This window comes from Moraxella sp. CTOTU49803, from assembly GCF_032097965.1.
GTDB lineage: Bacteria > Pseudomonadota > Gammaproteobacteria > Pseudomonadales > Moraxellaceae > Faucicola > Faucicola tetraodonis.
In genome coordinates this window covers 230,107-287,777 of sequence record NZ_DAMCJP010000002.1, presented here as the reverse complement: position 1 = coordinate 287,777, position 57,671 = coordinate 230,107, and the positions used below count along the sequence as shown (strand labels likewise).

Annotated in this window: 49 protein-coding genes and 6 tRNA genes (2 of these 55 only partly in view); 20 read left to right on the top strand and 35 right to left on the bottom strand. The window is 44.6% G+C overall.

Annotated features, from left to right (window positions below; all coding sequences use genetic code 11):
• The 4 genes from RT422_RS05440 to RT422_RS05425 form a co-directional block, all read right to left on the bottom strand.
• Positions 1 to 156 carry the beginning of a BCCT family transporter gene (locus RT422_RS05440; RefSeq protein ID WP_313421583.1) on the bottom strand. It extends 1,473 nt beyond the left edge of the window, so the window shows 156 of its 1,629 coding nt (coding positions 1-156); it begins with the start codon at positions 154 to 156; the stop codon falls past the left edge of the window.
• Between the two features lie 797 nt (positions 157 to 953).
• Positions 954 to 1,030: transfer RNA gene (locus RT422_RS05435), tRNA-Asp, on the bottom strand.
• A 36-nt stretch (positions 1,031 to 1,066) separates the two neighbouring features.
• Positions 1,067 to 1,142: transfer RNA gene (locus RT422_RS05430), tRNA-Val, on the bottom strand.
• 264 nt (positions 1,143 to 1,406) lie between these two features.
• Positions 1,407 to 1,898: a glutathione peroxidase gene (locus RT422_RS05425; protein WP_284035217.1), complete on the bottom strand. Its 492-nt coding sequence runs from the start codon at positions 1,896 to 1,898 to the stop codon at positions 1,407 to 1,409.
• Positions 1,899 to 2,086: 188 nt separating this feature from the next.
• Between RT422_RS05425 and RT422_RS05420 the strand changes: the two genes are divergently transcribed.
• The gene (locus RT422_RS05420; protein ID WP_313421581.1) at positions 2,087 to 3,760 is read left to right on the top strand and encodes an aminotransferase class I/II-fold pyridoxal phosphate-dependent enzyme; all 1,674 of its coding nucleotides are present in this window, start codon (positions 2,087 to 2,089) and stop codon (positions 3,758 to 3,760) included.
• A 90-nt stretch (positions 3,761 to 3,850) separates the two neighbouring features.
• Here the strand turns inward: RT422_RS05420 and RT422_RS05415 are convergent, their stop codons facing one another.
• Positions 3,851 to 5,245 (bottom strand): sodium-dependent transporter, encoded by a 1,395-nt coding sequence (locus RT422_RS05415; protein WP_219299659.1) that lies wholly within the window; start codon positions 5,243 to 5,245, stop codon positions 3,851 to 3,853.
• A 436-nt stretch (positions 5,246 to 5,681) separates the two neighbouring features.
• Here RT422_RS05415 and RT422_RS05410 point away from each other — a divergent pair, with 436 nt between their 5' ends.
• On the top strand, positions 5,682 to 6,155 hold the full coding sequence (locus RT422_RS05410) for an arsenate reductase ArsC (RefSeq protein ID WP_313421580.1): 474 nt from the start codon (positions 5,682 to 5,684) through the stop codon (positions 6,153 to 6,155).
• Between the two features lie 115 nt (positions 6,156 to 6,270).
• Here the strand turns inward: RT422_RS05410 and RT422_RS05405 are convergent, their stop codons facing one another.
• From RT422_RS05405 to RT422_RS05395, 3 genes are all read right to left on the bottom strand, one after another.
• Positions 6,271 to 7,620 carry an aminopeptidase P N-terminal domain-containing protein gene (locus tag RT422_RS05405; protein ID WP_313421579.1) on the bottom strand — a complete coding sequence of 450 codons (1,350 nt, stop codon included), beginning with the start codon at positions 7,618 to 7,620 and terminating at the stop codon, positions 6,271 to 6,273.
• 16 nt (positions 7,621 to 7,636) lie between these two features.
• Entirely contained in the window at positions 7,637 to 8,830 is a 1,194-nt protein-coding gene (gene argE / locus RT422_RS05400; RefSeq protein ID WP_313421578.1) for an acetylornithine deacetylase, read from the bottom strand.
• Positions 8,831 to 8,908: 78 nt separating this feature from the next.
• On the bottom strand, positions 8,909 to 9,649 hold the full coding sequence (locus RT422_RS05395; protein WP_313421577.1) for a UPF0149 family protein: 741 nt from the start codon (positions 9,647 to 9,649) through the stop codon (positions 8,909 to 8,911).
• Between the two features lie 236 nt (positions 9,650 to 9,885).
• On the opposite strand from RT422_RS05395, the gene RT422_RS05390 reads away from it, so the two are divergent.
• Positions 9,886 to 10,290 (top strand): hypothetical protein, encoded by a 405-nt coding sequence (locus RT422_RS05390; protein WP_313421576.1) that lies wholly within the window; start codon positions 9,886 to 9,888, stop codon positions 10,288 to 10,290.
• Between the two features lie 63 nt (positions 10,291 to 10,353).
• Positions 10,354 to 10,647, top strand: a complete 294-nt coding sequence (locus RT422_RS05385; RefSeq protein ID WP_007115956.1) for a cell division protein ZapA — start codon at positions 10,354 to 10,356, stop codon at positions 10,645 to 10,647.
• A 26-nt stretch (positions 10,648 to 10,673) separates the two neighbouring features.
• Here the strand turns inward: RT422_RS05385 and RT422_RS05380 are convergent, their stop codons facing one another.
• The gene (locus tag RT422_RS05380; RefSeq protein ID WP_060996062.1) at positions 10,674 to 10,928 is read right to left on the bottom strand and encodes a hypothetical protein; all 255 of its coding nucleotides are present in this window, start codon (positions 10,926 to 10,928) and stop codon (positions 10,674 to 10,676) included.
• Between the two features lie 583 nt (positions 10,929 to 11,511).
• Here RT422_RS05380 and RT422_RS05375 point away from each other — a divergent pair.
• Positions 11,512 to 13,158: an NAD+ synthase gene (locus RT422_RS05375; protein WP_175405743.1), complete on the top strand. Its 1,647-nt coding sequence runs from the start codon at positions 11,512 to 11,514 to the stop codon at positions 13,156 to 13,158.
• Positions 13,159 to 13,271: 113 nt separating this feature from the next.
• Here RT422_RS05375 and RT422_RS05370 read toward each other — a convergent pair whose 3' ends face one another.
• Positions 13,272 to 13,742: a winged helix-turn-helix transcriptional regulator gene (locus RT422_RS05370; RefSeq protein WP_060996073.1), complete on the bottom strand. Its 471-nt coding sequence runs from the start codon at positions 13,740 to 13,742 to the stop codon at positions 13,272 to 13,274.
• A 150-nt stretch (positions 13,743 to 13,892) separates the two neighbouring features.
• Between RT422_RS05370 and RT422_RS05365 the strand changes: the two genes are divergently transcribed.
• Both RT422_RS05365 and RT422_RS05360 read left to right on the top strand, forming a co-directional pair.
• On the top strand, positions 13,893 to 15,146 hold the full coding sequence (locus tag RT422_RS05365) for a D-amino acid dehydrogenase (protein WP_313421575.1): 1,254 nt from the start codon (positions 13,893 to 13,895) through the stop codon (positions 15,144 to 15,146).
• Positions 15,147 to 15,238: 92 nt separating this feature from the next.
• Positions 15,239 to 15,604: a RidA family protein gene (locus tag RT422_RS05360; RefSeq protein ID WP_313421574.1), complete on the top strand. Its 366-nt coding sequence runs from the start codon at positions 15,239 to 15,241 to the stop codon at positions 15,602 to 15,604.
• A gap of 74 nt (positions 15,605 to 15,678) precedes the next feature.
• Here the strand turns inward: RT422_RS05360 and RT422_RS05355 are convergent, their stop codons facing one another.
• The gene (locus RT422_RS05355; RefSeq protein ID WP_313421573.1) at positions 15,679 to 18,753 is read right to left on the bottom strand and encodes a DNA translocase FtsK 4TM domain-containing protein; all 3,075 of its coding nucleotides are present in this window, start codon (positions 18,751 to 18,753) and stop codon (positions 15,679 to 15,681) included.
• Between the two features lie 452 nt (positions 18,754 to 19,205).
• Here RT422_RS05355 and trxB point away from each other — a divergent pair, with 452 nt between their 5' ends.
• From trxB to RT422_RS05340, 3 genes are read left to right on the top strand one after another with little or no spacing between them, the layout of a single operon-like run.
• Positions 19,206 to 20,204 (top strand): thioredoxin-disulfide reductase, encoded by a 999-nt coding sequence (trxB, locus tag RT422_RS05350; protein WP_313421572.1) that lies wholly within the window; start codon positions 19,206 to 19,208, stop codon positions 20,202 to 20,204.
• Between the two features lie 15 nt (positions 20,205 to 20,219).
• Entirely contained in the window at positions 20,220 to 21,011 is a 792-nt protein-coding gene (gene aat, locus RT422_RS05345; RefSeq protein WP_313421571.1) for a leucyl/phenylalanyl-tRNA--protein transferase, read from the top strand.
• Positions 21,012 to 21,038: 27 nt separating this feature from the next.
• Positions 21,039 to 21,857, top strand: a complete 819-nt coding sequence (locus tag RT422_RS05340; protein WP_312383946.1) for an arginyltransferase — start codon at positions 21,039 to 21,041, stop codon at positions 21,855 to 21,857.
• On the opposite strand, the gene rimI is transcribed toward RT422_RS05340, so the two are convergent.
• The 10 genes from rimI to gspN form a co-directional block, all read right to left on the bottom strand.
• Entirely contained in the window at positions 21,850 to 22,359 is a 510-nt protein-coding gene (gene rimI / locus RT422_RS05335; protein WP_313421570.1) for a ribosomal protein S18-alanine N-acetyltransferase, read from the bottom strand. The genes RT422_RS05340 and rimI overlap by 8 nt on opposite strands.
• Before the next feature lie 58 nt (positions 22,360 to 22,417).
• Positions 22,418 to 23,608 (bottom strand): elongation factor Tu, encoded by a 1,191-nt coding sequence (gene tuf, locus RT422_RS05330; protein WP_007117403.1) that lies wholly within the window; start codon positions 23,606 to 23,608, stop codon positions 22,418 to 22,420.
• A gap of 267 nt (positions 23,609 to 23,875) precedes the next feature.
• Positions 23,876 to 23,950: transfer RNA gene (locus tag RT422_RS05325), tRNA-Thr, on the bottom strand.
• A 20-nt stretch (positions 23,951 to 23,970) separates the two neighbouring features.
• Positions 23,971 to 24,044 (bottom strand) — tRNA-Gly (locus tag RT422_RS05320).
• Positions 24,045 to 24,119: 75 nt separating this feature from the next.
• Positions 24,120 to 24,203 (bottom strand) — tRNA-Tyr (locus RT422_RS05315).
• Between the two features lie 43 nt (positions 24,204 to 24,246).
• Positions 24,247 to 24,322: transfer RNA gene (locus RT422_RS05310), tRNA-Thr, on the bottom strand.
• A 151-nt stretch (positions 24,323 to 24,473) separates the two neighbouring features.
• Complete coding sequence (locus RT422_RS05305) at positions 24,474 to 25,364, bottom strand: FHA domain-containing protein (RefSeq protein WP_313421569.1); 891 nt, start codon at positions 25,362 to 25,364, stop codon at positions 24,474 to 24,476.
• A 63-nt stretch (positions 25,365 to 25,427) separates the two neighbouring features.
• Positions 25,428 to 27,869 (bottom strand): type II secretion system secretin GspD, encoded by a 2,442-nt coding sequence (gene gspD / locus RT422_RS05300; protein ID WP_313421568.1) that lies wholly within the window; start codon positions 27,867 to 27,869, stop codon positions 25,428 to 25,430.
• Positions 27,870 to 27,952: 83 nt separating this feature from the next.
• On the bottom strand, positions 27,953 to 28,966 hold the full coding sequence (locus tag RT422_RS05295; protein ID WP_282850301.1) for a type II secretion system protein N: 1,014 nt from the start codon (positions 28,964 to 28,966) through the stop codon (positions 27,953 to 27,955).
• A gap of 22 nt (positions 28,967 to 28,988) precedes the next feature.
• Positions 28,989 to 29,813: a type II secretion system protein N gene (gene gspN / locus RT422_RS05290; RefSeq protein WP_313421567.1), complete on the bottom strand. Its 825-nt coding sequence runs from the start codon at positions 29,811 to 29,813 to the stop codon at positions 28,989 to 28,991.
• Positions 29,814 to 30,183: 370 nt separating this feature from the next.
• Between gspN and RT422_RS05285 the strand changes: the two genes are divergently transcribed.
• Positions 30,184 to 31,224 carry an NADP(H)-dependent aldo-keto reductase gene (locus RT422_RS05285; protein WP_313421566.1) on the top strand — a complete coding sequence of 347 codons (1,041 nt, stop codon included), beginning with the start codon at positions 30,184 to 30,186 and terminating at the stop codon, positions 31,222 to 31,224.
• A gap of 136 nt (positions 31,225 to 31,360) precedes the next feature.
• Here the strand turns inward: RT422_RS05285 and ssb are convergent, their stop codons facing one another.
• From ssb to RT422_RS05270, 3 genes are all read right to left on the bottom strand, one after another.
• Positions 31,361 to 32,032 carry a single-stranded DNA-binding protein gene (ssb, locus tag RT422_RS05280; protein ID WP_313421565.1) on the bottom strand — a complete coding sequence of 224 codons (672 nt, stop codon included), beginning with the start codon at positions 32,030 to 32,032 and terminating at the stop codon, positions 31,361 to 31,363.
• A gap of 125 nt (positions 32,033 to 32,157) precedes the next feature.
• Positions 32,158 to 33,522, bottom strand: a complete 1,365-nt coding sequence (locus tag RT422_RS05275; protein ID WP_313421591.1) for an MFS transporter — start codon at positions 33,520 to 33,522, stop codon at positions 32,158 to 32,160.
• A 180-nt stretch (positions 33,523 to 33,702) separates the two neighbouring features.
• The gene (locus RT422_RS05270; protein ID WP_312114812.1) at positions 33,703 to 34,692 is read right to left on the bottom strand and encodes a hypothetical protein; all 990 of its coding nucleotides are present in this window, start codon (positions 34,690 to 34,692) and stop codon (positions 33,703 to 33,705) included.
• A gap of 435 nt (positions 34,693 to 35,127) precedes the next feature.
• Here RT422_RS05270 and uvrA point away from each other — a divergent pair, with 435 nt between their 5' ends.
• The 3 genes from uvrA (at position 35,128) to RT422_RS05255 (ending at position 40,314) form a co-directional block, all read left to right on the top strand.
• Positions 35,128 to 38,082 (top strand): excinuclease ABC subunit UvrA, encoded by a 2,955-nt coding sequence (gene uvrA / locus RT422_RS05265; protein ID WP_309596638.1) that lies wholly within the window; start codon positions 35,128 to 35,130, stop codon positions 38,080 to 38,082.
• 218 nt (positions 38,083 to 38,300) lie between these two features.
• A complete protein-coding gene (locus tag RT422_RS05260; protein ID WP_065253244.1) occupies positions 38,301 to 38,834 on the top strand; it encodes a chalcone isomerase family protein in 534 nt (177 codons plus the stop codon).
• A gap of 379 nt (positions 38,835 to 39,213) precedes the next feature.
• Positions 39,214 to 40,314, top strand: a complete 1,101-nt coding sequence (locus RT422_RS05255) for a potassium channel family protein (protein ID WP_313421564.1) — start codon at positions 39,214 to 39,216, stop codon at positions 40,312 to 40,314.
• Positions 40,315 to 40,397: 83 nt separating this feature from the next.
• Here RT422_RS05255 and RT422_RS05250 read toward each other — a convergent pair whose 3' ends face one another.
• Positions 40,398 to 41,987, bottom strand: a complete 1,590-nt coding sequence (locus RT422_RS05250) for an isocitrate lyase (protein ID WP_313421563.1) — start codon at positions 41,985 to 41,987, stop codon at positions 40,398 to 40,400.
• A 452-nt stretch (positions 41,988 to 42,439) separates the two neighbouring features.
• Between RT422_RS05250 and RT422_RS05245 the strand changes: the two genes are divergently transcribed.
• A complete protein-coding gene (locus RT422_RS05245) occupies positions 42,440 to 43,477 on the top strand; it encodes a LysR family transcriptional regulator (protein WP_062333830.1) in 1,038 nt (345 codons plus the stop codon).
• Between the two features lie 35 nt (positions 43,478 to 43,512).
• On the opposite strand, the gene RT422_RS05240 is transcribed toward RT422_RS05245, so the two are convergent.
• Together RT422_RS05240 and nhaA are read right to left on the bottom strand one after the other, a co-directional pair.
• A complete protein-coding gene (locus tag RT422_RS05240) occupies positions 43,513 to 43,917 on the bottom strand; it encodes a hypothetical protein (protein ID WP_313421562.1) in 405 nt (134 codons plus the stop codon).
• 98 nt (positions 43,918 to 44,015) lie between these two features.
• Positions 44,016 to 45,233: a Na+/H+ antiporter NhaA gene (gene nhaA / locus RT422_RS05235; protein ID WP_409520113.1), complete on the bottom strand. Its 1,218-nt coding sequence runs from the start codon at positions 45,231 to 45,233 to the stop codon at positions 44,016 to 44,018.
• A 346-nt stretch (positions 45,234 to 45,579) separates the two neighbouring features.
• Here nhaA and RT422_RS05230 point away from each other — a divergent pair, with 346 nt between their 5' ends.
• Positions 45,580 to 47,037, top strand: a complete 1,458-nt coding sequence (locus RT422_RS05230; RefSeq protein WP_313421560.1) for a C13 family peptidase — start codon at positions 45,580 to 45,582, stop codon at positions 47,035 to 47,037.
• Between the two features lie 168 nt (positions 47,038 to 47,205).
• Here RT422_RS05230 and rpmG read toward each other — a convergent pair whose 3' ends face one another.
• The 4 genes from rpmG to RT422_RS05210 all read right to left on the bottom strand — a co-directional run bounded on the left by rpmG (position 47,206) and on the right by RT422_RS05210 (position 49,268).
• On the bottom strand, positions 47,206 to 47,361 hold the full coding sequence (gene rpmG / locus RT422_RS05225; RefSeq protein WP_007116087.1) for a 50S ribosomal protein L33: 156 nt from the start codon (positions 47,359 to 47,361) through the stop codon (positions 47,206 to 47,208).
• A 35-nt stretch (positions 47,362 to 47,396) separates the two neighbouring features.
• Positions 47,397 to 47,633, bottom strand: coding sequence for a 50S ribosomal protein L28 (gene rpmB / locus RT422_RS05220; protein WP_007116088.1), 237 nt, complete (start codon positions 47,631 to 47,633; stop codon positions 47,397 to 47,399).
• 301 nt (positions 47,634 to 47,934) lie between these two features.
• Positions 47,935 to 48,636 carry a dethiobiotin synthase gene (bioD, locus tag RT422_RS05215; protein WP_313421558.1) on the bottom strand — a complete coding sequence of 234 codons (702 nt, stop codon included), beginning with the start codon at positions 48,634 to 48,636 and terminating at the stop codon, positions 47,935 to 47,937.
• Entirely contained in the window at positions 48,636 to 49,268 is a 633-nt protein-coding gene (locus tag RT422_RS05210; protein ID WP_313421557.1) for a DUF2059 domain-containing protein, read from the bottom strand. The genes bioD and RT422_RS05210 overlap by 1 nt, the downstream gene beginning before the upstream one ends.
• A gap of 85 nt (positions 49,269 to 49,353) precedes the next feature.
• Here RT422_RS05210 and RT422_RS05205 point away from each other — a divergent pair, with 85 nt between their 5' ends.
• Positions 49,354 to 50,313: a ketopantoate reductase family protein gene (locus RT422_RS05205; protein WP_313421556.1), complete on the top strand. Its 960-nt coding sequence runs from the start codon at positions 49,354 to 49,356 to the stop codon at positions 50,311 to 50,313.
• Between the two features lie 126 nt (positions 50,314 to 50,439).
• On the opposite strand, the gene RT422_RS05200 is transcribed toward RT422_RS05205, so the two are convergent.
• Positions 50,440 to 51,078 (bottom strand): glutathione S-transferase N-terminal domain-containing protein, encoded by a 639-nt coding sequence (locus tag RT422_RS05200; RefSeq protein WP_313421555.1) that lies wholly within the window; start codon positions 51,076 to 51,078, stop codon positions 50,440 to 50,442.
• A 155-nt stretch (positions 51,079 to 51,233) separates the two neighbouring features.
• Positions 51,234 to 53,210 (bottom strand): oleate hydratase, encoded by a 1,977-nt coding sequence (locus RT422_RS05195; RefSeq protein WP_313421554.1) that lies wholly within the window; start codon positions 53,208 to 53,210, stop codon positions 51,234 to 51,236.
• A gap of 459 nt (positions 53,211 to 53,669) precedes the next feature.
• Between RT422_RS05195 and RT422_RS05190 the strand changes: the two genes are divergently transcribed.
• The 3 genes from RT422_RS05190 to RT422_RS05180 all read left to right on the top strand — a co-directional run bounded on the left by RT422_RS05190 (position 53,670) and on the right by RT422_RS05180 (position 56,366).
• Entirely contained in the window at positions 53,670 to 53,963 is a 294-nt protein-coding gene (locus tag RT422_RS05190) for a Trp family transcriptional regulator (RefSeq protein ID WP_313421553.1), read from the top strand.
• 239 nt (positions 53,964 to 54,202) lie between these two features.
• Positions 54,203 to 55,615, top strand: a complete 1,413-nt coding sequence (locus RT422_RS05185) for an anthranilate synthase component I family protein (RefSeq protein ID WP_409520112.1) — start codon at positions 54,203 to 54,205, stop codon at positions 55,613 to 55,615.
• Between the two features lie 109 nt (positions 55,616 to 55,724).
• Positions 55,725 to 56,366 (top strand): anthranilate synthase component II, encoded by a 642-nt coding sequence (locus RT422_RS05180; protein ID WP_050325793.1) that lies wholly within the window; start codon positions 55,725 to 55,727, stop codon positions 56,364 to 56,366.
• A gap of 120 nt (positions 56,367 to 56,486) precedes the next feature.
• Here the strand turns inward: RT422_RS05180 and RT422_RS05175 are convergent, their stop codons facing one another.
• Together RT422_RS05175 and speC are read right to left on the bottom strand one after the other, a co-directional pair.
• Entirely contained in the window at positions 56,487 to 56,999 is a 513-nt protein-coding gene (locus RT422_RS05175) for a hypothetical protein (RefSeq protein WP_284034620.1), read from the bottom strand.
• A 199-nt stretch (positions 57,000 to 57,198) separates the two neighbouring features.
• Positions 57,199 to 57,671 carry the final stretch of an ornithine decarboxylase gene (gene speC, locus RT422_RS05170; protein ID WP_313421552.1) on the bottom strand. 1,681 nt of this gene lie beyond the right edge of the window, so the window shows 473 of its 2,154 coding nt (coding positions 1,682-2,154); its start codon lies beyond the right edge, outside the window — the gene reads right to left on this strand; the stop codon is at positions 57,199 to 57,201.

Genomic DNA, 57,671 nt, shown 5'->3' with positions numbered 1-57,671 from the left:
AATAAAAGACTGCAGTTGGTTAAAAACTTCACCTGCCAACTCACCAAATAACGAACCAAAAATAATAAATCCGACAATCAGCAATGCGGAGGCAATAAAAACAGGACGATTAACCCGAGGGAAAGGGCCGAATTTTTCGACTTTCACAGAACTCATAAAGATATCTTTTCATTAGATTAACTGGAAAGCAACCTTAACAAATTATTTACAATATTTCAAATTACAGCAAGATTTCACAAGGCTTATATACTATAAAAACAAAACTAAGTTTTTGATTATAAAGGATATATATATTAACATACTGTAACATTTTAATAGAATATACAAAATAGGATTAATTAATTTTATTTAATAATTTACTATAATTATAAAGTTTATAATTCAACATTTGTTACCTATCTATCTGGTTTAATTTAACTAACTGACGCCTCGTCTGGGCTATGACCCCGTTGGATAATCGGATGCTTTCAATGACTGGGTTAGGGGAAAACGCATTGACAATTTGGTAGTGGGCGATGGGGATATTGCGGTATAGATCATGCCATAAAATGCGAGACTTTGTTGTTCGATTGCATGAATTTTGGTTGCCTGACAGCTTGTAATGAAATCTGCCTTTGAATTTTTACTGTACTTTTTATATTTTAACAATTGGTTTTAATAGTTGGCGGGTGACCCTACAGACCGTAAGCCAAAATTTTTGGTCACAAAATGGTCACGTTTTGGTCACAAGCGTTTGGTCACATTAGTTTTACTTAAATATTAAAAATAGATATCTTTTCAAATTAACAAGTAAAACCAATTTTCCTAATTACATCAAGAGAGAAATACGTAAAACAATAAATTTTTTAGAATCAATAATTTATCATATGTTTAAAGCCAAAAAAAACCTCAAATCAGGGGAGATTTGAGGTATAAAACTTTAAAAATTTCGTTTTTAAATCCACTAAAATAAGTGGCGCAGCGGACGGGACTCGAACCCGCGACCCCCGGCGTGACAGGCCGGTATTCTAACCAACTGAACTACCACTGCACGGTAGCTGGTGACGATGACCCAAACTTGTCAAATTGGTGGGTCGTGACGGATTCGAACCGCCGACATTCTGCGTGTAAGGCAGACGCTCTACCAACTGAGCTAACGACCCATCGTCTGTGGTGGGTATTATAGAGAATTTATTTTTGCTGTCAATGATTTTTTTTGGCAAATATTAAAATTTTTTAAAAAATTTTGCTGAGCATGTCATGTGGTTGTCACATAAAAACCCTATCATACCTACATGGCCAGCAAGGTCATAGCTAACAATAAGAATAATAAGATAACAATAATAACAATGTCTCTATCGCTTGTCACCCAAAGGATTTAATTCCCCCAATTAAATCCTTTTTATTTTTCTCTCTCCCGCATTTTCTCACGGTTGCGCCAGTAGTGCTTTGATATCCGTCTCAAGGTCTTGGGGGGCTTTGGTCGGTGCAAAACGATCTACGACTCTGCCGTGTGGGTCAACTAAAAACTTGGTAAAGTTCCATTTGATAGCGTCACCCAACATACCCTTGCCTTGTGGCTGTGATTTTAAAAACTGATAAACAGGATGGGTGTCTTTACCATTAACGTCAACTTTCGCCATCATCGGAAAGGTCACGCCATAATTGATTTGGCAAAACTCACTAATTTGCGCTTCATTGCCAGGATCTTGCTGACCAAATTGGTTGCAGGGAAAACCCAACACCACCAATCCTTGGTCTTTGTAAGCTTGGTATAACTTTTCTAAGCCATCAAACTGCGGGGTAAAGCCGCATTTGCTCGCGGTATTCACAATCAATACAACTTTACCTCTAAGGGTGTCAAAATCAAATAGCTGACCTCGAATATCGGTCGCGGACAATTGGTAAAAATCTTCCATAGCAAATCTCCTTGTTGTTAGTTAAAAAGTTGTTAGTTAAAAAATTGTAAGTTTTTCTTGCATTATTATGCTGACAAGCGTAGTTTATCTATTGGCAGTTATCCGCCAATATTTACACTTTAAATTTGTCAGTATTTCTGACAAAATATTGATAAAATTCATTGATATTCAAATGGAATTCCCCCGCTATGCTCACTGACGCTAAACTATCGGCTGGACAACGCTTGACAAAGCTGCGTAAAAGCAAAGGTTTGACCACTGCTGAACTTGCCGATTTAATGACCCAAGCTGGTGCTAAAGTTAGCCGTGCCGCGATTTCTAATTGGGAGCGCGGCTCCAATGGCATCGTGTCCAATAAACTGCCTGTGCTTGCCAGTCTGTTAGGGTGCAGCGAAAGCTATTTGCTATCAGGTACTGGGGTGGAAAGTCATAACGTCAGCACTCAAGCGTTAGCAGCGCATACGGTCAATGATACTACTGTAGCACAAGCATCAAGCGATGCCAATCAAGCAAACCCGTGGCAGGGTCAAACGGCTCAACCGACGACGCCCGATGCTACCAATTTTCAACCCAACCATTCTAAACCTAATCCCAAACCTAATCCCAAACCTAGTAGTGATGTATTTACCATGAAAACTTTGAATAAATCCAATAAACTGCAAAACGTGTGCTATGACATTCGCGGTCCTTTGCTACAAACTGCTAACCGCATGGAGACACAAGGTCATAAAATCATCAAACTCAATGTCGGCAACCCTGCCCCATTTGGGTTTGAAGCGCCGCAAGAGATTTTATCAGATGTGGCGATGAATTTGCCCAATGCGATTGGCTATTCAGACTCTCAAGGGATTTTTGCCGCGCGTAAAGCGATTTTGCAGTATTACCAAGCCAAAGGATTGTTAGAAGCGGTAGACGTTGCCGATGTGTATTTGGGCAATGGCGTCTCTGAACTGATTGTGATGACCATGCAAGCGTTACTGGATGATGGCGATGAAGTGCTAATTCCAATGCCTGACTACCCGCTTTGGACAGCGGCGACGAATTTGGCAGGGGGTAAAGCGGTTCATTATCTGTGTAATGAAGCAGACAACTGGCAGCCAGATATTGCCGATATCGAAAGCAAAATCAATGAGCGTACCAAAGGCATTGTGGTGATCAACCCAAACAACCCAACAGGCGCACTTTACTCTACCGAAAATTTAAAAAAAATCGTGGCACTGGCAGAAAAACACGGGCTTGTGCTGATGGCGGATGAGATTTATGACCGCGTGCTGTATGATGATGCCGTGCATGTACCGCTGTGCACCCTTGCCAAAAACTGCTTGGTTATCTCGTACAATGGCTTGTCAAAGTCGCACCGTATCGCAGGTTTTCGCTCAGGCTGGATGATGTTATCGGGTAAAAAACACCATGCGGCTGATTTTATTGAAGGGTTAACCATGCTATCATCGATGCGGCTGTGTGCCAACGTCCCTTCACAATACGCGATTCAAACGGCGATGGGTGGCTATCAAAGTATGCAGGCCTTGACCGCACCAACCGGTCGCCTGTATCAGCAGCGCAACATCGCTATCGAGCGCCTAAACGCCATTAAAGGTATCTCATGCACCATGCCGCAAGGGGCATTTTATTGTTTCCCAAAAATTGACCGTGACATTTATCCAATCGAAGATGATATGCAGTTTATGATGGAATTATTACTACAAGAAAAAGTATTGATGGTACAAGGTACGGGTTTTAACTGGCATGCGCCTGACCATTTTCGCGTGGTATTTTTGCCCAATGCATCAGATTTGCATGAAGCGATGGATCGACTTGAGCGCTTTTTTGCCACAAAACGCCAAGAATATGGCACTGATTAATATTTCATTGAAACAAAAAACCCCGACGATTCGGGGTTTTTTATTGTGAGCAATTAATTACATAAAGCTGTTGAGATAAAGCCCTTGGGATTAACCCAGTAACTCCGTTAAAAATACAGCAATGATACCAATCGGTGCGACAAATTTTACCACAATTTGCCAAATAGTCCATTTCATGCCATCTAGCCCCAATTCACGTTTTACCGATTCTTGGTTGATAAACCAGCCGATGAGAATAATGGTACCCAAACCAATCAAAGGTAGCATGATTTTACTGGATGTATAATCTAGCGCGTCAAAGATACCTTGTGGGATGTCTTTACCGTTTTTGTGAATAGTAAATACCGCAAAATCAGACAATTTATTGAATGACAATAACGCAAGTATACCCACTGCCCACGTTGCCACTGCCCCTACTAGCGTGCAGATTTTACGGCTCATTGGGGTTTTTTCTTCCAAGAATTCGACAATAGGTTCAAGAATTGAAATCGACGACGTCAATGCTGCAAAGGTCAATAACAAGAAGAATAAAGTACCCACCACCACACCTAGGCTCATTTGACCAAAGGCGATTGGCAAGGTCACAAACACCAAACCGGGACCTGCCGCTGGATCCAGATGATTGCTAAATAAAATCGGGAAAATCGCAAGGCCTGCCGCCAATGAGAAGATAATATCCCAGATAATCACCGTACGCGCGGTTGCCAATAAATCCACATCTTGTTTTAGGTATGAACCATAACTCACCATGATCGCCATGCCCAGTGACAGACAGAAGAACGCATGTCCTAGCGCTGCCATCAGTACTTTACCCACACCAACTTCCTGCATACGCTGCAAGTCAAACTTAAACAAAAACTCTGCGCCTTTGGCAAAATCCATATTAATCGCATTATATCCCACGATAAATAATAGGATAAAAGCTAACGCAGGCATCATGATTTTTGATGCTTTCTCAATACCTGCTGATACACCGCCTGCCACAATTAGCGCCGTCAAGCCCATAAACGCTGTGTGCCACAACGTCATTTCGGTTGGATTGGCTAACATCGTCTCAAAAATTTTGCCAGTGGCATCGGCATTGAGACCACCAAAGGCATTGATACCCGCTTTTAAGGTGTAATTAAGCGACCAGCCGCCAATCACACTATAAAATGACAAAATCATAAAAGCGGCTAAAATACCAAAGTAGCCAAGCAGACTCCAGGCAGGTGAGGTGTTATTGGCTACCGCCGCTTTGCGAAAACTTGCCGCTGGGTTACTTTGTCCACGGCGACCAATCAGCCATTCAGTGACCAACACTGGAAAACCAATAAGCGCGATACTGATAATAAACACGATAACAAATGCCGAGCCACCGCTATCGCCTGTCATGTAAGGAAACTTCCAAATACTGCCAAGACCGACCGCAGAACCCACGGCAGCCATTAAAAACCCAATCTTTGAGCTCCACTGGGAATGAGACGACTTGTGATTAGTGCTCATAATCCCTCCCTAGTCGAATGTGATTAAATGAAAAAATTGCAACGAGAATCTTGCAGTATGTAGATTTTTCATGAATCAATAGTTAATGTCAAACTTTCTTTTCACAAAACCCAACCAAAAGTTATACAAGCAAGTCATTATTTTTTTGCAGTTACATAAAATATAATAAAATCAGTTATTTAAAACTTTTATTTTTAAAATCCATTAAACGTAAATTATTTTTATACTAAACATTACTTTTTGGAATAAATGATTTTTTAACCTATTTGATATCGAATTGCTGGCAAAACCAAGCGGTTAATGTCAACGGTTTTAACTTGCACAAGTGTGAGGATTTAGATAGCAATTTTTTGCCATTAACGGTAAAATTTTATTATCAAAAATTGCACGTCCCAACGTGTTGACCGTTCGCAGATTGATGACAAGGAAATTATTGATGACGCAGCCTTATAACGTGTTGTTCTTGTGCAAGCACAATGCTAGCCGTAGCCTGATGGCAGAAGCCATTTTAAATAAAATTGGCAGTGACCGTTTTGTAGCCTATAGCGCAGGCGTTGAGCCATCCCCTAGCGCGCATCCATTCACGCTTGAGGTATTAAAACAAGAAGGTTATGACGTCACAGGCTTAGCGCCCAAATCCGTCAAGCAGTTTTTACAAGACAACGCGCCAAAGATTGATTTGGTGATTGGGCTGTGCAATTCTTTACAACAACATGCGGACATTGATGGCAAATTTCCACTGACTGCACATTGGCATATCAATGATACGGACAGTGTATCAGCCGATAGTGAGGTGGAAAAAGCCGCCTTTAGCCAAGTATTACGCCAACTCTCTCAGCGCATCCATTTATTGACAAACTTGCCCGAAGATAAAATCGAGCATTTGGCATATCCACCAGCGGATGCCTAAAATGCCGATAAACGATTGACCTTAAAAAAGCCCAACTGTCTTGGGCTTTTTTTGTTTGTCTCATCTAGGTTTGTATCATACAAAGCTCAGCTGTCCATATAGGTATGGATGATATCTATGAATGCACTTTTTGCTGCATTAGCGCTTCAATTGCTGACGTTGTTTTTGGCACATCACGGGTAAGAACCAGCGGCTCACCCTCGGTAATGACCACATCATCCTCAATCCGAATGCCGATACCCCGATATTTTTTGGGTACCAATGCATTGTCATGGGCAAAATACAAGCCTGGCTCTACGGTAATCACCATGCCTTTTTCAAGCTTTCTGGGTTTACCGTCGTCGCCAGTATAGCGCCCTGCATCGTGGACATCTAATCCAAGCCAATGCCCTGTGCCATGCATATAAAACGGCAAGTAGGCTTTATCAGCAATCAACTCATCGACATCGCCTGTCAAAATCCCCAAATCAATCAAGCCTTGGGTCAGTACTTTGAGCGCAGTTTCATGATGGATTTTGCCATGCTCGCCTGCTTTTAGGCTGTTGATGGCGGCGATATTGGCATTTAGCACAATATCATACACTTGTTTTTGCACGTCACTGAACTTGCCACTCACAGGAAAAGTACGGCTGATATCGCCGGCATAATGTTGGTATTCGGCGCCCGCATCTATCATCACCAAGTCGCCATCGTGCAGCGGTTGGTCGTTTTCGACATAATGCAAAATATTGGCATTGTCGCCGCCCGCCACGATACTATTGTAAGAGGGTACGCAGCCGTATTGGGCAAAGGCATAGTTGACTTCAGCTTCCAGTCTGCTTTCGTTCCCTTGATTTTTCTGCATCATGGGTGCCACGCTTTGCATGGCGCGAATATGCCCGTAAGCACTGATTTGGGCGGCGACTTTCATGCATGCAATTTCAGACTCATCTTTTATCAGCCGCATTTCATTGATAAGGCTGTCAATATTGGTGATGGTATCGACCAAACCTTCGCCGCGCTGCAGTTGCTTGGCTTGATTAAGCCAGCCAATCAGCTCATTATTAAAGCGGGCAAACACGTGTTTTTTACCAAAAATTAAGGTCGGCATCACCTCATTAATTCTGCCAATGGCAATCGCTTTATCGGCGCCAAAATCTGCAGTTGCACCTTCAAGCCCCACGCGTTTACCATCCCAAATCTCACGTAGTTTGTCTTTTTCACGTAAAAATAACGTGTAGTTGACGGTATGGTCAGTTTTTTCCAAAACCATAACTGATTCTGGCTCGGCAAAGCCTGTCAGGTAGAAGAAACTGCTGTCGGCGCGGTATTTGTACTCAGCATCGTTGTTGCGGATATGCGCGGGAGCCGTCTGCAAAATCGCAATGCTATTGTTTGGCAAGGCTTCAGCAATTTTGGCACGGCGTTTGGCAAATTCGCTTTGGGGAAGCTTTGGCAACAATTGTATGGTTAATTGATTTGACATGATATTTCCAGAAAATTTAATGGCTGTCACAGCATTGTTGAAGAATTTGCTGTAAGAAGCTTTCGCATTTTGCTAATTGGTTTAGGCTTACAAACTCATTGGCTTTATGGGCATTGCCAATATCGCCAGGTCCGCAAATCACCGTCGGAATGCCTGCGTTGGTAAACTGCCCGCCTTCGGTGGCATACGCCACTTTGTGACGCTGCCGTTCATCCACCAAATTTTCAATGAGCTGTTGCAAGGCTTGGCTATCTTTATCGGTCATCGCAGGGACATTTTCGTTGCGAGTTAGCTCAATGCCTGTGTCGCTGTCAATGGCGTGCATCTTAAGCTCAAGGGTTTTAATAAAGGCGCGAATCGGCTCAATCACTTGACTTTCATTCATGTGCGGCAAATTACGGTAATCAAAGGTGAATTCGCACAGATTGGGCACGATATTGGTTGCTGTACCGCCGGTAATAGTGCCCACTGACAAGGTCGAAAACGGTACGTCAAACGCCATGTCTTGGTCGTTACGTTGTTGCAATTGTTCGGCAAGTTTATCAATAAAATTGATAATTTTGCTGGCATAGCTGATGGCATTGACGCCTTGCGGGGTCAGCGATGAATGCACCGATTTGCCATGCACGCGGCAGCGATACACTTGGATGCCTTTATGCGCGGTGACCATTTTCATCATGGTCGGCTCACCGACAATACAGTAGTCGGGCTTAATCCCTTGCGCTTTCAAATCTGCAAGCAGTAATGGCGCACCCAAACAACCCACTTCTTCGTCATACGACAGTGCCAGATGAATGGGTTTGTTGAGCATCCTATCGCGGCTTGCTTGCACCACAGTGGGCAACAGGGTTAAGGCGCAAGCAATAAAGCCTTTCATATCACAAGCCCCACGCCCGTATAGCTTATCTTCCACAATGGTCGCCACAAACGGATCGGTATCCCATGCCTGCCCATCAACGGGCACCACATCAGTATGCCCCGAAAACACAAAACCCCCTGTCGTTACGGTATCACCCTTACCCATCGCAGGTACAGTCACAAAGAGGTTGGCTTTGGTATTATCGGCATTAAAGGTCAAACATGGCGACAATCCCAACTGCTCACAATAGCCCGCCACATACTCAATCAATTGCAAATTGGAGTAGCGACTGACAGTATTAAAACCAATCAGTTTTGTTAACCAGTCTACGGCGTTGGATGGATAGCCCATAGTCGTTCCATTTTTCTCAAATCTTAAACCATTAAAACACCCTATCAGGGTAAATTTAGTCAAAATAGGGTATTAGCATCAATTCGGCTTTTTACCGGTCATGGCATCTATGACCATATGGGTAACAAAATCATCATTGGTATCTTTTTCTGCTTCCCAATCGAGTTCATCATCCCGTAGTTGCTCAATAAAATCCAAATGCTCCTCATCAATCTCTTGGGCTTTGCCCACAGGGCGATTTAGCGCAAATCCTGCGATGAGCGGCAACTTGGCGACTGATTTACGCACTCGCCCTTGTGACACACTTACAGGAATCATGCGCACAAACTCAAGTAACTCCATATATTCAACTTCGCCTTCAGCATTGTCTGTCCCTTGCAGCGCCTCATCATACGCATCAACCCGCAGCGCGCCAATTTTTGCCAAGTCATTAAATAGGTTATTTTCTTCCGGACGTAGCGCACTATCGGTGACACCAAAGCCTGTCAAAAAGCCATTTGCCCAGTTCTTAAGTGCCATCAAACGCTCATACAGTGGATGGTCATCATCGGGCAACAACGGCATAAACTGATAGCTGTCAGCATCGTCGGTTAACACCGCCACCATATCCTCGCCTTCTTCAGTCACTATCTCTAACGCTTTTGGCTCAAGCTCGGTAAAGCTCAGCTCAGTCAGTAGCAGTTGCCACTCTTGCTCGGTTGGCGCATCACACACACTGAGCACCCCTGAGATTAGCCCATGTAACTCACTAATGGTGACGTCATGCCAATCCTCAAATGCTTGTGTCCAATCTTGCCAACCCGAAATATAATCATCCATCGCTTTACCCTTTTTTCACAAAAAATTATATCAACATTGAGATAATACTAGCCTTAATGCGGTCAACTATGGCATTATTAAAGTGGTAAAATAATATAAGTATCACTCAAATTTTAAGCCTTCACGCTATAGTTATACCAAAAAAACCTTTTGCTATTCATGTCAATGAGCGCCCATCACGTCGCTCTTGATGATTTACTTGATTATTCACTCGATTACTGACTAGACATCATATCATGAGCACCCTAATTGACCAACTGACCCAACTACAAACCGCATTGACTAAGCTTCGCGATAAATATCAATTCGCCAGTAGCGAGCTAACCCGTATTAAAGCGCAGCCAACCATTACCGCAGATCAACTGCAAGCGGTACAAGCTGAGCTCGATAGCAGCAAAGAACTTCAGCAAAATTTGGAACAACAACTTGCCAGACAAGCCGAAGAGTATCAAGCACTTGAGCAGCGCTATCAGTCACTTGCCGAATCTCATAACATGCTAAGTACCGAATACGAACAAACCCAAAACCAATTACAGATTTTTACCACACAAAATCAAAAGCTGATTGAAAAAAATCGCGTTGCGGCAGAGCATACCAAGCTTGTGTTAGAGCGCTTGGCAAAAATTGACAGCGAAAATTGACCCGCTCCTATTTAAGCCAGCCTTAGTGATGTTTAAAACATTTGAATACGTTAGGAAAATCTTATGGCATCTGCCCAAAGCATTAAAAAAGTTGATATCCTGATCAATGGTCGTAGCTATACCATCAACTGCCCAGAATCGGAAGAGCCTGCTTTGCAGCGTGCGGCAAGCTATATTAACCAGTTTATGCAAGAGGTACGCCGCCAAGCGCCTCAGCTACCCCAAGAAGAATTATTGGTACTGTGCGCGTTGACGTTGTTTGAAAAATCAGAAAACTTACAACGCTATCAAGAAAACGAAAGCCAAGCGCAAGACCTGGTGGGGAAAATGTTAGAAGACGTTGCCCGTTTTGCCTAACGTCTTTAATGTAAAATAAAATTCGACTAATTTTGAGCGCGCTGGTAATGTTTGCCAGCATGAAAATCCGCTTGGTGTTCTTGATTACAAAAGAACTTATCTCCTTCTATAATCCCTCGCCACTCTGCTAACGTATGATGGCAAAAATCACACGCTCGCAGCTCGGTACTCTCGCCTGGCTGCGGCTGTAAATAGCCTTGCGGTGGTCGCGGATACATCCATTTCATCCCAACCCAGCTAAGCCCCATAATCACCAAAACCACAAAAATTGCGGTAAACATCGCTTCACCTCATTGTCTAATGAACGAATCATCGTTGCCAATTAAGAATTATGATTGCCTGTTAATTAGCATTGTAAGGTTTGATTATACTGCAAAAAATCGCGCATTGATGGGTTATTCATGCTATGTTTAAGCTAATTTTACCAGTTGCAGCGTTTTTCGGTTGTAGCATCTAAAGATTGCAATTGTAAACACATCATAAAGCGATATAATGTAGAATAATTTTATCTTGTAATGCCATCGCTGTTGCCACCAATAATTATAATAGCGGCATGATGCTTGCCTACCGTTCTAGACGGATACGACTAAAGGGACGACCCCATAACAAATTTTTACTGAAGGATTTTTCATGTCACACCTTGATTTAACCCCAGATGATAGCGTACCAACGCAGCTACCGAGTGAGTCAATGGCCGCCGAAGCTACTACGCCAAACCATGCGCCCACGGCTGATACTAGCAATGCGCCAAGCCAACCCGCAAACCCACAGCCAGTTTCTCAAAAACCTGCTCAGCCAACTTCTCAATCAGTTTCTCAGCCAGCTTCTCAGTCATCAAGCCAATCGACTAGCCAAGCAGAGTCTATGGTGGGGCTAAAAATTGCGGTGGCACAGCAGCAATTTATTGTCGGTGATGTCATCAACAATGCCAAAAAAATGGTAGAACTGGCTAAAGATGCCCGTGACAAGGGGGCTAATATCATTGTCTTTCCTGAGTTATCACTGCTGGGTTATCCGCCTGAAGATTTGTTATTACGTCCAAGTCTTGCCTCACGTGTGAAACTTGCTTTTGAATTGCTCTACACAGTCAAAGATATCGTGATGCTAGTGGGTTATCCGCACATTGACCCCAATGGCACATTTAACTCAGTGGCTATCATTCACAATGGTCAGCAAAAAGGCTTTTATCACAAACAATGCCTGCCAAACTATGGCGTATTTGATGAACGCCGCTATTTTAATACCGGTCACAACCAAGTGTTGTTTGACTATCAAGGGCTGACCATTGGACTACTTATCTGCGAAGACTTATGGCAAGACGCTCCCATTCGCGCACTGAAAGAAAAAGGTGCGGAAATCATCATCAGCCTCAATGCCTCGCCCTTTGAACAAAATAAGCAAGAACAACGTAAGGCTTTATTAAAAAGCCGTGCCACTGAGCACAATATCCCGATTGTGTATGCCAATAGCGTGGGCGGTCAAGATGACTTGGTGTTTGATGGTGGCTCGATGGTCGTCAACGCTCAAGGTAAAATCGTGCAAGAAGCGCCAAGATTTTTGCAGCATACCTTGTATGTGGTTGCTCGTCACGATGCCCAAAGCGGTCAAGTGATATTATCAGAACAACGCAAATCACCGCTTGCGCTCAGCCAAATCGCTGAAACTTATCAAGCGCTGGTTGTCGGCTTGCGTGATTATGTCAATCATTCTGGCTTTAAAGGCGTATTGGTTGGGTTGTCAGGCGGGATAGACTCGGCGCTCACGCTATGTATCGCCGTTGATGCGCTCGGCGCAGATAAAGTTTATGCAGTCATGATGCCCTATGAGTATACCTCGCAAATCAGCCTGCAAGATGCGCAGGCGCAGGCGCACCGACTCAACGTGTCTTATACCGTGTGCCCGATTCATGCCGCCGTTGAAGGCATGCGTCATACGCTAGAGCCGATGTTTAGCAACACCACCGCCGACACCACGGAAGAAAATATCCAAGCCCGTGCGCGTGGCATGATTTTGATGGCATTGTCCAACAAATTTGGTCATCTAGTTATCACCACTGGCAACAAATCAGAGATGGCCGTGGGCTATGCGACATTGTATGGGGATATGGCAGGCGGATTTGATGTCCTAAAAGATGTGTATAAAACCCAAGTATATGCCCTCGCCAACTATCGCAACCGCCTAGAAGAAACGCCGGTGATTCCTGAGCGTGTGATTACGCGTCCGCCTTCTGCCGAGCTTCGCCCTGACCAAAAAGACCAAGACAGTCTGCCTGATTATGATACCCTCGATAAAATGCTGGAGCTGTATATCGATCGCGACTTTGGGTATGATGCGATTGTAGAAGCCGGTTATGATAAAGACGTGGTGAAAAAAGTACTCAGTATGGTAGACCGCAATGAATACAAACGTCGTCAAGCAGCGATTGGCACCAAGATTACCCACCGCGCCTTTGGGCGTGAACGTCGCTACCCACTCGTCAATCACTGGTCGCTAGAGTTTCCAAAACTCTAATTTCCAAAATTCTAAGGCGGGACAACATAAAAAGACTGCAATTTGGCAGTCTTTTTTTTCATCTGTCGCAAAGCATTTATCACAAAGCATATATCGTAAAGCTTGCACGACAGTTAGGTCATTGTCACATCCAAATGCAAGCTTTCTTTAATCTCTTCCATCACAATCAAGCTGTGGGTTTCCACCGCCGCTGGCAATTGTTTTAAGATATTGCCCAGTAACTTGCGGTAAGAACTCATCTCTTTTAGCCGCGCTTTGACCAAAAAATCAAACTCACCCGAAATCAAATGACATTCCAGTATCTCTGGAATTTCTGACAGTTTTTTACTCACTTGTTCAAAGACATCGCCCGACTTGGTGGATAGCTTTATCTCCAAAAACACCAACAAGCTTTTATTGACCAAATTGGGATTTAACCGCGCATGATAGCCTGTGATAATACCTTCACGCTCCAGCCGTTTAACTCGGTCTGAGCAAGGCGTGGTTGATAGGTTAACTCTGGCGGCCAATTCGCTGATAGAAATTCTGGCTTGTTGTTGCAAGATTTCAAGGATTAAACGGTCGGTACGGTCTAAAGTACGCATAGCAAAATGAAAACCCTGTTTTTTGATGATTGACATGATAAAACCGATAATATCAGCAAAATTCTAGCATAAAAACAGCAAAATTCACTGCAAAACTTTGCTTATACTAGCGAAATTAACTGATAATTAAGCAGATATTTGGGGGTGAGTATGCGTGTATTGGTACTGGGTAGTGGCGTAATTGGGGTGACAAGTGCCTATTATTTAGCCAAGCAAGGCGTAGAAGTCACGGTGATTGACCGCCAAGCAGGTGCCGCACAAGAAACCAGTTTTGGCAATGCTGGGCAAATCTCCCCAGGTTACTCTACCCCTTGGGCAGCGCCTGGTATTCCATTGAAGGCGGTTAAATGGTTATTCCAACAACATGCCCCTTTAGCCATCAAGTTAGATGGTAGTCTGTGGCAGTTACAATGGATGCTACAAATGCTCAAAAACTGCAATGCCAAGCGCTATGCCATCAACAAAGAGCGTATGGTACGAGTAGCAGAATACAGCCGCGACTGTCTGCAGCAGCTGCGTCAAGATACCGGCATTCACTACGAAAACCGCTCACAAGGCACCTTACAAGTTTTTCGTAAAGCCGCCCAATTAGAGGCTGTACAGCAAGATATTAAGGTGTTACAAGATTCAGGCGTGCCTTTTAAGCTGATTGACAATAGCAAGGCGTTGGCTGATATTGAGCCCGCGTTGGCAAATGCCACTGATAAGCTGGTTGGCGGATTGCATTTACCACATGATGAAACAGGCGATTGCTTTTTGTTTTGCCAAGCATTAGAGCAGCAAGCCAAAGCGTTGGGGGTGAAATTTTTATACAATCAAACCATCGAAAAGCTGGTAGTCGATGCTGGGGCGATTAAAGGGGTGCTGGTAAATGGTGAGTTATTAACGGCAGACCAGTATGTATTGGCGTTGGGCAGTTATTCGCGGGCGCTTTTGCAACCGCTGCAGCTTAATCTGCCTGTGTACCCTGTCAAAGGCTACTCACTGACTGTGCCGATTATCAATGCTGATTTAGCGCCCCAATCAACGGTGCTTGATGAAACCTATAAAATCGCCATTACTCGCTTTGACAACCGCATTCGCGTAGGCGGTATGGCAGAATTAAGTGGTTTTGATGTAAGTCTAAACCCGCAGCGCCGTGCCACACTCGAAATGGTCACGCAGGACTTATTCGCAGGCGGTGATTTGCCAAACGCAAGTTTTTGGACAGGGCTACGTCCGATGACCCCCGATAGCACACCCATCATTGGCGCGACTCGGTATCGCAATTTATTTTTGAACACAGGACATGGCACATTGGGTTGGACAATGGCGTGTGGCTCTGGCAAATTAATTAGCGATTTGGTGCTCGGCAGAACGCCTGATATTCGCATTGATGGCTTATCATTACAGCGTTATGCCTAGTATCTATTCTCTTTCAGAAATACCTGTAAATAGCATTTGAAAAGACTATGCATAAATAACATTTATCCATTTACAAGTACAAGGAAAACACCATGACCGCACACATTCAACGATTCGATAGCAATGACTATCTAAGTGAAATTACCATTTTTAACCATGTGGTGTATCTCGCAGGACAAGTGCCAAATACCGACACTGCCGATATTCACACACAAACCCAAGAGGTGCTAGACAATATCGACGCCATGCTCGCCAAAGCCAATAGCGACAAATCACGTCTGCTAACCGCTCAGATTTTTGTCAAGGATTTGGCGGATTTTGCGGTGGTGAATAGCTTGTGGGGCGACTGGTTAGCCGATTGCCCAAAGCCTACCCGTGCGACAGTCAAAGCTGAGTTAGTTAATCCTTTGTGGAAATTAGAAATTGTCGTAGTCGCAGCGCAAAATACCATAGAATAAATGAATCCATAGCCGCTTAAAACGTTAAATAAAAAAGGTGCATAAATCGCACCTTTTTTTATTTTGTCTAACCTCTACATTAATAGCTCACGTTTACCACTTTTGGTCATGCCACTTACCAAGCCCGCCTCTTCCATGGCATCAACAATACGTGCTGCGCGGTTATAGCCGATACTAAATTTGCGCTGAATGCTTGATGCAGAGACTTTACGGGTTTCGAGCAAAAACGCCACCACCTCATCATACAGTGGGTCTTCTTCACCATTGCTAGACCCACTAGCATCGCCCCCACTTGGTGCTGAGCTTAACTCAAAGTTATCAAACATATTATCAATATAATTAGGTGCGCCTCGCTCGCGCCATGCATCACACACACGGTTGACTTCCGCATCGCTGATAAAAGCACCATGTACACGGTTAGGCTCGATTTGACCAGGTCCTAAAAACAGCATATCCCCATGCCCAAGCATATCCTCTGCGCCACCGGCATCCAAAATGGTACGCGAGTCGACTTTTGAGTTGACACGAAGCGCGGCACGGACGGGAATATTGGCTTTAATCAAGCCAGTAATCACATCCACTGAGGGGCGCTGGGTCGCTAAAATCAAATGAATCCCTGCGGCGCGCGATTTTTGTGCCAAACGCGTAATCAACTCCTCGGCTTGTTTACCCACCTGCATAATCATGTCAGCAAACTCATCCGCCACAATCACAATTTGTGGTAACGGTTTTAATTTTGGCGCTCTATCTTGGCTGACACTGTCATTGGGTCGCCAAAGCGGATCTAGTAACGGCTCACCATTTTGTTCGGCTGCCATGACTTTTTTGTTGAATTCATCCAGTTTACGCACTTTGAATAATGACATCAACTGATAACGACGTTCCATCTCCGCCACACTCCATGCCAAAGCACTGGCTGCTTCGGTCATATCGGTGACTACGGGGGTGAGCAGATGCGGAATATCGCCGTAGTTGGCAAGCTCGAGCTGTTTGGGGTCAATCAAAATCAATCGCAGCTGCTCTGGTGTGTATTTGAGCAGCATTGACAATAACAGCGAATTCACCAACACTGACTTACCTGAGCCTGTGGTACCTGCTACTAGCATGTGTGGCGCTTTGGCTAAATCCGCAATAATCGGTCTACCTGCAATATCTTTGCCCATTGCCATGCTGATCAAGCCATTGGGGTCTTGATAAGCTTCTGTTTTCAGCAGCTCGATGAGTCGTACCATTTGGCGCTGCGGATTGGGTACTTCGATACCGATATAAGGTTTACCTGGAATGACTTCTACCACACGCACCGATGCCATGGATAGCGACCGAGCCAAGTCTTTGGCAATACCTGTCACCTTACTTGCTTTAAGTCCTGGTGCTAGCGACACTTCAAAGCGTGTCACCACTGGACCCATTTGCGCATTGACCACTTCTGCTTTGATATTAAACTCTTGTAGCTTGATTTCTAACAGCGCTGATAACTGCTGCAACTGTTCGCGGCTGTAGCTTGGCTTGCGGTCAGGGTCAGGCAAATCAAGCAGCGATAACTCAGGTAACGGGCTTAAATTGGCACGATAAGCTGCGGTTTGCATGGCACGCGATTTCTGACTAAACAGGCTATCATCATTGATATCGAGCGGCTGGTTGACCTGAGTCGCTGCGGGCTGTTCGATTTGGTCGAGTAGCTCAGATTCCACCGAACGGCTGTGAGTCGGTATTGAAGACGTTATATCGTTGGTATCAATCTGGGTGACGGCTTGCGCTGGACGTGCTATTTGGGTTGGCATCGGACTTGCTGCAGGGGTTGAAAATTCCGCTACAGCCGGTGCGGCGGCATTTTCATCTGATGGATTAGCCCTAGCTTGCGCTGGGACTTGTCGCATACCCAATAACGATGCGACTGAAGTAAATGGTGTTTCAATGCCTTCTGCACCTTCTGCTTCAATACTTTCTGCTTCAACGGCCTCTGTCTGAATGCCCTCGAATGGTGGCTCTAGCACAGGATTTTGTGATAATTCATATTCAGTATCTATGCTATCTGCTAAATCATCCAAATCTGACGACCCAATAGCCCCGTCCTGTGCAGCCATCTCTCGACTAGTCATAGGCTCAGAGATTCGTTTATCTGCTAGCTCACCTGTGCCTGCGGCAAACATCATAGATGCGTCATCGATAGTTGGCATAGCTGGCGATACAGCTACACTGTCTACACTTGTCTGAGTTGGTTGAGTGAGTTGCGAATCTACTTGTATCGAATGCGGTCTGTTCAAGGTAGGCATTTTAAACGGTTTTTTAATGATTTCACTTTGCAGTTTTTCATCCAGTTTTTTGGTCAGCTTGGTGTTTGCCACATAGGTTGAGCTGACGGGTTTAAATGGATTGGTGGCATCGTTTTCTTCGAGCCATTCATAATCTTTGATTTCACTAAAACCCGTTTCATCCAAAAACGCATCGAGTGGACTGCCAACAAATGCCTCATCATCCGCTAGACGACTACTGTCGTAAGCCGTTTGCTCTGCGTCATGGGAGGCTAAAGGCAAAGGCAGTTGTGCGGTGTCGTTTGGTTTTGCTTGGCTTGCTTCTTGAGCAGTCGCCTTCAGCTCAGTATTGGTTTCTTCTTCATCTGCGGCTTCAGCGTGTAGGCGGCTGCGAATAGCTTGACCCGATAAAATCTCATGCCAATGTAAATCAAAGGTAAACGTCACGGTGATCGCAATAAACACCAATAAAAACAGCAAAGTCCCCCAGTAGGTTAATAAACTACTAAGCCCGTTGCCCACGATTTGCCCTATCATGCCTTGCGCCAACCAGCCAAACGATAACACCCCTGTCAGCCCTGCGGTGGCAATGATCAAAAAGATATAACCCAAAAAACGTAACAAGCCATTAGGCTCTACATCATGGCGCCATACATTCCAAGCTTCATAACAGGCAATGACGATGAGCCACCAACTTGCCGCGCCCAAAAACGCATACAAAATATCAGCCAGCCACGCACCGCCCGTGCCTGCCAAGTTACTGACTTCATTTGCCGCACTACTGATATGCGACCAACTAGGATCATTGGCAGAATAACTGATGAGGGACATGACTAACAACAATGCCACGATTAGCCAGATAATCGTAAGCACACTTTGACGAATATAATAAGACAACGCAATTTACCTTTGAATTTGAACCTGCTTTGGATAAGCCGTAAGCCAACGCTTTGCTGCGCCATGACTGACTGATAATGATTGTGAAAAAACAATGATTTTGGAAAAACGTTGATTAAAATCACCCTTTTAATCGACTATCATATCAAATCTAAGTGGTGAGTTGCTGAGCTTTTTTTGCGAAAAATTGCTTTGTTAATCAGCCAATTCAAGCCCTATGATAAATGCGGTTTGAGCCAACAAAGCCGGATAGTAGGGTATTTTTTGATAACAAGCTTACGCCATTTTTGAGCGTTGATTGAGCGTTGATTGAGCTTTGATTGCGCGATGAATCTGTTATAAAAATAACATTTACTTGCTATTTTCGATGTTAGCCCCTATCTTACTTATGAATCAAAAATTAGCCTGTTTTATTATTTAGTTTATTATTCAGCGATTGTTAGGAAAGACGTATGTCAGAAATTATCCATCACCAGCTTATTATTTTGGGTTCAGGCCCAGCGGGTTATTCTGCCGCCGTGTATGCAGCGCGCGCCAATTTAAAACCGGTCATTATCACAGGTATGCAGACTGGCGGGCAGTTGACTACCACCACTGAAGTTGATAACTGGCCTGGCGACCCACAAGGCTTGACGGGACCTGATTTGATGGTACGAATGCAAGCCCATGCCGAGCGTTTTGGCACCCAGTTGGTGTATGACCATATCAACCAAGTGAACCTAACTCAGCGACCCTTCACCTTAATCGGCAATAGCGCTACTTACACGTGTGACGCACTCATTGTAGCGACAGGGGCATCAGCGCAATATTTGGGGCTCGCCTCTGAACAAAAATTTATGGGGCTTGGTGTCTCTGCCTGTGCGACCTGTGATGGGTTCTTCTATCGCGGCAAACCTGTGGTGGTGATTGGCGGTGGCAACACGGCGGTTGAAGAAGCCTTGTATCTATCAAACATCGCAAGCCACGTCACCCTAGTGCATCGACGTGATAAATTAAAATCAGAAAAAATTCTGCAAGACCAATTATTTGAAAAACAAAAAAATGGCAATGTGACCATCGAATGGAACAGCCAAGTCAAAGAAGTGGTGGGTGATGACGCAGGCGTGACAGGTGTGGTGATTGAAAATCTCCAAGACCAGTCTACTAAAACCATCAACGCGCCTGGTATGTTCGTAGCGATTGGGCACAAACCCAACACCGATATTTTCCAAGATCAGCTTGAGATGAATAATGGCTATATCGTGGTCAAAAGCGGTCTAGATGGCAATGCGACAGCGACAAGTGTCGAAGGCGTGTTTGCCTGTGGGGATGTGGCAGATCATATCTATCGCCAAGCGATTACCTCGGCAGCTACGGGTTGTATGGCGGCGTTGGATGCAGAAAAATATTTAGATATCGTCAATCTAGCGAATGCCAATACCACGGTATCAGCCAACACCTCTACTGTTTAGCTAATACTTTCAACGATGCCATTGCCAAATCACCACCCCTTACAAAACCCTTTCGTTTGCCGTTATCAATTTCCCGACCCGATGGCGGCAGACCCTGACGGTGAAGGGTTAATTGCGCTGGGAGGTGATTTGGCGGCTGATACCTTAGTGTGTGCTTATCGCCAAGGCATGTTCCCGTGGTTTAATGAAGGCGAGCCCATCGCTTGGTGGTCGCCTGACCCGCGCTGTATTATTTATCCTAGCGATTTTTGCGCCAGTAAAACCCTAAAACGGCGAATCAAAAATGCAGGTTGGACGTTTTCCCTCAACCTTGCCTTTGCTAAGGTTATTGCCGCCTGTGCCGACACCCGTGCCTATGCCCAAGCTTCTACATCAGCCACTTGGATCAGTCCCGCTATGATTGAAGCGTATACGGCGCTACATGCCGAGCAAGTGGCTTACAGTGTCGAGATTTGGGATGATGATGAGCTGATTGGTGGTCTCTATGGGCTAAAGCTAGGACAAGCATTTTTTGGTGAAAGTATGTTTCACCGAGTCACAGATGCATCTAAAGCGGCTTTTTTTGTGTTAATGCAGCTGTGTGCGCATTCCCAATTTGCTTGGGTGGACTGTCAGTTGCCTAACCCACATTTGCTGCGTTTAGGGGCATCCATCCTACCCAGAGCGGAATTTTTAGCTGGGCTTGCGCAACAATTATCGCTACCGAGTATTGATTGGTCATCGATTTGCGGTCAAAAATTGCCACTTAATCAACTGTTAAATGAGGATTTGATGACTTATTACCTACCTCCAACTACGCAAGCTTAGGTAAGTTAAGGGTATTTAAAAGCACCAATGACGTTAAAACCACCCCACCCCCCGACCAGTCTGGCACTGGCCAGCCAATTGACGCCGCTGCATCAATGTAGTTATTTGCCGGATCGTGCAGCACGTTTAGAGCTGATTGAATTAGCAAAGGATGAACGTTTAAGTACACCTCTTTTTTCTCAGTTTTCACGGCTCGGGTATCGGCGTAGTGGACAACATCTATACCGCCCTGTATGCTTCCATTGTCAACGCTGTATCTCTACACGTTTAGTAGTTAACGAGTTTGAACCCAATCGTACCCAGCGCAAACTATGGCAAAAATCGCACGAGATGGATGTGGTAATTACGGCTTGTGATGATGCCGATGAATCGCATTTTATGCTATATGCTCGCTATATCTGCGCTCGCCATAGTGATGGCGATATGTATCCACCCAATTTACAAGGGTTTAAACAGTTTCTACAATATAGCTTTACCCAGTCATTTTTTATGGAGTTTTGGCTTCATGATGAATTAGTCATGGTGGCAGTTTGCGACCAATTAGATGACGGCATATCCGCAGTCTATACTTTCTATGATCCCGATGCAACCATAAATAGTTTGGGCACCCTTGCGATACTTACCCAAATTGACTATGTTAAACGTCTTGGATTACCGTATTTATATTTAGGTTTTTGGGTACCAGATTCGGATAAGATGGCATATAAATCGCGTTTTTATCCCAGTGAATTATTAATCAATCAACAGTGGCATCGCTTCGATGAGGCTGTCACAGCCGCGCAAGTTGAGCCACTGCTTCAGCAGGCGATAAAAGCGCATTACCTAAACATGTGGAATACTACTTAGCATTTAATTTAGCATTGAATTTGCGCTGCATAATTAACGCATGGGTTTTGGTCATGTCATGATTATCGTAGTAATTTTTGCGAACGGCAACCTGTTCAAACCCATGTTTTTGATAAAATGCAATGGCAGCATGATTATCTTCTCTTACCTCTAATAGCATCCGCTCGGCACCCGTTGCTTGGCTCATTTGCGCCATAGCCGTTAACAATTGGCTTGCAATACCTTGCTGTTGATAATCAAGACAAGTTCCGATTCTTAAAATTTCACTATCTTCAAATATGTGGCTGTAAATGCAATAGCCAATCAATTGCTGATTCAGCTCGTCTGTCGCATAAATTATATGGTTAAATGGCTGCGCGAGCAGTGAATTGATTTGCGCAGCCGACCAAGCATCGTAGATAAATAGCCCAGATTCAATGTGTGCCAGCTGCGCCAGTACTTGCTGCGAAGTATTATCTTGTGGACTCGTTTTATCTAACTTATATATCTGTATTGCAGTCATAATTTATTTCCATAAAAAAAGAGCCACCGAAGTGACTCTTTTGTGTGCTTACTAACGATTAGTCGTTAACTTTAGCAACAACACCCGCACCTACAGTACGGCCACCTTCACGGATTGCAAAGCGTAAGCCTTGGTCCATTGCGATTGGGTGGATTAGCTCTACGTTCATTTCAACGTTATCGCCAGGCATTACCATCTCTGTACCTTCTGGTAATTGGATTGCGCCAGTTACGTCAGTGGTACGGAAGTAGAATTGTGGACGGTAACCATTTAAGAATGGGGTGTGACGACCACCTTCTTCTTTTGATAGTACGTATACTTCTGCGTCAAATTTGGTGTGTGGTTTGATTGAACCTGGTTTAGCCAATACTTGACCACGTTGTACGTCTTCACGTTTGGTACCACGTAATAGTACACCACAGTTCTCGCCTGCACGACCTTCGTCTAGTAGTTTACGGAACATTTCAACGCCAGTACAGGTGGTTTTTGCGGTTGGTTTGATACCAACGATTTCAATTTCTTCACCAACTTTGATGACGCCTGATTCTACACGACCTGTTACGACTGTACCACGACCAGAGATTGAGAATACGTCTTCGATTGGCATCAAGAATGGTTTGTCAATCGCACGTTCTGGTTCTGGGATGTAGCTGTCTAGGGTGTCAAGTAGTTCTAGTACGGCTGGTTCACCGTATTTGCCTTCGCCGCCGTTTAGGGCTTCTAGGGCAGAACCTTTGATGATTGGGGTGTCATCGCCAGGGAAGTCGTAGCTTGATAGTAGTTCACGTACTTCCATTTCGACAAGTTCTAGTAGTTCTTCGTCATCAACCATGTCACATTTGTTCATGAATACCATGATGTATGGTACACCTACTTGGCGTGATAGTAGGATGTGTTCACGTGTTTGTGGCATTGGGCCGTCAGTGGCTGATACAACTAGGATGGCACCGTCCATCTGTGCTGCACCGGTGATCATGTTTTTAACATAGTCAGCATGGCCAGGACAGTCTACGTGTGCGTAGTGACGTGCTTGGGTGTCATATTCAATGTGTGAGGTGTTGATGGTGATACCACGGGCTTTTTCTTCAGGGGCTGAGTCAATTGACGCGTAGTCTTTGGCTTCACCACCGTTGTGTTTTGCTGCTACGGTCGCAATCGCAGCTGTTAGGGTTGTTTTACCATGGTCAACGTGTCCAATGGTGCCTACGTTAACGTGTGGTTTAGTACGTTCAAACTTGGCCTTTGCCATAATTTAATCCTCTGATCATTGTTAAACTGTTAGCAATACCCTAGCTCAAAGCTATAAACCAACTGGTGTATCTGTATTGCCAGTGCTGGTGTTGCCAATTTGAGTGTTGCTAGGTCACTAAAATAGCAAATTTAACATAAATTTCAAGTTTTTTCCATAGCCTTCATCTTTATGGGTAAACTTTTTTGTTATTGCTAAAACAAAAGGCAACACATCTGTGCTGCCTTAACTATTTTTTAGTTTATCTCAATGTATTTTCTATAAAACTGGAGCTCATACCGAGAGTTGAACTCGGGACCTCTCCCTTACCAAGGGAGTGCTCTACCTCTGAGCTATATGAGCAAAACTTTGGTTTAGAATAATGGAGCGGGTGGCGGGAATCGAACCCGCACCATCAGCTTGGAAGGCTGAGGTTCTACCACTAAACTACACCCGCAATGCGACCCGCCCAAGCATACTGGACTTACTGTTAACGTGATTAGGGAATATTCAGATAACAATAGCAGGCAAATGGTGGTGGGGGAAGGATTCGAACCTTCGAAGCTCTCGCAACGGATTTACAGTCCGTCCCCTTTGACCGCTCGGGAACCCCACCATAGTTGTCTTTCAAGGTACGCTTAACACGATGTGTTAAAGGATGGTGCCGGCTGCCGGAGTCGAACTGGCGACCTACTGATTACAAGTCAGTTGCTCTACCAACTGAGCTAAGCCGGCGTATCGCTTGAAAGTGGTGAGCATTTTAGCAAATATTTTTAATCTTGCAAGCGTTTTTTTAGTTTTTTTTCATTTTTTTTGCTAAAACGAAAATTTAATGATTCAAATCCGCATTTTAGGCGCCTTGCGCCGCTTATTTGCTACCTAAACCCTAATACATCAACAACACGGATGCAATAATCAGCGCAATGATTACCACAATCATGATTGCGACTGTGGCGTTTTTCTTTGCCGTAGGTTTTGTTGGCTCACTTTTCATTGGCGTAGGTTTCATTGCATCAGTGTCTACTGTGCTAACTGGCGATGGTTGCGCTGGCTGAACGGCTGAGACCTGAACGGATGGGAAAACGGGCTGTGATGATACTGCTACTGCCTCAGTGATGACAGGCGGCTGAGCCGGTGTATTAAGTAGCGGTGATGTGGGATTATCAATGCTTGCTACATCGACTGTTGTTGTCGGTGTAGAAGGTACGGATTGTTCGACGTGAGTGTTGCTCAGCTGCTCGCTAGGTAAAAAATCTTGCGTGGTAACGACATCTATCACAGGCGCGGTGTTGGCTGCAGCGTTCAGTGATGATGGCTCAACCGATGCAGTCGATTCAGTTTGGGTATGAATGTCAGTGGTGGGTGTAAAGCTTTCAATGTCTTGTAAACTATTGAGAAAACTATCACCATCCAGTGCGTCGACTGGGGCATTTACCACCAAAAATACCAAGTCAGCAAAGGCAAGTTCATCAGTGGCTTGCAAAGCATGCGCGTCTGTACCGATACGCTCACCATTGACAAAGGTACCATTGCTTGAACCTAAGTCTTGTACATACAACTGCTCACCAATACAGTTAATCTTGGCGTGTTGGCGAGAGATTTGTGAGGTTGCTAATACCAAATTATTGCTATCGCTACGTCCGATGCTTAAGCTTTTATCAATATCTATAGTTAAATCCGCCAACGCTGGTGACAGCCCAATGAGTTGCCATGAAGTGCCTTGCGAGTTGTCGGTAAGGTTCATCGTATTCACTGCATTAGTTTGATGATTGTCCATGCAAGTCTCCTACTCCTAAGGGGTATTCAATATTATCATTATGCTTGGCATTATGGGACATTTTTAGGGATTTGTCACGGTGATGGTCTGCACCGCAGGCGGGGTCGCAATCACCACAGGCGTTTGAGCCATTTTTGCGCCCTGCCCTGTCTGCGCTTTAGATTGGATGACGGTAGATTGGGCAATAGGCGCTTGAGTGATGGCGTTGCTCGCTGGGCGACTCACGGTTGTGGTCGATGAACTGCCTGTGCGAGACACATTTGATGACACGGGCGTGACGATATCGACACCATTGGCATACACTCTTGGCGTGTTTGATAAGCTCTGCTCGGCTGGGGTAACCAGGTCGTCTGTTGGCAATTTGACGCCATTTTGCACCCTATTGGTATTGGGGAACATGGCATTGATATTAAGTGGGATTTGTTTGAGCGTACCGTTTTTATCAATTACCAGTTGCATGGTACGAATACCGTCTAAGCTTTTTTCGGTCACGCTTGCCACCGCGCTACCATTACGCAAAATGGTCGGCTGTAAAAATACAATCAGATTGGTTTTGTCCGAGTTTTTGCTTTTTGAGCGAAATAAATTACCAAGAATCGGCGCATCACCCAATCCTGGGACTTTTTGCTGACCATAGGTGCTGTTATCACGCATCAACCCACCCAATGCCACGGTTTGTTGATTATCCGCTAAAATGGTGGTTTTGATTAAATTCTTGTTGGTGACGACACCGCTCACGTTATTGAGGGTACCGTCGACAATGGAGGACACTTCCTGCGAAATCTCAAGTCGCACTGAACCATTATCACCAATATGCGGAATGACATTAAGATTGATACCGACATCTTGACGGCTCACGGTTTGAAACGGCGTGGTTGATGAGTTACTTGCCGTGGTATAAGAGCCGGTCACAAATGGCACGTTCTGCCCTACCAAAATATTGGCTTTTTCGTTATCCAACGTCAAAATAGAGGGCATGGATAATAGATTGGCATTGTTGGTTTTATTGATGGCTTGCAAAATCGCACCATAAAACTCACGATTACCGTTACTATCGGTTTTACTATTGCCAATCCCCAACAGCGCGCCTGCCACCGATGCTGCCGCCGTACCTGGGGTTTTGCTTAATATCTCAGATGCCAGACCTACTGCGGATGCACCGATATTATTAAAGTTAATCACCCCTACGCCGCTGTTGGCGTTGCCCATTGCCCATTGCACGCCAAGTTGTTGGGTATCATTGCCTGAGATTTCCATAATTGCTGCTTGAATCAACACTTGGTCACGGCGGGTATCTAGCTCATTAATAGCGTTTTCGATTTCTACCATTAACTCTGGGTTGGCATTGACGATGACGGAGTTTTGGGTTTGGTCAGCGATAATGCTAAAAGGTCTACCTTGATAGCCGTTGTTTTGCGCAGTCGTTGTGTTGCTGGTGGACGAGGTATTTAGCGGTGAACCTGTGGGTGACGCTGCAGTATTGGTGGTGGTCGCTGCGCTATTATTACTGGTATCGCTACTAGATTGAAACATTGAGCTTGCTTGCAAGGTGGTTTGGTCACCTGAGCTATTGATAGATTGATAGGCAAGCAGTCCGCGTAGCATTTCTGCAATATGGGTGGCACTGGCATATTTTAAACGAAACACGCGAAGACCACTGAGACGTTGCGTCGGTACGGTGTCTAACTGCTCTACCATTCGCTGTACTTTGGCTGTCATCTCGGCACTACCTTTGACGAGCAGCCTATCAGAAATCGGGTCGGCAATGATATTGATCAGGCTGCCACCGGTTGATGCCACAGCAGGCTGCCCTGATTGACCCGTAGCAGCTGGCGCTGTACCACTGCCCGTCCCTGTCAGTGAGCTTAATAAATCCATCATGCGCTTGGCATCTACATGACGCAGCGGAATAATGGTCAGCTTGTCATTCATATTGCTATCAAGATCGCTAATCAATTTTGCGTATTGATTGAGGCTGTCGGCGCGGTCAGAGAGGATAATCGCATTGACATTTGGCACCACAGCGGCATTGGCATACGGCGGCATCATCGGACGGATGACGTTTAAGATATCATTGGCATTGGTATTGGTGAGATAATAGATGCGGGTCGCCATTTGGCTACCTGCGGTATTACCGCGCAAATCCACGTCCACCCCTGCTTGCTTGGCAACGGTATCAGGGACCAGCTCTGTGGTCAGCCCGCGATCAATCGCTACAATACCATTGACTTTCATCACGGCTAAAAACAAGTCATACACTTCTTGACGGGATAAGGGTTTGTTTGAAATTACCGTCACATTGCCATTAATGCGTGGGTCTAGCACAAAGTTCTTTTGCGTGATGGTGGCAATTTGGTCGATAAACGCCTTGATATCAGCGTCTTGCAAATGCACTTTATAGCCAGTGGCTGCATGGGCAGCTGACAGACCACTGCTAAGCAAACTGATACTCATAGCCAGTGTCGTGCTCAAAAATAGTGGCTTTAGCATGGTTGGGTATTTCATAATTTACCTTATCAATTTTTAACGCATATCACCGACTCGTGTCTCACGTAGCGATGACGTCTGTAACTTTTTACTATGTTTTATCAAAATGACTGGCGTACTGTCACGACTTGGTCGCCGCGCTGAACTTGGATTTGCGCTTGTCCTGCTTGTTGCACTTGCCGTAGTAGCTGGGCATCTTGCGTTGGGTTTTGACCCACGTTTTGTCCATTGACGGAGAGGACTTTATCCCCTGTTTGTAGCCCCAGTCGATTTTTTAGTCCTGCGGACATCGCATCGGTCACCAAATAGCCTTGCCCTGTTGCTGCCACACCCATTTGGCTTAGGTACCCTGAGGCATTTTGCTGAAGCCCTTGAATCGCCCCACCAATGGCTGACGATGCACCGCTTGGCGAGGTATTGGCACCATTTGACGTCGCCATATTGGGCGCAGAATCCTCTCGATCATGCGGATCGCCTGTAGCCACTGGCGCGCCTCTAATCGCTTGTGGCGCAGCGCCGCCTAAGCTCGGTGTGGGGGTCTGTCCCATATTTGAGCCATTACCCACGCCGGCTGCACCGTTGGCTTGCGCTTTGGCTCTGATAGCCTCGCTTTGGTCAAGAAAAAACGGTTGCCCAAATGGCACTTTACTGGTTTGACCGCTTGCATCTGCCACTATTATAAAATCGGCTGCGACTTTGACCAATTTATAACCACTGCCATCAATCATGTCGTTGATACGATAGCTTAAGGTTTTACCATTGGCGGTCAAAATTGCATACGATTGACTCTCTGGGGTGGCAATGGTCACGCCCACCACTTTAATATCTGGGGGTGTCGCTGCCGGCGCTTGTGGGGCAGTTGGCTGCGCAAAATAATCTAACGCATTGCTATTGGCAGATTGCGCGACCAAGTTCGTCTGCAGGGGGACTGGGGTGAGTACAGGGGCTTTGGGCGGTGCAACCACCAGCCAAATTGCTTGGCTTAATTGCCACACCAACCAAAAAATAGCTACCAATAGCAACCAAGGATACAGTTTTTCTACCACCGCCATCGGCACAAATTTACCAGTCGTTGTTTTACGGCTCAACGAGGGGCGCTGGGTGGCTTTTATCATATCTGCTATCATCGCTGCGTCTCTAATTACCCATACTGGTCAAAGGTTGGCGAATGGACACCACCACACTGTCATCAGCCCCTTTGCCTTGGTACGCCGGCATATTTTTGAGCAATCGCTGGGTCAATGACACATCTATCATATTATCTTGGTCAAGATAAAAATCCCCTAATCGCTCACCTTGCGGTGTAGTAAGGGCTAAATGCAAGCTTTTACCTTGCGCCGCCTTGTTGCTATTATTAGTACCATTGGCGTTGGCTACTGGCTGTACACTGGCTTTATCCGCGCTTAAGTTGCCTTGCATGGTGGGGAGTTTGATGAGGTAGGTTTTGCCGCCTGTGGGATACCCCAAATCACCGCCTGCCCAATTCATGCTACCTTCGGCGGTTTGATAGCCTTGCTTATTTTTTTCAATCGACACTTCTTTGATGGTAATCGGTGTGTCGGGTAATTGCCAACTGACCAACTGCGCTAATGTGTCATGGCTGATTTTGCCGTTGAAATCATTGACTTGCCAGCTGGTTTTATTGAATTTGACCACGCCTTGCAAGTCGGTTTTGCCAGAGCGGATATCGACCGCCATACCCAGTTTGCCCATCAATAAATGCCACGGCTGCCAGCGCCAATCGACACTACCCGCCAGCGGCGTATTGGGGCGCGCATTGATTTGCCAATTGGCTTGGCCTTGCCAAAGGTTGCCGGATATTTGCTGCAAGTAAGGGTTGTTTGGGGCAAATTTTTGCAGCAACCACGCTGCAGGTAGCTGAATCAACAAGCTTAAGCAAAGCAAAACCAGACCTACCAGCCACCATAGTTTTGTCGGACGTAATGAATTGACACTTGCCAAACTTGAATACCTTTTTACAATGATTTTTGACACCGATAAAGTGACGCAATCCACAAGCAGATTAATCAACAATCAAATAATTCATGCAGGATAAAAATTGCTATTAACGCAAAATTTTGAACCCACTCTGCGCCAACACTCAAATATTTTTCTAACTAAAATCAAACGCTTTATCATAACTGATTTTTATGGCGTTGTAATGTCAATCCATAAAAAATCAAAATTTTGTCAGGCTTGTTTTGGGCAGACTGTTTATTGCGGCTACCTGCCGCACTCACTACAATTTGCAACCGACTTTATCACCATGAGTTTGCTACAATCACCTCACCAAGCTGGTTAAAACTATCATGCAAAACACAAGGAAAATAGCATGCAATTTGATACATTGCCACAACTGGGCGATAGCGTCTCCAAAATTTGCTTAGGCACGATGACCTGGGGACAGCAAAACAGCGAGCCGGATGCCCATGAACAAATGGATTATGCCCTTGCCCAAGGTGTGAACTTTTGGGATACCGCAGAGATGTATCCGTCACCCCCTGATAAAGACAAACAGGGTGATACAGAGCGCTTTATGGGTAGCTGGTTTGCCAAGACAGGCAAGCGAAATGAGGTGGTATTGGCGAGTAAAATCTCTCGCAATGACTTTTTGCGCGGTGGCAATACCAAGTTTGATAAAAAAACCATTCGTGCGGCATTAGACAGCAATCTACAGCGCTTGCAAACCGACCATATCGATATTTATCAGCTCCACTGGCCAGAGCGTCAGACCAACTTTTTTGGTCAACGCGGCTATACAGAAAGTATGGCGCAGCAAGACACCAAAGAATTGACGCCATTTTTGGAAACCATCGAAGCACTCAATGATGAAATCAGCAAAGGTCGAATCCGCGCTTATGGGTTATCCAATGATACCCCCTGGGGCGTCATGCGCTACTTAGCAGAAGCCGATAAACATGGGCTTGCTCGACCTATCACCATACAAAATCCATATAGTTTACTCAATCGCTTGTATGAAGTGGGACTGGCAGAAATCAGTCACCGTGAACAAATTGGGCTACTTGCCTACTCACCGCTAGCATTTGGCGTGTTATCAGGCAAATATTTGGGCGGTAACAAGCCTGCCAACAGTCGCCTGAGCCTTTATAGCCATTTTACCCGCTATTTGAATGAGCAAGCGCAACAAGCCACCCAAGCCTATGCCGAGGTCGCCAAAAAACATAATCTAGATATGGCACAAATGGCACTGGCGTTTGTCAATAGCCGCTCGTTTGTGACTGCCAACATCATTGGGGCAACCACCACTCAGCAACTAGCCAGCAATATCGCGTCCGTAGACTTGGTATTGTCCCAAGAGGTATTGGCTGATATCGAAGCGGTGCAGACCTTACACCCGAACCCTGCGCCTTAAACCCTGTAACTTAAATCTGCATCTTAGACGCTGCAACTTACTAGCAGGCTACGATCAGAAAAAACGGCATAAAAAATCCTTGCACAGTCAGACTGTCGCAGGGATTTTTTTAAACAAACCTAATAAAATTTAAAGTCTAGAACGGGATGTCATCATCAACTGCACCTGGTTTTGGCATTGCCATGGCTGGATTTTGTTGGGGATTTTGGGCAGGCTGATTATTTGCTGTATTTGCCCCTTGTGGCGCTTGGTTGCCATTCATAAATGGGTTGTTGCCAAATCCTGCATTTTGACCCGCTTGGGGCGCAACTTGGTTATTAGTTTGGGCATTATTTTGATTTGGATAGCCGCCAAAATGATTGGGCGCTTGGTTGCCACCTTGGTTGTAGCCAACTTGATTATAACCACCTTGGGGCTGGTTTTGGTAGGTTGTGCTTGCAGTATTGTTATTAGCAATACCGCCTTGAACGCCGCCTGCGGTACCAAGCATTTGCATTTGGTCGGCACGAATCTCTGTGGCATAACGCTCTACGCCATTTTGATCGGTGTATTTACTGGTGCGAAGGCTACCTTCGATATAGACTTGGCTACCTTTACGCAGGTATTGCGCTGCAATTTCACCGAGTTTATTAAACAATGAAATACGGTGCCATTCGGTTTGCTCACGGCGCTCACCTGTTTGTTTGTCGTTCCACTGCTCACTTGTTGCCACGGCGATACGCGTCACGCTACCGCCATTGGCAAATTGTTTGACTTCAGGATCTGAACCAAGGTTGCCTACAATGATTACTTTGTTTACGCCGCGCATAGAATTTCCTTGATGATTTTTTTGATAACTTTCTTAATGAATTTCTCAATAACGCTATAGTATTTTTAGCCAAATCTTTGTGGATTTAGCGCAAGTACAATGCCATTACTTTACTAAACTTTGCATCAAATTGCTAGCGTCTGACCGGTAAGATGTGACAAATGCTGTCGCGTGTCATCGGTCAATTTTTCTTTATCCAGTTTGAGATAAGCAATGTTTTCTTTTGGCATCATCACTATCTCATCCACCCCGTCAATCGCCAAAATTTGCTGTGACCATGCAGTCGTGTCAATACCCGTTGGCAGGGTAATCGTTAGGCTGGTCAAATACGGTGGGGATGCAATCGGCAAGATAAACAATAACGCAATGACAGTCACAATGGCGAGCACCGTCCATGACAGCCACATCGGTTTGGTCAGCAAAATACCGCCCATGGCACCGCCCACAAAAGCACCCAAAAACTGTGCAGATGAGTTAATACCCATTGCCGTCGCTTTGTTGGCAACAGGCGCGCGTTTGGAAATCCAAGACGGAATGGTCGCCTCAAGGCTGTTAAAGCCAATGTAATAAACTGCAAGCCCAACAATCAAACCCACGATGGTCTGACTAGCCACCGCCAAAAATACCAATCCCGCCACCAAGGTCGCTAAAGACGCCAAAAACACGGCGCGCATTTGACGTTTTTTTTCTGCGATGATAATCAGCGGAACCGCAATGATAAAGCCCAATAACAGTAGCGGCAAATACACAAAACCTTGCTGCGCCACCGTCAAGCCCAGCACATCATGAAACTGGTGCGGCAATAAGGTAAACATCGCTGTCATTGACAGATGCAGCGCAAAAATCGCCAAATGCAACCGGTTAATATCGCCAATTTTTAATACTTCAGCAAACTGTGCTTTAACTGAGTGATTATTGAGATTGTGCTTTAGTACCCGATTTGGGGTGGGCACAATCCACAGTAAGCCAATGGCGAAAATAGCGGACGCCACTGTCACCCAAAACAAGCCTGAAATATCGAGCACATGCGTCAAAATCGGACCGAGCCCAAATGCGACCATTACCGACATGGCAATGGTCAGCCCCATGGTTGCCATCGCTTTGGTGCGATGCTCTTCACGGGTCACATCCGCGAGTAGTGCCATCACCACTGCTGAAACCGCGCCACTGCCGGCAATCAAACGCCCCAATATCACCATATAGATGTCTGTTGATAAGGCGCAAATCGCTCCCCCGAGCGCAAACACCAATAACCCTGCAATGATAATCGGTTTACGCGGATATTTGTCCGCCAAAAAACTCATGGGAATCTGAAAAATCGCCTGCCCTAAGCCATAGATACCAATCGCCAATCCAATCAAAAACGGCGTGGCGTGTGCATATTGCGTGCCATATACTGCAAACACAGGCACAATCATGAATAGTCCGAGCATGCGCAAGGCAAAGATACCGCCCAACCCGGCAATCGCTTTCTTTTCGGATGCATTCATGGAGGAGTTGTGACTCATATTTCTCGACGTTGATTTTACTGACGTTGATTTTACTGACATGGTGGCTCACAAAATTTTGCCAAAAACGGCTTATTATATGCCTAATTTTTATCACAGAGAATTTATTGGCAATAAAAATTATTTTAGCCCCATTATTTTGGCTTTATTGTTTTAGCCCCATTATTTTAGCATTGCGTAAGCGGTTACCATGATGGCTAAAATCACTGCGATAGCAATCATCAGCCACATCACATTTTTTTGATTGTCAAAAAATCCTCGCGGTGACTGCTTGATAGATGATGATTTTGGGGTAGCCACTAGCGCGCCCTCTAACGGGCTATGCTTCACTTGGGTGGCGATTTTTTGCTGTTTTTGCGCTTTTTTGGCGTCAAGTTGCTGTTGGCGTTGTTGTTTTTGTGCCAATTTTTGCTGTTTGGCTTGTTGTTGTAGTTGGCGTTGTTCTTCAAGCTTAGCCTGTTTTTGTCGCGCTTGTTCGGCAAGTTCTGCTTGTTTACGTGCTGCTTCTTCGATGGCTAACTGCTCAGCTTGCTGCTGCTCGCGGAGCTGTTTATCGCTATAGCGGGCGTGAAAATCATCCATCACGGCGTTATCAATTTCGCTTAAGGTGAAAGGCATTTCATTTATTACTTCAAGCGCATCATGCACATCAACGTCGTACACGCCCGAGGCTTTGGTAGTTTTGCCATCGGCAGTGAGTTTTCTGGGTACTTGGTAATCGGCAAGGCGCTGCTGCAAGTGGTTTTCCATTTGTCCGATGGAGTCGGTGCGACCTGTCATCGCTAATACCCAATCGTTGATTTCGGCATGATTTTCGCTATTTAATTGCGGGATGATATCGCTTGCGTTTTCAACGAGGCTGATTTTGGCAAGCAACTGACTGGGTGAGACGGCGATATACACCTCCCCTGGGGTAGCTTGGCGTTTGAGCGATGCGATGGCTTGGGGGTTGCATTGTAGGCAGTTTGCTTGTTTGTTTTTGAGGGTGTGACCTTTTGGGCAGGGCGGTACACCGTAAGCAACGAGCGCGCCATTTTCTTTCATTTTGGCTTTGTATTCTTTGCTCGATAGTCCGCTGGCGTCAAAGGTTTTGTCCATTGGGATATGGTGGCTTTTTAAGAAGTCGGTTTGTTCTTGGGTTAACGTTGCCATGTTATTGTCTCAAATTTTGCAGTCACAAATTTTCTTTTTTCTTGATTCAATCCAGTATAGCAAGGTTTAAGGGTTTTATAAAAAATAAAAAATCGCTCATGTGAGTGATGATTTTATTTAAGATATTTCCAACGCTTGTGTTAATAGTATCATCAGCTTCATTGTCCGCACGTTTGCAACCGCTTGCAATAAACGCTATGTTTTATCTAGTTATGTTAATTTTACGAGTATAAAACAAGGATGACAGTGAGCCAAAAGCAATTTATGATTAACAGAATTGATAACTTAATCAGTTGATAGTTTCTCGTAATATTTGGTCAAATTTGTTGAAATAGGTTTCAAAATTAAACTTGAAACCCCCATCCAATTCCCCCATTAAAACCCCATCTTTTTACCCAAATTTCCCACTCAAAAACACACAATAAGAAGCTCAATATGGCACAGCACGACGCAATCAAAATCCGTGGCGCACGCACCCACAATCTCAAAAACATCGACATCGACATCCCCCGCGACAAACTCGTCGTCATCACAGGTTTATCAGGCTCGGGCAAGTCTAGCCTAGCCTTTGACACCCTATACGCCGAAGGACAACGCCGCTACGTCGAGAGCTTATCGGCTTACGCACGCCAGTTTTTATCACAAATGGAAAAGCCCGAAGTCGATAGCATCGAAGGGCTGTCACCTGCCATCGCCATCGAGCAAAAATCCACTAACCATAATCCCCGCTCCACGGTGGGGACGATTACCGAGATTTATGACTATTTGCGTCTGCTGTACGCCCGTGTTGGCACGCCCATGTGCCCAGAACACCACCTGCCGATGGTCGCGCAAACCGTCACCGAAATGGTCGATACCGTCATGGCATTGCCTGAAGACACCAAGTTGATGATTCTCGCGCGCGTCGTCGATGACCGCAAAGGCGAGCATATCCAGTTGATGGAACAGCTAAAAGGGCAAGGCTTTGTACGGCTGCGGGTCGATGGCGAAATTTATGACATTGACGATGTGCCACCGCTTGCCAAAACCTTTAAACACACCATTGATGTGGTGGTTGACCGCTTCAAAGTGCGCGATGACTTGGGAAATCGGGTTGCCGAAAGTTTGGAGACCGCCTTACGACTCGGTAGCGACATTGCTATCTTGCATGACATGGATGCTGAGTTTGAGGATAAAATTTTGTCCGCCAAACATAGCTGCCCTGTCTGCGATCGTTCGGTTGCTGAGCTTGAACCAAAATTATTTAGTTTTAACAACCCCTATGGCGCGTGTCCCGTGTGTGATGGCTTGGGCAAACGCCAATATTTCGCTGCCGAAAAAATCATCGGGCATCCTGAAAAATCGCTTAACCAAGGGGCGATTCAAGGCTGGGATAAACGCCACGCCTACTATTTTGGCTTGCTGACCACGGTTGCCGAGCATTACGGTATTGATATGGAAGCGCCGTGGCAACAACTGGATAAAAAGCACAAAGATGTCATCTTACACGGCTCTGGTAAAGACAAAATGACTTTTAACTTTGTCGATGAACGGGGTCGCAAATCCACCAAAACCGTGCCATTTGAAGGGGTGTTGCCGTATATGGAGCGCCGTTATCGCACCACGCAAAGCAATATCGTGCGAGATGAGCTTGCCAAATACCTTGCTGATGCTACCTGCGATGCCTGTCACGGCTCACGCTTAAACGAAATCGCTCGCCATGTCGAAGTCAGTGACCGTACCATTGCCGAAATGGTCAAGCTATCAATTGGCGAAGCAATGGCGTATTACGAGCAATTAAAACTTGAGGGCGCAAAAGGCGAAATCGCCGCCAAAATCATCAAAGAAATCCGTGAGCGGTTGGAATTTTTGGTGAGTGTGGGCTTGGATTATCTCACCCTTGCCCGCTCTGCCGAAACCCTATCAGGCGGTGAAGCTCAGCGGATACGCCTTGCTAGCCAAATCGGGGCAGGCTTGATGGGCGTGATGTATGTACTCGATGAGCCATCAATCGGCTTGCACCAACGTGACAATGATCGCCTACTGCAAACGTTGACTCGGCTCAGAGATTTGGGCAATACCGTGATTGTCGTCGAGCATGACGAAGATGCCATTCGCCTAGCCGACCATATCATCGATGTGGGCGTGGGTGCTGGTGTACATGGTGGCAGTATCATTGCAGAAGGAACGGCAAATGACATTGCCAAAAATCCCGAATCATTGACGGGTCAATATTTATCGGGTAAAAAGAAAATCGCAGTGCCAACCGTGCGTCACCGAGCCAAAATCGCCAATGACGATAAATATGAAAAAATGCAAGACTCCGCCATTCCGTTAACCAAAAACCAAGCGAAAAAAGCGGAAAGCGAGAAGAAAGAAAAAGCCAAAAAAGGTAAAGTCGAAGCCAAACCCTTGATGCTGACCTTGACAGGGGCAAAAGGTAACAACCTTAAAAACGTGACCTTAAACTTGCCAATTGGTGTATTTACTGCCATCACAGGCGTGTCGGGTTCGGGTAAATCGACCTTAATCAATCGCACCTTATTGCCACTAGCGACCACGCAGCTCAATAATGCCACCACTCACGTTGCCGAAGAGTTTGACAGTATCACTGGGCTAGAACATCTGGATAAAGTCGTCGATATCGACCAAAGCCCGATTGGGCGTACCCCACGCTCCAATCCTGCGACTTACACGGGCGTATTTAGTCCGATTCGCGACCTATTCGCCCAAGTGCCCGAATCCAAAGCTCGTGGCTATCAAGCAGGGCGCTTTAGCTTCAATGTGAAAGGCGGACGCTGTGAAACCTGCCAAGGCGATGGCTTGATTAAGGTTGAGATGCACTTTTTGCCTGATATGTATGTACCTTGCGATGCGTGTCAAGGCAAACGCTACAACCGTGAAACCCTTGAAATTACCTACAAGGGCAAAAATATCAATGACGTGCTCAATATGACGGTGGAAGATGCGGCGGAATTTTTTGAGGCGATTCCGGCAATTTATCGCCGTTTGCAAGCCCTACAAGAAGTCGGCTTGGGTTATATTCGCTTGGGTCAGTCTGCGCCTACGCTTTCAGGTGGTGAGGCGCAACGGGTGAAACTTGCCAAAGAGCTGTCCAAACGTGATACCGGTCAGACCTTGTATGTGCTCGATGAGCCGACGACAGGTTTGCATTTCCATGATATCGCCAAGCTCCTCGACATCTTGCATACGCTACGTGACCGAGGCAATACCGTGGTGGTGATTGAGCATAATCTCGATGTGATTAAGACAGCCGACTGGATTGTGGATTTGGGTCCTGAAGGCGGTTCGGGCGGTGGTGAGATTATTGCCGAGGGCACGCCAGAGGAGGTGGCGCAAAACGCGCGCTCACACACAGGGCGATTCTTAAAACCGATGTTGCAAGCCTAAGTTTGTTACTAGCGTAGGTTTGTTACAAGGATAAGTTTAGCGGTGAGGGTTAGTACGTGGTCGTCTAACCCTTTTTTTAACCGCTCATCACTCTGTGACTTGATATTCATTGATAATACTTTACATGTTGGCCTAATATTTACACAATGAAACGAGATAAGGATATTGCGACATTATCCAGGGACAAAAAAACGTCAAGGAACGATAAGGATGCTAGGATGATTTTATTTAAAGGAAAAACCAACGATCTTGAAACCCTATTTCCCCCTACCCTAAAACTAGATGGTCAAATCTGTGTGCGAAATGGTATGAGCATTCGCAGTAAATTTATGATTGGTATCTATGATATTGCCCTATACTTGGGTGAAATGACTGAAGATGCCGAAACAGCCATTACTGCACGCTATGCCAAGCAATTGCGCATGGTGTCTCGCCGCAATATCAAAGGCTCGTTACTGGAGAATGCCTTCAAAGACGGCATTAGAGCGAATAGTAGCGCAAAAGAATATCAGAAAATCGCCTCAGTGATTGATGACGTGTTCGGTGAGTTGTTCAAAACCAACACCATTAAAGAAGGGGCAATGTTTACGATTGAGTTTTCGCCAGAGCATGGCGTTCGTTTAAATTATGATGAGGTTGGCGATCTTCCTTATATCAAAGAAGAAGGCTTTGACCAAGCTATTCTTCGTGCTTGGCTAGGCGATAATCCCATATCACTTGAGATGAAAAAGGATTTGCTAGGTCAGCACTAATGTTACACTGCGTATTTTTACACTTCCCATATTTTTAGATTTCCCATCAAGCATGGGAAGTTAATCTATCTAATTGATAGTGGCCGTAACTTTTTCACTAGGTTTAATAGGGTTATATTTATTGAAATCCTATTTTAAAGATGAATAGCGGCGTTATCTATATACTTGGCGTCATTCACCACGATAACTCAGTATTTATCCCTTACCTGCCTAGTTTTCTTTGATCCGATAACAAGTAAGTTGGCTTTTTTCATTTTTCTACCAATAGTGGCATTTTTGCTTTGAGCCTTTTATCCTGTCGTCCATCAGGGATTACTACAATACTATGTTTCTTTTTGAATGGGTATGCTAATCTAAAGCAAAAAAAATTAGGCAGCTTATGAAACCACTTGCGCAAAATTCCACTAAACCAATCATATCAACCCGTAACACCCCCCAAACCTTTACCCTCAATAAGCTTGCTAAACCTATCGTGCGCGATGATATTTTTTCGTTGCCGCCTGCTGTGTATGGCACTATCTATTTGACGCTAATTCCGCTGTTTGGCTTTGTGTACAGCACCTTGCCAAATATGCAGTTTAACCATGAAAACGTGGGCTTTTTGGAAGCCATGTATTTTAGTACCATCACGGTGACCACCACCGGGTTTGGCGATATCACCCCAACCAACACCTTTACGCGGGCGTTTGTGATGATTGAAGCCACCATTGGGGTGGTGTCTGCAGGTTTGTTTTTAAATGCGATTACCTATCAGCGTGAAGAAAACATGAGTAATCTGATGGACGCCTATGAAGCGAGGAAAGAAATCTCTTATGCCTTTGCGCGCCTGCACAGTCATGATAGTTTGATTACGCTTAACATGAATACTTATCTAAACCGGGTTAATCAACTTTTGGGCATAGAATCAGAGCAAACCCCGGTGGCGCAATCTGACCGTGAGGGTCGCGCTAATTTAAACCGCTCGCCTGATTTGCCCGCGGCGCCTGACGCCAAAGTCCCTCAGCAGCTTATTGGTATTCATGAGCCTATTCCCGAAACGCTAGCATTTACTAATTTACAGCACTTATTTAATGCCTCAGCACGCTTGACCGATGACCCGCGCAAGCCGTTGATTTGGTACTATTATCAAGCCTTGGATGAATTGGTCAATAGTATTGAGAATTTGGTGCGTGAAACCGAAACTTATCGCTGGGCAGATTTGGAGTCGATTTGTATTCAATATTTAAGTGATATCAAATCCTATGATTCCAGTAGTTATGTGCTCGCGGAGCCAAACTTTGAGCAACAACTTGCCGATATCCAAGCCCAGCGCCAGCAAGACATGTTACTTATCAGTGAATATCCAAGTGATAAAGCGGTTGAGCTGTCGAACGAAAATAGTTTAAACCCGTATATTATTTTGTTTATGGGTATTCAGACCACCATTGATTTTATCAAAAAATTCCAACTTCGCTACCAAGAAATTATGCAAACCATTTAATTTTATCCGCTCATAAAAAAACACCCCACATGCCGTGAGGTGTTTTTGCTAATTAATTAATTAATCAATCAGTCAATGAAGAATTAGTGACCAAATTGGTTGGCAGTGTTTTTGGCGCCGCCCGCTTTCAATGCGTTCTCACCCGAGAAGATTTCTTTGTGGTCATCACCGATGTCAGAACCAGCCATGGCTTGGTGCTTAACTGCCGCAACGCCTTCACGGAGTTCTTTACGTTGTACTTCTTCAACGTAAGCTAGCATACCTTTGTCACCGAAGTAACCTTTTGCCAACTGGTGTGTACTTAATGCCGCCGTGTGGAAGGTAGGTAGGGTGATCAAGTGGTGGAATACACAGGCTTCACGTGACGCATCAGCTTGGAAGGTGCGCGCTAGTTCATCAGCAGCGGCATTCAACTCAGTGTTGTCGTAGTCAGCAGACATTAAGTTCGCTTTGTCGTAAGCTGAGATGTCTTTGCCTTCTTTTTCCCATTTTGCGATGACTTGTTTACGGAAGTTGAGTGTCCAGTTGAATGATGGGCTGTTGTTGTAAACAAGCTTAGCATCTGGCACTTGCGCAGTGATACGGTCAGTCATTGATTTGATGTGCGCGACGTCTGGCGTTGGTGTTTCAATCCATAGTAGATCGGCACCGTTTTCAAGGGCAGTCACACAGTCAAGTACCACGCGGTCGATATTGGTGCCTTCGCGGAATGAGTACAAGCCGTTTGGCATACGAGTTGGGCGAACCAATTTGCCATCACGTTTTAATAGAACATCGTACTCGTTTGCATTTTCTAAAGTCACTTCTTCAACTTCTAAAAAGTCTAAATATTGTGAAGCAAGGTCGCCTGGCTCACGTGACACAGGAAGTTTTTGCGTTAATGACGCACCTTCAGAGTCAGTACGGGCAACGATGATACCGTTGTCAATGCCAAGCTCTAAGAACGCATAACGAATCGCGTTGAGTTTTGAGATGAAGTCTTCGTGTGGTACGGTTACTTTACCATCTTGGTGACCACATTGTTTAGCATCTGATACTTGGTTTTCAACTTGGATAGCACAAGCACCTGCTTGGATCATTTGTTTGGTGAGCAAGTAAGTTGCTTCTTCGTTACCAAAACCTGCGTCGATGTCAGCGATGATTGGCACGATGTGTGATTCAAAGTTGTTGATTTTGTCTAAGATAGCTTTAGTGTCTTGACCTGCTTCTTGCGCCGCATTTAATTCACGGAAGTAATCGTTTAATACTTTTTCGTCCGCTTGACGTAAGAAAGTATAGATTTCTTCGATCAATTTTGGCACAGCGGTTTTTTCGTGCATAGATTGGTCAGGTAGTGGACCAAATTCTGAGCGAAGCGCAGCAACCATCCAACCTGAAAGGTAGATATATTTACGTTCAGTAGTACCAAAGTATTTTTTAACCGCATACATGGTTTGTTGACCGATAAAGCCATGCCATGCACCAAGAGACTGGGTGTATTTTGATTTGTCAGCATCATAAGCTGCCATATCACGACGCATGATGTCGGCAGTGTATTGAGCGATTTCTAAACCTGTTTTGAAACGGTTTTGGATAACCAAACGCGCAGCATCATTTTCGCTGATGTTTTTCCAGTTACCATATTTGGCTTTTAGTTCGCGGATATGGTCAATCGCTGAAACGTAAGTTGACATAGCAGTCTCCTGTTGAGGACGGTGGGATAAAAAAACTTAGGATGATTGTTGTGTTGTAATAAAAGTAAAAGTCTTAAATAAGCCAATATTTAGCGAGGGTTAAACACTGAAAATATAAATAATGTTTAAGACACAAACTAAATCTCCAAAATAGGCTAACAATTTTTTTAACAAAATACGTGATATTTCTTACAGTGATATTAAATAGTCTGTTAAAATTAAGAATTCTATTTTGGCACTAATAAAGCTTTAAGTTGGCTTAAATAATGGAATAAATGCACTATACCCTTTAATTCATAATTTAGCTATTTAATGATTCGTATCTTTAGTATTTATTTAAAATATAGTACAATACAATCAATAACTTAAATTTTATTGCTAGGTTTTAGCTCTGTTAAAACTAGCTGTTTTAGCCTTTTTTTCTTAACTTTTAACTAGACAAACAGTAATTTATGGATTTACAACGTGTGGATTTGAACCTTTTGGTGCATCTTGATGTGTTACTTCGAGAAAAAAACGTCACCAGAGCCTCTGAGCAACTCGGCATTACCCAACCAGCCATGAGTAATATTTTACGTCGTTTGCGTAAGTTGTTTAATGATCCCTTGTTGATTCGCTCATCTGAAGGCATGACGCCGACGGAGCGGGCGCTTGAATTACAGCCGCGCGTTCGCGAATTGTTAGCGGATTTAACCCAGCTATTAGAGCCTCGTACTGAGTTTCGTCCTTATACCTCAAGTCGTGTGTTTCGGATTATGACGTCAGATTATGCCGAAGCGACGCTGGTGCCTAGGTTGGTCAAAGCGCTGCGCAGTGAAGCCCCAAACGTAATTTTGGACTTTTTGACGCCTTCAGATGTCTCCTATCGAGATATGGAGCAAGGTCGGGTTGATTTGGCGATTAATCGTTTTAACGAGGTACCGCAAAGCTTTCACCAAGTGCTGATTTGGCGTGATACTTTTAGTTGTTTGTTGTCTGCTGATAGTCCGTATGTCAATCGCTTTAACCTAAAAAATTATCTTAAAGCTCAGCACGTTTGGGTCTCTAAAACAGGCATGGGTGTGGGTTTTGGAGTCAATCCCGAAAAATCTGGTGGACTTGGCTCGATTGATGCGGCGTTACAACGCCTGGGTCAAAAACGTCAAATCAGTGTCTTTACCCGTCATTATCAGATGCCTGCCATGCTCACCGCCAATAAAGACTTAATTGCCACGCTGCCGACTCGGGTAGCGCGCATGCAAGCAAATAATGATGATATCGTGATTAAAGAGCCGCCATTTTTTATTCCAGAGTTTGAATTGACAATGGCATGGTCGCCACTATTACAGCATCACCCTGCGCATCGTTGGTTACGTCAGTTGATTCAACATGTGTCGCGACAAATCATCGCCGAAGATCGCATCAAGTATCCGCTACAAACCGCGATTCAAGATGGTTCGCTGCATACCCAGCCTATTGATTTGGTTGAAATTGATCCTGATCGTCAATGATTGAGGGTCAGACAACCTGCTTATCTATGGCTGGTCTAAGACTGGCAAATTTTATCCACCCACAGCTCATACGGATATTTTCCTAAATGTCCGTAACGTCCTTTTTCAGTCACCCGCCCTTCAATGCAGACAGGTAAACTAATCGACACGCCCGTTTGACCTTGCGCTTTGGCATACTCGGCTAACAGGTTGTTTGGGTCAAATACATGGTATTTGGTCGTACCGTCATTAAATTCAGATTGCTCTAAGCTTTGGGTAAAGGTGCCTTTTAACGTCAGCGTTTTTTTGGGCACACTATCAATGCTTTCTTTGATATCGCTTAATTTACCATTTTGCAGCGATTGGTACGCCACGCTGGCGCAACTTGCCAATAGACCAATTATCGCCACACCACCGCCCAACCATGCGGCTTTTTTACCCATTATCTTGTTAGTTAGCATGGTGTTTTCCTTATTATTGATATAAAAAAATGATAGCAATATTCGTTGCTATCATTTGTAGAGTTTATTTATCGTTACACTACCCTTGGGTAAATAGCTTAGCGAATATAGGTATGGTCATCAGGGTTACTCACCTGCTGTGTCAGCGCGTGGGTTGGCAAGACTTTCTTGAGGTAAAAATACCCTAGCATACCTGCCAATAATGACCCTAAAATAATGCCGAGTCGTTCGTCAAATGGCTTGACTTCAAGCCCCGCAAAGGCAAGCCCGCCTATAAACAAACTCATGGTAAAGCCAATACCACATAAAATCGCCACACCAAATACTTGCCGCCAATCAACATTGGTAGGCAAGCTAGCTAACCCAAGCTTGACGCCAAGCCAACTAAATAACATCACCCCAATCGGCTTGCCCAGCAGCAGTCCTAGGGCGATACCGAGCGGTACCGTATGAAACAGCGAGGATATCCCGGTACCACCAAGATAAATGCCCGCATTGGCAAACGCAAAAATTGGTAAAATAATAAAACTGACTGTGTCCTGCAAATCATGTTCAACCGATTCGAGCGGTGAATGCTCAGGGTGCTTGTTGTCTGTCATTGGGATAAATAGCGCAAGCAGCACACCGGCAAGCGTCGCATGTAGCCCCGACTTTAACATGGCCGCCCATAGCAAAACGCCAATCATTATATAAGCGGTGGTGCGTGTGATGTTAAAGCGATTCATGAGCCACAATATCACCAAACATACCCCAACCCAAGCCAGTGCCGCCATGGACAGACCCGATGAGTAAAATAACGCAATAATGATAATCGCACCGATATCATCAAAAATAGCAATCGATGCCAAGAATACTTTGAGCGCGGCGGGCACGCGATTGCCCAGTAAAGTCAGCACGCCTAAGGCAAACGCAATATCTGTCGCGGCAGGAATCGCCCAACCTTTCATCAAATCTGCATGCTGATAATTGAATGCGGCATAAAAAATCGCAGGTACCATCATGCCACCGACCGCAGCAATTGCAGGCAGGACGACTTTTTTGACGTCTGATAGCTCACCCACCAGCATTTCCCGCTTGAGCTCAAGTCCCACTAAAAAGAAAAACACCACCATCAAGCCATCGTTAATCCAGTGTAGTAAATGATGGTCGATACTAAAAGAGCCAATTTTTATCGAAATAGTCAGATGCAAAAAGTGCTCGTATATGTCACTCATTGGAGAGTTGGCTACCACCATCGCCAACACAGCGGCAAACGCCAACACGATACCCGCCGCCATATCGTGTGCCAAAAATTTTTTAAATTGGTTAAATACTATCATCCGTCTAAAACTCTTTTTGATACCATTTTTTATTTATGAAACATACCACACTTAAACCAAGTAAAATAGCCTACAATACCATCATAGCATATATTTTATTATATCATATAATCTATTTTTATGATAAATAATTTCATAATTTTACCTCAATAGAAAATTTTATTCATTTATTAGCTGTTTTAGATAAATTATTTTTTAGGTATATGATTTGCTAGCGTTGATAGTTAAGATTCTAAACACGAATGATTGATAAAGTTGTTAACACCCCATCGCTATTTTGTATTATCATTTTATCACTACCCTCCTACCGATTTAGAATCAGCCTTTCAACAGTGTGGATATTTTGCCAACTTCTCTTACCGATCTTGATTTAACCCCGCTCAAGCGTTTTTCACATAACGTCATCGCCAATATCCGTGCCACGGGTCACATGCTAATAGGTTCAAAACGTGCGTTTTATTGGGTCAAGCCCACCGTATGGCAGTTTTTATTGTTTGGATTGACGGCACTGGCGAGTAATTTGCTGTTTTCGTGGCTCGTTGCTGAAGATGCCACCCATTTTAATCCACAAGGGCTGATTAGTTATTTGGTGTGGCCGATGGTGATGTTGGTGGCAGGATTGATTCTTGCCAAACGTCATTTTAATGCCATGCTGATTTTTGTGCCGGCGATTTTGTGGCTGTGTGCTGACACCTTTATGATGCTGGTGCAAAGCCTGATTCAGTTTATCTCAGACCTGGGCTGGCTACCTGAATGGACGTTTGATACGATTGGTATTGTGTTCGTATTGGCATTTGTCTGGCAGTCATTATCGCTGCTATGGATTTTTGGCAATCAATTACGCTGGTCATGGATTGAGCGTGTCCTGATTATGCTAGGTGCGTTTGCCGTACTCAGTGTGTGGCAAAAAAACGTGCAATCTGAGCCGATTTTTCAATCTGACCCCGTCGAACCCGTGGTCACTGAAGCGGCATTTTATGCGCAGCCTGCGCTATTGGCTGATATGCTAAATAACGTGCAGCCGCAACGCCCGACTATACATGATTGGTACTTTATGGGTGTCGCAGGTCATGGCGAGCAAGATGTGTTCCGCTCAGAAATTGAGCTGACCAAAGAATACTTTGACCATCAATTTGGCACAGCAGGACGCTCGGTGGCACTCATTAACAATGCCAATACCCTGTCTGCGCTGCCGATTGCCAGTAAAACCAGTATTGAACGCACTTTGCAAAGTATCGCCAAAAAAATGGATGTCAATGAAGACGTGCTATTTTTGACCTTGACCTCGCATGGGGGTGACAAGGTGATTGAAATGTCCAACCCACCGCTAGCGCTCGATAATGTCGATGCCAAATGGCTACGCCAATCATTGGATAAATCTGGCATTAAATGGCGCGTCATTGTGGTATCCGCCTGTTATTCTGGCTCATTTATCAATGAGTTAAAATCGCCAGACACCCTAGTCATTACTGCCTCAGCGGCGAACAAATCATCGTTTGGCTGTTCTAATGAAGCCGAATATACTTACTTTGGACAAGCATTTTTTGCTGAAAGCTTACCCAAGCTTCGCCGTTTTCAACCTGCGTTTGAAGCCGCCAGCAAACGCATTGCTGAACGGGAAAAAATGATGGGCTTTGAGCCGTCTGAGCCGCAATTGGTGATGGGTGATGCTATTAAAGCGATATTGCCAGAGTTTGAAAACAGTCTCAAACCCTTACCTGCGGTTGTGATAGCGCCATCGACTGCCGCCAGTGCTACTAGCGATGCCCATGCCTTAAATAGCCACCAACTGCACAAGTAACCAAGTAACATAGACCGTTTCGGCTATTTCAGCCACTAAGACACCTTAGCACCCATCTTACCATGCTTCGCGGTGGCGATTTTATAATTTTTACGCATAAAAAAGTGGGTTAACCTGAGTTACCCACTTTTTTATCAAATAGCGCGTCAAATAGACTGTGTCAGTCAATTATTTGATTTTAGCTTCTTTGAATACAACATGTTGACGTACCACTGGATCAAATTTTTTGATTTCCATTTTGTTTGGCATGGTACGTTTGTTTTTGGTCGTGGTGTAAAAATAACCCGTACCTGCAGTTGAAACTAATTTGATTTTATCACGCATCGCAATTGCTCCCTAAGAATATGAAAAGGCAAAAATTAGATTTTTTCGCCACGAGCACGCATATCAGTTAAAACTTGGTCAATACCAACTTTATCAATGATACGCATACCTTTGGTAGTCAAGCGAAGCTTAACAAAGCGGTTTTCGCTCTCTACCCAAAAACGATGGGTGTGTAGATTTGGTAGAAAACGACGGCGGGTTTTGTTGTTTGCGTGAGAAACATTGTTACCTACCGCTGGGCGTTTTCCAGTCACTTGGCATACTCGAGACATGGCTTACTCCTAATCGGTGTGCATGAGGGCTGCTCATGCCTGTCACAACTGATACTCGCACATCTCGCATATCATTGAAGCTAAAAAAAGCTAGGGTTTCAACGATTCTAGTGTTGAGTATCTCAGTTTGAATCAATAATTAATCTTTTGGCGGCGCACTTAAAATTAGCTACTCACGGCTAGTCACTTGACTTGCGTCAATCAAAACCATTTTAAGCAAGCGTCAAAAAATCGCTAGTAAATTTAAAGCCGCTATTTATACCATAACTTATGCCAAAAAGCAATGTGATTGGATAAAAATTTAATGGGTTAAAACGCCTTGTTTGACCATCAAGGGTGGCTTGTTTTGATACCCAGTAGACTGGCGTAAAATTTGCTGACTTAACCAGTCAATTTGCGCATCGACAAACGGCGTGTCGGTCTGTAATTGGTTAAAAATAACCGAAGCGACTTTCAGCCCTGCTTGCCAAATTGCTTGTAGGGTTAGCATGGCATGATTAAGGCTACCAAGCTTGATACCGACGACCAGGATGACAGGGTATTTGAGCGCGGCTGCCACATCAGCAAGCGTTTCTTGTTCATTAATAGGGGTAAACCAGCCGCCTGCCCCTTCAACCAAAATCACATCGGCAGGATAGGCTGCGATGGACTTATTGATGGTATCGACTAATTGGGTGTTGGTGAGTGTCACGTCATCAATTTGGGCGGCGATATGTGGTGAGCAAGGTGTCGCTAGCTGGATAGGCGCAATGGCAGACAGCGGTGGTTTGACATTGGCAAATTGATTAATGCGCCTTGCATCATCGCTATATGTTTGCCCGTTGTCATCGGTTTCTAGACCTGCGGTGACTGGCTTAATGGCATATACACTTTTGCCTTGCTGAGCTATATTCTTGACCAGTTGCGCAGTGGTGGTGGTTTTACCGATTTCGGTGTCGGTACCTGTGACAAAATACGCGCCGTTTAGTGAAGATGCAGCATCGTTAACATTCGATAGATTCATTATTTCTTACTTGCTTTATGGTTAATGGTTTGGGTGGTTTTTTGAGCTGATTGGGTGATTTTTTCAATTTTTTGCTCAAATGCTGGTATTAGCTCTTGCAAAGTTTGTTGCTGATTTTTCATAACAACCGGCATAATTTTCTCAAGATAAGCTTTACCAAATTGCGATTGTTTGGCAATGACTGATTGCCCAATATTCGAACCATAAAATTCAATCATTGAATTAACTTCTGCTTGGCTATAAGTGGTTTTTGCGGTTTCGATAAAAGCATGGATAAATTGTTCACGTACTTTCGGTTGGTTTTGCAGATCAATCGATTTTTGCATAAATTCACCGATAGCATCTTGGACTTGCTGTTGCTGAGTGGCGGTAAGTTCTTGGTTAGCCAAGCTGTCTTTAGTCACTTGCTCGATAGCTTGACTCATCACACCCTTGGTCTGCTCCATCATCTCGCTAAACGTCTTGTCCATTTGCTGAACTTGTACCAATTTTTTTAGCGATTCATCGCTAGGAATTTGATTTGCGGGATAAGCCAATGGCCCAGCAACGACAGTAATTTTCGCTTGGGTAACTTGTGAAAAGGACAAAATAGATAAACAACCCATAAGCAAAGCCATTTTTAATAATTTCATTGTGATTCCTTTTTTATCATGCCTTATATTTTCTGCTAAACTTTATCACAACTTTAATCAATGTCGCAAAATAACAGGAAAAAAAATGAACGATTCACCGATTATTGCCATTGTTGGATTTGGCTCATTAGGGGCATTATTTGCAAGTTTATTAGCCCCAAACATGCCTTTTGAGAACTTGCGTATCGTTGCCGATACTGAACGTGTTAACCGCTACCAACAGCAAGGTTTATTGGTGAATGGTGAGCCATTAACACTCAACTATGTCACACCCAACGCTATCACCACGCCCGCCGACTTGGTCATCGTCTGTACCAAGTTTTATCAACTCAATGACGTATTGCCCTTGATTGAAAGTCAACTTGGCGACAATACACTGATTGTTTCTGCCCTAAACGGTATCGCCAGCGAAAAAGTGTTGGCAAACACCTTTGGTGACGAGCGCATTGTGTACTGTGTGGCGCAGCAAATGGACGCCATGAAAAATGAGCCGCATGAAAAAAATGGGCAAAATGGTAGCCAACTGATTTATCGCGATCATGGACAATTGGTCATTGGCGCGATGACAACTGATAGCGCTGAACGCGCACGCGTGCAACAAGTCGATTCCCTCTTTAATCAAGTCAATTTTCCGCACTCAGTGAGCGATGATATGCCGCGCCAGCTGTGGGGCAAATTGATGTTAAATACCGGCGTCAATCAAACCGTGGCATTGTATCAAGGCACCTTTGATACCGTGCAACAAGCGGGTGAAGCGCGTGAAATGTTCAAAGCCGCCATGCGTGAAGTGATGGCAGTGGCACACGCTGAAGGCGTAACCTTAACCGAGGAAGATTTCAAAAAATGGTTGGCAATCATGGATGCGCTGGATCCCAAAGGCATGCCCTCGATGCGGCAGGATTTAAAAGCAGGGCGACGCTGTGAGCTTGATTTGTTTGCCGGGACGATTCGCGAATTGGGTGATAAGCATGGCATTGACACGCCGGTCAATGATAGCCTATATGATGGCATCAGTGCATTAATGGCTAACAATCAGTCGGGATGACAACCCTAGCGCTATTGAAAAAAACTAGGCATAAAAGCAGTAAATAGAAACGGTGGATAAAAGCAATGAATAACCACTACAGATAAAAAAAGGGCAGCTACCTTGCCCTTTTTATGTCAACAACCGTTATTTTTTACCAAAACGCTCATTCATTTGCGCATAAAAACGTGCCACATGGTCACCTACCACACTGGCATCTTTTGGATTAAACTTCATCACTCGCCCAAAATCCAAACCAACATACAACACGATATCAGCGAAGGTGAGTCTATCACCGAGCAAATATTTATGACTCGATAGTAGCTTGTCAAAGTACGGCAATGCTTTTTTGACGCGGTTGATGCTCTCTTCTGCCATACCGGGCACTTGGTTGCCCACCGACGCGCGAGATGGATGCCCATGCTGAAAAGCCAGCATCATGTTATAAAGCACGTGAAACTCCGCATTGCGTGACATTGCGGTGATTTTGGCGCGTTGTATAGGGTCTGAGCCCATCACTTGCTTACCATTGCCTGCGAGTCGAATATCAAGGTATTCACAAATGGCATGTGAATCGTTAAGCACAGTGCCATCATCAAGCACTAATACAGGCAACAGCCCCAATGGATTGACCGCCAAAAAATCCGGCGAGTTTTGCTCGTTTTTGGCAATATCCACGTTGATGACTTGTAAATTATGAATATCATTGATATCAAGTTCTTTGACTTTTAACAATAAGTCGAGTTTGCGAGGATTTGGCGGGGCATTCATGGTATATAGTTTCATCACTTGTTCCTTATGATGTGTGATTTTAGCTTTAATATACTTGAAACCACCGCTTTACGAAATAGGGTTTTTAGGCGCAAAGGAAATTTTGCTAATAAAAAATCCCCCTATCGGCAGGAGGATTTTTCGGTTTAATGACAAATGTTTATCAAAGCTTATTTTTTATCCTGCGCTTTTTGCTCATCTTTTTGCCCTTCTTTATGCCAAAAGGCTTTAACTACTTCAAACTGCTCGGCAAGCGTCTGCATCAAGGATCTGTCTTTGGGCGCTTTTTTGGCGACGGGTGGCAAGATATGCTCATAATAGGTATTGGCGAGCACTCGGCGCAGTAAGCCCTCCCCGATGAAGCCTTGGTCATCGTTGAGTGTACTGGCAGAGCGGAGCATGTTGCGAATATCGTATTGGGTTGGCACGATATCAGGCACTTGCTTATTACAATCTGTTAGCGTGTACACCGCGACCCGCGCCGAGCGTACCGAAGTTTCAACGGTGAACACCACATCATTGTTGGTCTCAACAAATTGACCGATGAGACCTAAGTTAGTACAGCCTTCGGGTACAATTTGTGGACGGTCACCTTTGGCACGTGGCATAAACATCGAAGTGATATAGGGCATATAGGCGGTGTTAGCGATGGTGTTGACTAAAATATCATCTTTTTGCTCGAGCAAATCTAGGTGGTATAGCAGCTCCGTCACAATTTCATGCCCCGTACACTCTGGCATGGTTTTTGGCACGTAGTTGCCTTTTTTGTCCATCAATAGCCCATACACCCATATCACCACCACGTCTTTAGGTTGGTCAGGAAATTGCGGTTGGCGGTTAATAGTAAAGCTCATAAGCCAGTTGGAATCGGTGATAGTAACAATACCGCCTGTGACCGTTTTGCCTGATAGCGGCAGATTGACGCAGTATTTTTCGCTGATTTTGCGTAAAAACGCCGAGTCTTTGCAGGTTAATGTTGCTGACATCCAAGCAGATTTGGGTACATGGCGGTTAAATTTTTCTGGACGACCAAACACAGCGGATTGTTTGGCAAGGTCATTCCATAGTACCCAGCCTTTCGTTTTTCCCATTGTATCATCAGTTAGATGGACATCAGGCGCAGTGTCACTGGTGCCATAGCGCGTATCTTCCGTCATTGACCCTGTGGTAATAATCACAAAATCATTGTCCCGTACAGGGATATGGACTTGTTGACCTTGTTGTGTAGCTGTCAGCCCTTTAACAATTTTTTTGTCGCCTTGCTGCTCAAAATCAACCGCTGTCACTAACGTGTCACTTTGTAGTTTGACGCCCTTATTGATTAAAAATTTTTGCGCAGGTACCACAAAGCTGTCATATTGGTTGTATTTAGAAAATAACAGGGTCGACATATCTTTGATACCATCTAAGGCTTCCAAAAACCGGTGCATATAAAGCTTGCACTCAAGTAAGCTGTGCCAGTTTTCAAAAGCAAACATACTACGCCATAGCGTCCAAAAATTACTGTCCAAAAAACTCTGGCTAAAGTAATCTTCAATGGTGAGATTATCGAGTTCGTCTTGATTTTTTAGTAATAAGCGGACAATGGCAAGTTGGTCGGCTTTGCTAAGATTAAACTTGTGAAAATCTTTGATGTCACCTTTGTTATGAATCAACCGTGCTTTGGAATAGTTGGGGTCATTGTCATTGATCAGGCGGTATTCATCAAGCACTGAATAAGGCTCTGGTAGCTCTAGCGCAGGTATATCTTGGAACATATCCCAAAAATTCTCGTAGGTGGTAATCATCTCACGACCGCCGCGCATGATATAACCGTCTTTGGCATTACCAGCGCCATCGAGTGAGCCGCCTTGCACCGCTAATTCTTCTAAAAAGGTAATATTCTCGCCTGGGATATGGGCATCTCGGATAAAATAATACGCCGCTGCCAACCCGCCAATACCGCCACCGACAATATAGACTTTACTGTCTTTAAAACGTCCGGTATCAAAACCGATATTACGCTGATAGTTACCTCGGGCATCGCTAAACGGCATCGAATTGCCAGGTTGATTAGATTGATAATCCGCCCGCTGTGGCTGGTGATCGACCTTTTTAAAAGCCATATTTTTCAAAAATTCACTGTTGTTCTTAGCGTTGGTTGTCATAATGAAGTGCCCTATTTTGAATAAGATTAGTATTGAATAACATTATCGTTAGCTAACTCTTTAAACCGCGCTGCTAGCCTTTGACATTGACCTTAACTGCCCATTCTTAATTGCCCATTAAGACTGCTACACAATAACCAAAGATAACGGCGCGGTTATAAAAATTATGATTGATAGTCATTGTTTATAATTAATAAACTCACTTAGATTTTTAACTAAGCAATTTTATTATAAACACATTATAGAACCTCGCTAAAGCGACTTTGTGTCGACTAAGCTTTGATTAAATATTCAGTTATTTGCGCTTTTGTAATCAAAAGTAACCAGTCATCGCACCTAGTCAGTTTTCTAAAGGGATAAAAATCGATTGAGTTCACTTGCTAAACGCCGTAAAATGTATCACTATACTAGAACATTGAAATGCTTTACTTGTTATCTTTTACTCAAAAAAAACCTAATATGCCGCACACTTCGCCATCATCCCTACCCGCCTATGATTATTTGGTTGAGCTACTGAGCCAAACTGATGATAGTGACTTTATCCGCGAAATTTTGGCAGCGCTCCTGACTGAAAAAGAACAAAAAGAAATCGCCAACCGCATTCAGATTTTTGCCTTGTTTCAGCAAGCGCTACCACAACGCGAAATCGCGGAGCGCTTGGGGGTGGGCATTGCGACGGTATCTCGGGGCGCCAAAGCGTATGGTCAACATGATATCAACCAATTATTGCCAAATCTGAGTCATTTGACCTAATAACTCCCTGATAATGGCTTCAAGCGTAAATAAGCCTATCACAGTAGCATACTTTGGGGTAATTAGAAGGACGATGAAAATCAGCGTGAAAATAACAGGCATGCTATAAAAGAGTTGCAAGCAGGGGTTAATCTGATTACAATGTATCATCATACTAGAACACTGAAACATTGATTAAAATTTAAGCCGCTACAAATTTAAGATACGGTAAATTTAGCATATTATAAATTTAAGACACTATGATGACTACACACGCCAAACCGCCCAAAATCGCCCTTGCCAGCAAACCAAGCCTGATTAAACTTGCACAAGACATTGATTTTTTTGAACTCTTTAAACGTATTGAAGCCAAATACGCTACCTGTTTTTTACTGGAATCGTTGGGCGAAGAAAGCTATATCTCACGTCATCATGCCATCGGCTTTGACCCTGCGATGACCGTGTTGGCAAAAGACCGCCATACCTTGACTATCACCAACAATCGCACGGGGGAAAGCACGGATTATACCTGTGACAATCCTTACCAACTACTGCGCGAAATCACCCCTCAACATGTGATTTCACGTAGCCATACCGGCGGATTGGTGGGTTTTTTGGGATTTGATAGTGTCAATTTTTTTGAGCCGACCCTGAATATTCAAACCAGTGATGATTTCGAGCCGTTCAAATTCGGGGTGTACTTAGATGGGTTAAGCCTTGATAAGATGACCGGTGAAATTTTTTATTATTATTACGATACCGACCACCAAAGCAATCGTATTGACGAAATCAAGTCATTATTGACCGCTATTTCGCCTGACTATACCCAGCCCACTGCTGAAAATTTGGGCGATGGGATGAACCGCGAGCAACATGCGGCAGCGGTGATGAAAGTCAAAGAAGACATTAAAGCTGGGCTGATTTTCCAGTGTGAAGTGGGTTTCAAATCGCATTATCGCATCCAAGGCGATACCATGCCAATTTATAGTAAACTGCGCGAAGTCAACCCGTCACCGCATATGTACTATGTCAAATTTGGCGCCCAAAAAATCATCGGCGCATCTCCTGAGTTGTTGTTCCGATTGCGCAATGGTGAGATGGAGACCTTCCCACTGGCAGGCACCACCAAACGCGGCAAGGATGAGACCGAAGATCGCCAATTAGCGCGCGCCTTGCTCAATGACCCCAAAGAAATCGCCGAACATAATATGTTGGTGGACTTACATCGTAATGATATCGGGCGGGTGGCACGCTTTGGGACGGTAAAAGTGCGTAACTTAATGGATATCAAGCGCTTTTCACATGTCCAGCATATCTCCAGTGAAATCGTCGGTATTCTTGACCCTAATCATGATATGTTCACTGCGCTTGCCAGTAATTTTCCCGCAGGCACGCTATCGGGTGCACCCAAAATTGAAGCGATGAAAATTATAAATACGCTAGAACCCGATGGTCGCGGCGCTTACGGTGGCGCACTCGGTCAGTTTTGTTTTAATGGGGATTGTATTTTTGCTATCCCGATTCGCTCGCTGTTTATCAATGGCGAAAAAGCGTATGCGCAAACTTGCGGCGGCAATGTATATGACTCCAATCCTGAAGACGAATATGAAGAAATCGTACGAAAACTGTCTGCGATGAAAGTTGTACTGTCCAATTTTGCGCCAGTGCAGTAAAGTCTGCTCCATCATGACGATACGGCAACTAGATACGTATGATAGCGATGTATATCAGCAGTATTTTAAACGTTTAGAATAACCGCCAAACCTATTTTTAGAGTTGATTATGCAAGTGTTAATTATTGATAACTACGATTCTTTTACCTTTAACTTATACCAATATATTGGTGAGATTTTAGCCGCAGACAATCAACCTTTTAACGTGGTTGTGAAACGCAATAACGAGATTAGCTTAGCGGATATCCAAGCCATGAATCCTGACCGCATTATCATCTCGCCCGGTCCAGGTTCACCCGATGACCCTGCGTATTTTGGTGTGTGTGGTGACGTCATTACTGAGCTTGGCAAAACCATACCGCTGCTAGGCGTGTGTCTTGGCATGCAGGGCATTGCACATTTTTTTGGTGGTCAAGTGGTCCGAGCCAATGTGCCCATGCATGGCAAAACGTCACCGATTCGTCATGATGGTCAAGGCGTGTATCAAGGTTTGCCACAGCAGCTTGACATTATGCGTTATCATTCACTGATGGTCGACGCTGCCTCACTCCCCGATTGCTTGGTAGTGACCAGCGTGGTATCTAGTGAGCAACATAGGGATAAAAACCTCAAAGATGCCAGTCTAGCAGGCGATGAAATCATGGGCATTCGCCACCGTGACTATCCGATTCAAGGGGTGCAATATCACCCAGAATCCTTCGCCACCGAAGGCGCCAAAACGCTGCTTAAAAACTTTTTGTGGCAAAATTGAGGTCAATCCATCTGGGTGAAGCCATCGCAGTGAATCGATGGCGGCATAGCCATTGCACCAATATCGCAATAGGTTTTATGCCATAAGGCGCTACCCTATCAAATTTGTTAGTAGGTGAATTTACAACAGCAACAAAATCACCGACATAATCGCTCCCACCGCCACAAACGCCAAGCCACGCTTAAAAATTTTGGAACTTGGGGTGAATAAAAACAAACTCGATACCACAAAAAACAATAAACTCAAACCAAACAATACATTGAGCCCACCCATGCTACCTTTAGAGGGCGCTTTATGAAAATTCACCATTTTATCTAATACCACGGGCAGTTTTTTGCTGGTATAAGTCACCTCACCGGTTTTAGTATTGTACTGTCCATCTTTAAAAAGCTGTATATCACCCTGCTGCTCCCTAAAATCGATGTTTTTCATTTTTAGGGTTTTGGCTAAATTTTTCTCATCAAGATTGGTTGCCACGACTTGCTTGATAGTTTTTGAAGATTTTAAAAAATCAGTGTCGCGAAATACCAACAACATGCCACTGAGTGAATAGACCAGCATAATGCCAACCATAAAGAATCCAACATAGCGGTGCCCAAGCCTCATGTAGATACGAAAATCTTTCATTGTCATTGTTTGACTGCCTCTTAAAAAATTGAGCCGTCATTATCCAATAATAGATTGATAATGTAAATAATAATGATTATCATTTAATTAAATAACATCGCACCCATCTACACAGACCAATTTTTGCGCCATTGGTTACTGCTGTAAACACGCCAAATATAGACTTCACCGAGAAAGCCTATGAATCAAAAACCGTCAATCAAATTTAGTGAGACTGTTTTAACACATAGGCATAGGCAATCTTTTTACCTTGATCGTCATACTCCCAGTACACGCCCTGCACTTCTGGCTCAAAGCCTGGCAAGCGATTAACCCCTTCTTGCAATGCCAAGAAGTAGTCCAGCACTGCCCCATCCCACACTTCGCCAGGTACAATACAGTACACCCCTGGTGGATACGGTAGCGCCCCTTCCATCGCCACCCGTCCGCGAATTTCTGTTAGCGCAACCAGCTCAACCTCATTACGGATAAAGGCATTATGGGCATCAAACGCGCTTATAGCAACCTTGGGGCGATGTTCGCGCTCAAACATTTGTTTTTGTCGTTTATTCAGCTGATGTTTGGCATAGAAGTTATGCATCAGTTGGCATAGTTCATTGATGGTCAGTTTGCGGTACTGCGGGTATGCCTTAGCCAGTGTCGGCAACACTTGGGTGACGGGGCTGTTTTCGCGAATGT

Bases quoted from the DNA above. Each gene is read 5' to 3' on its own strand.
- RT422_RS05425 (WP_284035217.1), bottom strand. From the start codon at position 1,898: ATGGAAGATTTTTACCAATTGTCCGCGACCGATATTCGAGGTCAGCTA.
- RT422_RS05420 (WP_313421581.1), top strand. From the start codon at position 2,087: ATGCTCACTGACGCTAAACTATCGGCTGGACAACGCTTGACAAAGCTG.
- RT422_RS05415 (WP_219299659.1), bottom strand. From the start codon at position 5,245: ATGAGCACTAATCACAAGTCGTCTCATTCCCAGTGGAGCTCAAAGATT.
- RT422_RS05410 (WP_313421580.1), top strand. From the start codon at position 5,682: ATGACGCAGCCTTATAACGTGTTGTTCTTGTGCAAGCACAATGCTAGC.
- RT422_RS05405 (WP_313421579.1), bottom strand. From the start codon at position 7,620: ATGTCAAATCAATTAACCATACAATTGTTGCCAAAGCTTCCCCAAAGC.
- argE (WP_313421578.1), bottom strand. From the start codon at position 8,830: ATGGGCTATCCATCCAACGCCGTAGACTGGTTAACAAAACTGATTGGT.
- RT422_RS05395 (WP_313421577.1), bottom strand. From the start codon at position 9,649: ATGGATGATTATATTTCGGGTTGGCAAGATTGGACACAAGCATTTGAG.
- RT422_RS05390 (WP_313421576.1), top strand. From the start codon at position 9,886: ATGAGCACCCTAATTGACCAACTGACCCAACTACAAACCGCATTGACT.
- RT422_RS05385 (WP_007115956.1), top strand. From the start codon at position 10,354: ATGGCATCTGCCCAAAGCATTAAAAAAGTTGATATCCTGATCAATGGT.
- RT422_RS05380 (WP_060996062.1), bottom strand. From the start codon at position 10,928: ATGTTTACCGCAATTTTTGTGGTTTTGGTGATTATGGGGCTTAGCTGG.
- RT422_RS05375 (WP_175405743.1), top strand. From the start codon at position 11,512: ATGGTGGGGCTAAAAATTGCGGTGGCACAGCAGCAATTTATTGTCGGT.
- RT422_RS05370 (WP_060996073.1), bottom strand. From the start codon at position 13,742: ATGCGTACTTTAGACCGTACCGACCGTTTAATCCTTGAAATCTTGCAA.
- RT422_RS05365 (WP_313421575.1), top strand. From the start codon at position 13,893: ATGCGTGTATTGGTACTGGGTAGTGGCGTAATTGGGGTGACAAGTGCC.
- RT422_RS05360 (WP_313421574.1), top strand. From the start codon at position 15,239: ATGACCGCACACATTCAACGATTCGATAGCAATGACTATCTAAGTGAA.
- trxB (WP_313421572.1), top strand. From the start codon at position 19,206: ATGTCAGAAATTATCCATCACCAGCTTATTATTTTGGGTTCAGGCCCA.
- aat (WP_313421571.1), top strand. From the start codon at position 20,220: ATGCCATTGCCAAATCACCACCCCTTACAAAACCCTTTCGTTTGCCGT.
- RT422_RS05340 (WP_312383946.1), top strand. From the start codon at position 21,039: ATGACGTTAAAACCACCCCACCCCCCGACCAGTCTGGCACTGGCCAGC.
- rimI (WP_313421570.1), bottom strand. From the start codon at position 22,359: ATGACTGCAATACAGATATATAAGTTAGATAAAACGAGTCCACAAGAT.
- tuf (WP_007117403.1), bottom strand. From the start codon at position 23,608: ATGGCAAAGGCCAAGTTTGAACGTACTAAACCACACGTTAACGTAGGC.
- RT422_RS05305 (WP_313421569.1), bottom strand. From the start codon at position 25,364: ATGGACAATCATCAAACTAATGCAGTGAATACGATGAACCTTACCGAC.
- gspD (WP_313421568.1), bottom strand. From the start codon at position 27,869: ATGAAATACCCAACCATGCTAAAGCCACTATTTTTGAGCACGACACTG.
- RT422_RS05295 (WP_282850301.1), bottom strand. From the start codon at position 28,966: ATGATAAAAGCCACCCAGCGCCCCTCGTTGAGCCGTAAAACAACGACT.
- RT422_RS05285 (WP_313421566.1), top strand. From the start codon at position 30,184: ATGCAATTTGATACATTGCCACAACTGGGCGATAGCGTCTCCAAAATT.
- ssb (WP_313421565.1), bottom strand. From the start codon at position 32,032: ATGCGCGGCGTAAACAAAGTAATCATTGTAGGCAACCTTGGTTCAGAT.
- RT422_RS05275 (WP_313421591.1), bottom strand. From the start codon at position 33,522: ATGAATGCATCCGAAAAGAAAGCGATTGCCGGGTTGGGCGGTATCTTT.
- RT422_RS05270 (WP_312114812.1), bottom strand. From the start codon at position 34,692: ATGGCAACGTTAACCCAAGAACAAACCGACTTCTTAAAAAGCCACCAT.
- uvrA (WP_309596638.1), top strand. From the start codon at position 35,128: ATGGCACAGCACGACGCAATCAAAATCCGTGGCGCACGCACCCACAAT.
- RT422_RS05260 (WP_065253244.1), top strand. From the start codon at position 38,301: ATGATTTTATTTAAAGGAAAAACCAACGATCTTGAAACCCTATTTCCC.
- RT422_RS05255 (WP_313421564.1), top strand. From the start codon at position 39,214: ATGAAACCACTTGCGCAAAATTCCACTAAACCAATCATATCAACCCGT.
- RT422_RS05250 (WP_313421563.1), bottom strand. From the start codon at position 41,987: ATGTCAACTTACGTTTCAGCGATTGACCATATCCGCGAACTAAAAGCC.
- RT422_RS05245 (WP_062333830.1), top strand. From the start codon at position 42,440: ATGGATTTACAACGTGTGGATTTGAACCTTTTGGTGCATCTTGATGTG.
- RT422_RS05240 (WP_313421562.1), bottom strand. From the start codon at position 43,917: ATGCTAACTAACAAGATAATGGGTAAAAAAGCCGCATGGTTGGGCGGT.
- rpmG (WP_007116087.1), bottom strand. From the start codon at position 47,361: ATGCGTGATAAAATCAAATTAGTTTCAACTGCAGGTACGGGTTATTTT.
- rpmB (WP_007116088.1), bottom strand. From the start codon at position 47,633: ATGTCTCGAGTATGCCAAGTGACTGGAAAACGCCCAGCGGTAGGTAAC.
- bioD (WP_313421558.1), bottom strand. From the start codon at position 48,636: ATGAATCTATCGAATGTTAACGATGCTGCATCTTCACTAAACGGCGCG.
- RT422_RS05210 (WP_313421557.1), bottom strand. From the start codon at position 49,268: ATGAAATTATTAAAAATGGCTTTGCTTATGGGTTGTTTATCTATTTTG.
- RT422_RS05205 (WP_313421556.1), top strand. From the start codon at position 49,354: ATGAACGATTCACCGATTATTGCCATTGTTGGATTTGGCTCATTAGGG.
- RT422_RS05200 (WP_313421555.1), bottom strand. From the start codon at position 51,078: ATGAAACTATATACCATGAATGCCCCGCCAAATCCTCGCAAACTCGAC.
- RT422_RS05195 (WP_313421554.1), bottom strand. From the start codon at position 53,210: ATGACAACCAACGCTAAGAACAACAGTGAATTTTTGAAAAATATGGCT.
- RT422_RS05190 (WP_313421553.1), top strand. From the start codon at position 53,670: ATGCCGCACACTTCGCCATCATCCCTACCCGCCTATGATTATTTGGTT.
- RT422_RS05185 (WP_409520112.1), top strand. From the start codon at position 54,203: ATGATGACTACACACGCCAAACCGCCCAAAATCGCCCTTGCCAGCAAA.
- RT422_RS05180 (WP_050325793.1), top strand. From the start codon at position 55,725: ATGCAAGTGTTAATTATTGATAACTACGATTCTTTTACCTTTAACTTA.
- RT422_RS05175 (WP_284034620.1), bottom strand. From the start codon at position 56,999: ATGACAATGAAAGATTTTCGTATCTACATGAGGCTTGGGCACCGCTAT.